The organism is Bradyrhizobium sp. MI1.7 (assembly GCF_055811795.1).
Map to the genome: position 1 here is coordinate 1 of NZ_JBVVPO010000023.1, position 54,929 is coordinate 54,929.

Annotated in this window: 57 protein-coding genes (1 of these 57 running past the window's edge); 37 read left to right on the plus strand and 20 right to left on the minus strand. The window is 65.3% G+C overall.

Annotation, left to right across the window (positions count from 1 at the left end):
• Window positions 1-170: 170 nt before the first annotated feature.
• Window positions 171-1,169, minus strand: coding sequence for a P1 family peptidase (locus tag AC0L3X_RS21260; RefSeq protein WP_354097483.1), 999 nt, complete (start codon window positions 1,167-1,169; stop codon window positions 171-173).
• Window positions 1,170-1,223: 54 nt separating this feature from the next.
• Window positions 1,224-4,076 carry a PAS domain S-box protein gene (locus tag AC0L3X_RS21265; RefSeq protein WP_135215444.1) on the minus strand — a complete coding sequence of 951 codons (2,853 nt, stop codon included), beginning with the start codon at window positions 4,074-4,076 and terminating at the stop codon, window positions 1,224-1,226.
• 195 nt (window positions 4,077-4,271) lie between these two features.
• Here AC0L3X_RS21265 and AC0L3X_RS21270 point away from each other — a divergent pair, with 195 nt between their 5' ends.
• Window positions 4,272-4,658 carry a response regulator gene (locus AC0L3X_RS21270; RefSeq protein ID WP_071912455.1) on the plus strand — a complete coding sequence of 129 codons (387 nt, stop codon included), beginning with the start codon at window positions 4,272-4,274 and terminating at the stop codon, window positions 4,656-4,658.
• A 74-nt stretch (window positions 4,659-4,732) separates the two neighbouring features.
• On the opposite strand, the gene AC0L3X_RS21275 is transcribed toward AC0L3X_RS21270, so the two are convergent.
• The 5 genes from AC0L3X_RS21275 to AC0L3X_RS21295 all read right to left on the minus strand — a co-directional run bounded on the left by AC0L3X_RS21275 (window position 4,733) and on the right by AC0L3X_RS21295 (window position 9,842).
• Window positions 4,733-5,851, minus strand: a complete 1,119-nt coding sequence (locus tag AC0L3X_RS21275; RefSeq protein ID WP_028147453.1) for a branched-chain amino acid ABC transporter substrate-binding protein — start codon at window positions 5,849-5,851, stop codon at window positions 4,733-4,735.
• Between the two features lie 161 nt (window positions 5,852-6,012).
• A complete protein-coding gene (locus AC0L3X_RS21280) occupies window positions 6,013-6,756 on the minus strand; it encodes an ABC transporter ATP-binding protein (RefSeq protein ID WP_166342483.1) in 744 nt (247 codons plus the stop codon).
• Window positions 6,753-7,598 (minus strand): ABC transporter ATP-binding protein, encoded by an 846-nt coding sequence (locus tag AC0L3X_RS21285; RefSeq protein WP_208072043.1) that lies wholly within the window; start codon window positions 7,596-7,598, stop codon window positions 6,753-6,755. The genes AC0L3X_RS21280 and AC0L3X_RS21285 overlap by 4 nt, the downstream gene beginning before the upstream one ends.
• Complete coding sequence (gene livM / locus AC0L3X_RS21290; RefSeq protein WP_085404375.1) at window positions 7,595-8,914, minus strand: high-affinity branched-chain amino acid ABC transporter permease LivM; 1,320 nt, start codon at window positions 8,912-8,914, stop codon at window positions 7,595-7,597. Before livM ends, AC0L3X_RS21285 begins: the two co-directional genes overlap by 4 nt.
• A gap of 10 nt (window positions 8,915-8,924) precedes the next feature.
• Entirely contained in the window at window positions 8,925-9,842 is a 918-nt protein-coding gene (locus AC0L3X_RS21295; protein WP_028147449.1) for an ABC transporter permease subunit, read from the minus strand.
• A 289-nt stretch (window positions 9,843-10,131) separates the two neighbouring features.
• Here AC0L3X_RS21295 and AC0L3X_RS21300 point away from each other — a divergent pair, with 289 nt between their 5' ends.
• Entirely contained in the window at window positions 10,132-10,290 is a 159-nt protein-coding gene (locus tag AC0L3X_RS21300; RefSeq protein ID WP_166342481.1) for a hypothetical protein, read from the plus strand.
• A 183-nt stretch (window positions 10,291-10,473) separates the two neighbouring features.
• Window positions 10,474-11,010: a hypothetical protein gene (locus AC0L3X_RS21305; RefSeq protein ID WP_085404328.1), complete on the plus strand. Its 537-nt coding sequence runs from the start codon at window positions 10,474-10,476 to the stop codon at window positions 11,008-11,010.
• Here AC0L3X_RS21305 and AC0L3X_RS21310 read toward each other — a convergent pair.
• Window positions 10,972-11,364, minus strand: a complete 393-nt coding sequence (locus AC0L3X_RS21310) for a carboxymuconolactone decarboxylase family protein (RefSeq protein ID WP_039152041.1) — start codon at window positions 11,362-11,364, stop codon at window positions 10,972-10,974. The two genes, AC0L3X_RS21305 and AC0L3X_RS21310, sit on opposite strands and share 39 nt — an antisense overlap.
• Before the next feature lie 161 nt (window positions 11,365-11,525).
• Here AC0L3X_RS21310 and AC0L3X_RS21315 point away from each other — a divergent pair, with 161 nt between their 5' ends.
• Window positions 11,526-13,652 (plus strand): DUF3422 family protein, encoded by a 2,127-nt coding sequence (locus AC0L3X_RS21315; protein ID WP_166342480.1) that lies wholly within the window; start codon window positions 11,526-11,528, stop codon window positions 13,650-13,652.
• 11 nt (window positions 13,653-13,663) lie between these two features.
• Here the strand turns inward: AC0L3X_RS21315 and pcaD are convergent, their stop codons facing one another.
• The gene (gene pcaD / locus AC0L3X_RS21320) at window positions 13,664-14,446 is read right to left on the minus strand and encodes a 3-oxoadipate enol-lactonase (protein WP_166342479.1); all 783 of its coding nucleotides are present in this window, start codon (window positions 14,444-14,446) and stop codon (window positions 13,664-13,666) included.
• Between the two features lie 75 nt (window positions 14,447-14,521).
• Window positions 14,522-15,877: a 3-carboxy-cis,cis-muconate cycloisomerase gene (locus AC0L3X_RS21325; protein WP_166342478.1), complete on the minus strand. Its 1,356-nt coding sequence runs from the start codon at window positions 15,875-15,877 to the stop codon at window positions 14,522-14,524.
• A 169-nt stretch (window positions 15,878-16,046) separates the two neighbouring features.
• Between AC0L3X_RS21325 and AC0L3X_RS21330 the strand changes: the two genes are divergently transcribed.
• The 11 genes from AC0L3X_RS21330 to adhP all read left to right on the plus strand — a co-directional run bounded on the left by AC0L3X_RS21330 (window position 16,047) and on the right by adhP (window position 25,228).
• Window positions 16,047-16,493: an SRPBCC family protein gene (locus AC0L3X_RS21330; RefSeq protein ID WP_071912467.1), complete on the plus strand. Its 447-nt coding sequence runs from the start codon at window positions 16,047-16,049 to the stop codon at window positions 16,491-16,493.
• A 135-nt stretch (window positions 16,494-16,628) separates the two neighbouring features.
• Entirely contained in the window at window positions 16,629-17,114 is a 486-nt protein-coding gene (locus AC0L3X_RS21335; protein ID WP_014494194.1) for a (2Fe-2S)-binding protein, read from the plus strand.
• A 32-nt stretch (window positions 17,115-17,146) separates the two neighbouring features.
• Entirely contained in the window at window positions 17,147-17,953 is an 807-nt protein-coding gene (locus tag AC0L3X_RS21340) for an FAD binding domain-containing protein (RefSeq protein ID WP_014494195.1), read from the plus strand.
• 62 nt (window positions 17,954-18,015) lie between these two features.
• Window positions 18,016-18,924, plus strand: a complete 909-nt coding sequence (locus AC0L3X_RS21345; RefSeq protein ID WP_028147443.1) for an AAA family ATPase — start codon at window positions 18,016-18,018, stop codon at window positions 18,922-18,924.
• Between the two features lie 140 nt (window positions 18,925-19,064).
• Window positions 19,065-20,267: a vWA domain-containing protein gene (locus AC0L3X_RS21350; RefSeq protein ID WP_166342477.1), complete on the plus strand. Its 1,203-nt coding sequence runs from the start codon at window positions 19,065-19,067 to the stop codon at window positions 20,265-20,267.
• Window positions 20,268-20,278: 11 nt separating this feature from the next.
• Window positions 20,279-20,602, plus strand: coding sequence for an XdhC family protein (locus AC0L3X_RS21355; RefSeq protein ID WP_007602422.1), 324 nt, complete (start codon window positions 20,279-20,281; stop codon window positions 20,600-20,602).
• 2 nt (window positions 20,603-20,604) lie between these two features.
• Window positions 20,605-21,306: an XdhC family protein gene (locus AC0L3X_RS21360; protein WP_166342476.1), complete on the plus strand. Its 702-nt coding sequence runs from the start codon at window positions 20,605-20,607 to the stop codon at window positions 21,304-21,306.
• A complete protein-coding gene (locus AC0L3X_RS21365) occupies window positions 21,303-22,907 on the plus strand; it encodes an NTP transferase domain-containing protein (protein ID WP_473316726.1) in 1,605 nt (534 codons plus the stop codon). Before AC0L3X_RS21360 ends, AC0L3X_RS21365 begins: the two co-directional genes overlap by 4 nt.
• 229 nt (window positions 22,908-23,136) lie before the next feature.
• Window positions 23,137-23,526 (plus strand): DUF4189 domain-containing protein, encoded by a 390-nt coding sequence (locus AC0L3X_RS21370; protein ID WP_028158473.1) that lies wholly within the window; start codon window positions 23,137-23,139, stop codon window positions 23,524-23,526.
• 131 nt (window positions 23,527-23,657) lie between these two features.
• Window positions 23,658-24,068 (plus strand): DUF2000 family protein, encoded by a 411-nt coding sequence (locus tag AC0L3X_RS21375; RefSeq protein ID WP_166342474.1) that lies wholly within the window; start codon window positions 23,658-23,660, stop codon window positions 24,066-24,068.
• Window positions 24,069-24,202: 134 nt separating this feature from the next.
• A complete protein-coding gene (gene adhP, locus AC0L3X_RS21380) occupies window positions 24,203-25,228 on the plus strand; it encodes an alcohol dehydrogenase AdhP (RefSeq protein WP_354131447.1) in 1,026 nt (341 codons plus the stop codon).
• Between the two features lie 118 nt (window positions 25,229-25,346).
• On the opposite strand, the gene AC0L3X_RS21385 is transcribed toward adhP, so the two are convergent.
• Genes AC0L3X_RS21385 through AC0L3X_RS21395 form a run of 3 tightly spaced genes read right to left on the minus strand, consistent with a single transcriptional unit; the run spans window position 25,347 to window position 26,581 of the window.
• A complete protein-coding gene (locus AC0L3X_RS21385; RefSeq protein ID WP_166342472.1) occupies window positions 25,347-25,760 on the minus strand; it encodes a GFA family protein in 414 nt (137 codons plus the stop codon).
• Window positions 25,761-25,775: 15 nt separating this feature from the next.
• A complete protein-coding gene (locus AC0L3X_RS21390; RefSeq protein WP_063982412.1) occupies window positions 25,776-26,249 on the minus strand; it encodes an SRPBCC family protein in 474 nt (157 codons plus the stop codon).
• A complete protein-coding gene (locus AC0L3X_RS21395; RefSeq protein ID WP_011088398.1) occupies window positions 26,246-26,581 on the minus strand; it encodes an ArsR/SmtB family transcription factor in 336 nt (111 codons plus the stop codon). The genes AC0L3X_RS21390 and AC0L3X_RS21395 overlap by 4 nt, the downstream gene beginning before the upstream one ends.
• A gap of 103 nt (window positions 26,582-26,684) precedes the next feature.
• On the opposite strand from AC0L3X_RS21395, the gene AC0L3X_RS21400 reads away from it, so the two are divergent.
• The 10 genes from AC0L3X_RS21400 to AC0L3X_RS21445 all read left to right on the plus strand — a co-directional run bounded on the left by AC0L3X_RS21400 (window position 26,685) and on the right by AC0L3X_RS21445 (window position 36,020).
• On the plus strand, window positions 26,685-27,374 hold the full coding sequence (locus AC0L3X_RS21400; RefSeq protein ID WP_175627369.1) for a TetR/AcrR family transcriptional regulator: 690 nt from the start codon (window positions 26,685-26,687) through the stop codon (window positions 27,372-27,374).
• Window positions 27,371-28,159 carry an HlyD family secretion protein gene (locus AC0L3X_RS21405; protein ID WP_166342471.1) on the plus strand — a complete coding sequence of 263 codons (789 nt, stop codon included), beginning with the start codon at window positions 27,371-27,373 and terminating at the stop codon, window positions 28,157-28,159. Before AC0L3X_RS21400 ends, AC0L3X_RS21405 begins: the two co-directional genes overlap by 4 nt.
• Entirely contained in the window at window positions 28,156-29,088 is a 933-nt protein-coding gene (locus AC0L3X_RS21410) for an ABC transporter ATP-binding protein (protein ID WP_166342470.1), read from the plus strand. The genes AC0L3X_RS21405 and AC0L3X_RS21410 overlap by 4 nt, the downstream gene beginning before the upstream one ends.
• Complete coding sequence (locus tag AC0L3X_RS21415) at window positions 29,085-30,248, plus strand: ABC transporter permease (protein ID WP_354102226.1); 1,164 nt, start codon at window positions 29,085-29,087, stop codon at window positions 30,246-30,248. Before AC0L3X_RS21410 ends, AC0L3X_RS21415 begins: the two co-directional genes overlap by 4 nt.
• A 29-nt stretch (window positions 30,249-30,277) precedes the next feature.
• On the plus strand, window positions 30,278-31,585 hold the full coding sequence (locus AC0L3X_RS21420; RefSeq protein WP_166342469.1) for an adenylate/guanylate cyclase domain-containing protein: 1,308 nt from the start codon (window positions 30,278-30,280) through the stop codon (window positions 31,583-31,585).
• 111 nt (window positions 31,586-31,696) lie between these two features.
• Window positions 31,697-31,894 carry a hypothetical protein gene (locus AC0L3X_RS21425; RefSeq protein ID WP_085404340.1) on the plus strand — a complete coding sequence of 66 codons (198 nt, stop codon included), beginning with the start codon at window positions 31,697-31,699 and terminating at the stop codon, window positions 31,892-31,894.
• A gap of 132 nt (window positions 31,895-32,026) precedes the next feature.
• On the plus strand, window positions 32,027-32,758 hold the full coding sequence (locus tag AC0L3X_RS21430) for a GntR family transcriptional regulator (RefSeq protein ID WP_085404341.1): 732 nt from the start codon (window positions 32,027-32,029) through the stop codon (window positions 32,756-32,758).
• A gap of 49 nt (window positions 32,759-32,807) precedes the next feature.
• Window positions 32,808-34,049, plus strand: a complete 1,242-nt coding sequence (locus AC0L3X_RS21435) for an MFS transporter (protein ID WP_166342468.1) — start codon at window positions 32,808-32,810, stop codon at window positions 34,047-34,049.
• Window positions 34,050-34,071: 22 nt separating this feature from the next.
• Window positions 34,072-34,971, plus strand: a complete 900-nt coding sequence (locus tag AC0L3X_RS21440; RefSeq protein ID WP_166342467.1) for an amidohydrolase family protein — start codon at window positions 34,072-34,074, stop codon at window positions 34,969-34,971.
• A gap of 134 nt (window positions 34,972-35,105) precedes the next feature.
• Window positions 35,106-36,020 carry a PhzF family phenazine biosynthesis protein gene (locus tag AC0L3X_RS21445; protein WP_354102225.1) on the plus strand — a complete coding sequence of 305 codons (915 nt, stop codon included), beginning with the start codon at window positions 35,106-35,108 and terminating at the stop codon, window positions 36,018-36,020.
• A 36-nt stretch (window positions 36,021-36,056) separates the two neighbouring features.
• Here the strand turns inward: AC0L3X_RS21445 and AC0L3X_RS21450 are convergent, their stop codons facing one another.
• Together AC0L3X_RS21450 and AC0L3X_RS21455 are read right to left on the minus strand one after the other, a co-directional pair.
• Window positions 36,057-36,518 (minus strand): DUF488 domain-containing protein, encoded by a 462-nt coding sequence (locus tag AC0L3X_RS21450; protein ID WP_166342466.1) that lies wholly within the window; start codon window positions 36,516-36,518, stop codon window positions 36,057-36,059.
• Window positions 36,519-36,527: 9 nt separating this feature from the next.
• On the minus strand, window positions 36,528-37,364 hold the full coding sequence (locus AC0L3X_RS21455; protein WP_175627368.1) for a DUF72 domain-containing protein: 837 nt from the start codon (window positions 37,362-37,364) through the stop codon (window positions 36,528-36,530).
• A 100-nt stretch (window positions 37,365-37,464) separates the two neighbouring features.
• Here AC0L3X_RS21455 and AC0L3X_RS21460 point away from each other — a divergent pair, with 100 nt between their 5' ends.
• The 4 genes from AC0L3X_RS21460 (at window position 37,465) to AC0L3X_RS21475 (ending at window position 41,119) form a co-directional block, all read left to right on the plus strand.
• A complete protein-coding gene (locus AC0L3X_RS21460) occupies window positions 37,465-37,848 on the plus strand; it encodes a hypothetical protein (protein ID WP_063982423.1) in 384 nt (127 codons plus the stop codon).
• 156 nt (window positions 37,849-38,004) lie between these two features.
• Complete coding sequence (locus AC0L3X_RS21465; protein WP_071912499.1) at window positions 38,005-38,205, plus strand: hypothetical protein; 201 nt, start codon at window positions 38,005-38,007, stop codon at window positions 38,203-38,205.
• Between the two features lie 271 nt (window positions 38,206-38,476).
• Window positions 38,477-39,610: a glycosyltransferase family 2 protein gene (locus AC0L3X_RS21470; RefSeq protein WP_283016969.1), complete on the plus strand. Its 1,134-nt coding sequence runs from the start codon at window positions 38,477-38,479 to the stop codon at window positions 39,608-39,610.
• Window positions 39,611-39,616: 6 nt separating this feature from the next.
• Window positions 39,617-41,119 (plus strand): glycosyltransferase family 39 protein, encoded by a 1,503-nt coding sequence (locus AC0L3X_RS21475; RefSeq protein ID WP_166342462.1) that lies wholly within the window; start codon window positions 39,617-39,619, stop codon window positions 41,117-41,119.
• Window positions 41,120-41,132: 13 nt separating this feature from the next.
• On the opposite strand, the gene AC0L3X_RS21480 is transcribed toward AC0L3X_RS21475, so the two are convergent.
• Both AC0L3X_RS21480 and AC0L3X_RS21485 read right to left on the minus strand, forming a co-directional pair.
• On the minus strand, window positions 41,133-43,022 hold the full coding sequence (locus AC0L3X_RS21480) for a CHASE2 domain-containing protein (protein WP_283016968.1): 1,890 nt from the start codon (window positions 43,020-43,022) through the stop codon (window positions 41,133-41,135).
• Between the two features lie 71 nt (window positions 43,023-43,093).
• The gene (locus tag AC0L3X_RS21485) at window positions 43,094-43,618 is read right to left on the minus strand and encodes a FecR domain-containing protein (RefSeq protein WP_166342461.1); all 525 of its coding nucleotides are present in this window, start codon (window positions 43,616-43,618) and stop codon (window positions 43,094-43,096) included.
• A gap of 658 nt (window positions 43,619-44,276) precedes the next feature.
• Here AC0L3X_RS21485 and AC0L3X_RS21490 point away from each other — a divergent pair.
• Window positions 44,277-45,368 (plus strand): DUF2778 domain-containing protein, encoded by a 1,092-nt coding sequence (locus tag AC0L3X_RS21490; RefSeq protein WP_166342460.1) that lies wholly within the window; start codon window positions 44,277-44,279, stop codon window positions 45,366-45,368.
• Between the two features lie 60 nt (window positions 45,369-45,428).
• Here AC0L3X_RS21490 and AC0L3X_RS21495 read toward each other — a convergent pair whose 3' ends face one another.
• Window positions 45,429-46,250 (minus strand): SDR family NAD(P)-dependent oxidoreductase, encoded by an 822-nt coding sequence (locus AC0L3X_RS21495; RefSeq protein WP_283016967.1) that lies wholly within the window; start codon window positions 46,248-46,250, stop codon window positions 45,429-45,431.
• Window positions 46,251-46,272: 22 nt separating this feature from the next.
• Window positions 46,273-47,106 carry a MurR/RpiR family transcriptional regulator gene (locus tag AC0L3X_RS21500; RefSeq protein ID WP_071912511.1) on the minus strand — a complete coding sequence of 278 codons (834 nt, stop codon included), beginning with the start codon at window positions 47,104-47,106 and terminating at the stop codon, window positions 46,273-46,275.
• 136 nt (window positions 47,107-47,242) lie between these two features.
• Here AC0L3X_RS21500 and AC0L3X_RS21505 point away from each other — a divergent pair, with 136 nt between their 5' ends.
• From AC0L3X_RS21505 to AC0L3X_RS21535, 7 genes are all read left to right on the plus strand, one after another.
• Complete coding sequence (locus tag AC0L3X_RS21505) at window positions 47,243-48,535, plus strand: ABC transporter substrate-binding protein (RefSeq protein WP_224517354.1); 1,293 nt, start codon at window positions 47,243-47,245, stop codon at window positions 48,533-48,535.
• 104 nt (window positions 48,536-48,639) lie between these two features.
• Window positions 48,640-49,560, plus strand: coding sequence for a branched-chain amino acid ABC transporter permease (locus AC0L3X_RS21510; RefSeq protein WP_014494228.1), 921 nt, complete (start codon window positions 48,640-48,642; stop codon window positions 49,558-49,560).
• Between the two features lie 3 nt (window positions 49,561-49,563).
• Window positions 49,564-50,607, plus strand: coding sequence for a branched-chain amino acid ABC transporter permease (locus AC0L3X_RS21515; RefSeq protein ID WP_283016966.1), 1,044 nt, complete (start codon window positions 49,564-49,566; stop codon window positions 50,605-50,607).
• On the plus strand, window positions 50,604-51,347 hold the full coding sequence (locus AC0L3X_RS21520) for an ABC transporter ATP-binding protein (protein ID WP_028158494.1): 744 nt from the start codon (window positions 50,604-50,606) through the stop codon (window positions 51,345-51,347). Before AC0L3X_RS21515 ends, AC0L3X_RS21520 begins: the two co-directional genes overlap by 4 nt.
• The gene (locus AC0L3X_RS21525; protein WP_283016965.1) at window positions 51,344-52,045 is read left to right on the plus strand and encodes an ABC transporter ATP-binding protein; all 702 of its coding nucleotides are present in this window, start codon (window positions 51,344-51,346) and stop codon (window positions 52,043-52,045) included. Before AC0L3X_RS21520 ends, AC0L3X_RS21525 begins: the two co-directional genes overlap by 4 nt.
• Window positions 52,046-52,693, plus strand: coding sequence for an ATP-binding cassette domain-containing protein (locus AC0L3X_RS21530; RefSeq protein ID WP_135215471.1), 648 nt, complete (start codon window positions 52,046-52,048; stop codon window positions 52,691-52,693). It abuts the gene before it with no gap.
• A 12-nt stretch (window positions 52,694-52,705) separates the two neighbouring features.
• Complete coding sequence (locus AC0L3X_RS21535) at window positions 52,706-54,142, plus strand: NAD-dependent succinate-semialdehyde dehydrogenase (RefSeq protein WP_283016964.1); 1,437 nt, start codon at window positions 52,706-52,708, stop codon at window positions 54,140-54,142.
• Between the two features lie 39 nt (window positions 54,143-54,181).
• Here AC0L3X_RS21535 and AC0L3X_RS21540 read toward each other — a convergent pair whose 3' ends face one another.
• Window positions 54,182-54,929, minus strand: the 3' portion of a protein-coding gene (locus AC0L3X_RS21540; protein WP_283016963.1) for a caspase family protein. The gene runs 605 nt beyond the window's last position; 748 of the gene's 1,353 nt are visible here — the last part of the coding sequence; its start codon lies off the right edge, out of view — the gene reads right to left on this strand; its stop codon occupies window positions 54,182-54,184.

Genomic DNA, 54,929 nt, shown 5'->3' on the forward strand with positions numbered 1-54,929 from the left:
CTTCGGCGGCCGAGCACCCTTGTGGCCCCGGCGTAGCCTTGGCGGAGCCGGGACCGGGGCATCCAGTACGCCGCGGCTTCTCGGTTCAATCACAACTGCCTCTGGAATACTGGATCGCCCGGTCTTCGCCGGGCGATGACGCGCGATATGTGGCGAGAGGCGCGTGCCCCTTACGCGCCGAAGCGGTCCTTCCACGCCGGTAATGCTCCCGCAAACGGCAGCGCCGTTGCGCTGTACACGCCGCGCGCGATCGCGCGCGCGACCACGTTGGCGGCGACAGTGCCGAGCTCGGTGAGGCCGACCAGCGGCTCGATCGGCTTCTCGCAGGTCGCAGCCGCAAACAGCACGTCGCCGTCGGTCGGGGCATGCACCGGATAGATGGCGCGGGCAAATCCGGTGTGCGCGATCATCGCAAGCCGCTTGGCCTGGGCCTTGGTCAGCGTCGCATCGGTGACGACGGCGCCGATCGTGGTGTTCTCGCGCGCGCTCGCGGCGGGGCCGCCCTTGATGCGCATCGCCAGCATGTCAGGCGTGAACTTGGCTGGCAGGCCGCGCCCGCCGAACTCGCCGTTCTCCTCGAACGGCGCCGCCCAGAACCACGGTCCCTCGCCGACGGTTGCGCTGCCGACCGCGTTGACGACCACGATGGCGGCGACCTTGATGCCGTTGGGCAAGACCGCTGAAGCCGAGCCGAGCCCGCCCTTGAAGGTCGCAGTGGTGCAGCCGAGGCCCGCGCCGACGCTGCCCAGCGCGAAATCGTGGCCCGCGGCCACAGCTGCCGCGTAACCGAGATCGCGATAGGGCGCGAAGCGACCCCAGGCCTTGTCACCGCCGTTGAGCAGGTCGAACACGATGGCGCCCGGCACGATCGGGATCACCGCCTCGCGAATCCGGAAGCCGCGGCCCTGTTCGGCAAGCCAGGCCTGGACGCCGCCGCCGGCCTCGATGCCGAAGGCGGAGCCGCCGGACAGCGCAATCGCATCGACGCGCTCGACTGTGCTGGCAAGGTCGAGCAGCGCATCCTCGCGCGTGCCGGGCCCGCCGCCGCGCACGTCGATCGCCGCGACCGCCGGGGCATCGAAGATGATCGCTGTCGTGCCGGAGGCGACTTTCGCATCCTCGGCATGGCCGACGCGGACGCCGGCGATATCGGTAAGCAGATTATTCAAGGCCGGCACTCCATGCGCTTCAGGCATCAGCGATAGCGCACCGATGCCGCGCGCTCAACTCGCCAGCGCCGTCCTGAGCATCTTGGCGAGCTCGGATTTGCGGTAGGGCTTGGCCAGCAGCAGCACGCCGGAATCGAGCCGGCCGTGATGGACGATGGCGTTCTCGGTGTAGCCCGAGGTGAACAGCGTCTTCAGGTCGGGACGCCGCCGCACCGCCTCGTCCGCGAGCTGGCGGCCGTTCATGTGGCCCGGCATGATGATGTCGGTGAAGAGCAGGTCGATGCCCTTGTCGGCATCGATGATGGTGAGGGCTTCGGCCGCGTTGGCGGCCTCGAGCGCGGCATAGCCGAGGCTCTTGATCTGGGTCACGACATATTGCCGTACCAGCGCGTCGTCCTCGACGATCAGGATCTTCTCGTCGCCGCCGGCGATGGGCACGTTCTGGAGCGACTCGTACTCGCTCTCCTGCACGCCGCTCGAGCGCGGCAGGTAGATCTTCACGCTCGTGCCGTGGCCTTCCTCGCTGTAGATCTTGATGTGGCCGCCGGACTGCTTGACGAAGCCGAACACCATGCTGAGCCCGAGCCCGGTGCCCTTGCCGACCTCCTTGGTGGTGAAGAACGGGTCGAACACCCGCTCCATCAGGTCCGGTGGAATGCCGGTGCCGGTGTCGCTGACCGCGATCATCACATAGCTGCCGGCGACGACGTCGGGATTCATGCTGGCATAGCCGTCGTCGAGGAAGATGTTGCGGGTCTCCAGCACCAGCGTGCCGCCGTCCGGCATGGCGTCGCGCGCGTTCAGCGCGAGATTGAGGATCGCGGTGGAAAGCTGGCCCGGGTCGACCAGCGCCGGCCAGGCATCCTCGGTGAGCTGCGGCATGATGGTGATCTGCTCGCCGAGGGTCGGGTGCAGCAGCTTGGCGGCCTCGAGCGCCAGCGCATTGACGTCGATCTCGCGCGGCTGGAGCGGCTGCTTGCGGGCAAAGGCGAGCAGGTGCTTGGTCAGTTGCGCGCCGCGCTCGGCGGCGTCGTCGATCAGCTTGGTGATGGCGGCGAGCTCAGGACGGTCGGCCACCGCATCCGCGAGGATGCCGATCGTGCCGGTGATGACGGTCAGCACGTTGTTGAAATCGTGGGCGACGCCGCCGGTCAGCTGGCCGATGGAGTCCATTTTCTGGACCTGCCTGAGCTGGGCCTCCGCGGCCTGCTTCTCGGTGAGGTCGCGGCCGATGAAGAAATGGCGCTTCACAGGCTCCGACCAGGTGCCCATCCAGTTCAGCGTCACCTCGTGACCGTCGTAGTGGTAGTAGCGCGCCTCGAAGCTGCGCTTGACCGCGCCACGCCGCGCCGCGCGCATCTCGCTGCGGGTGTTGTCGAGGTCATCGGGGTGAATGAACTCGATGGCGCTGTGCCCGATCATGTCCTCCGGCTTGTACCCGAGGATGTCCTTCACGCTCGGGCTGATCTGGATGAAATTGCCGTAACCGTCCGTCACGAGGATCAGGTCCTGCGAGGTCTCGAAGATGCGCTGGCGCTCCTCGATCTCGCGGTTGAGGGCGGATTCCGCCCGCTTCCGCTCGGTGATGTCGCGAGCGACCTTGGAGGCGCCGATGATCTTGCCGTCGGTCGATCGCAGCGGGACCTGGCTCAGCAGGACGTCGATCGGCTGGCCACTCTTGTGCAGCCGCACGGTCTCGTGCTGGTCGATGACCTCGCCGTTGCGGGTGCGGGCCAGCATTTCGGCGACTTCCTCGCGCTGCCCCTCGGGCATGATGATATCGACCTGGCGGCCGATCGCCTCGCTGGCGGAGTAGCCGAAGACGTGCTCTGCCGCCTTGTTCCAGGACGTGATGGTGCCGTCGAGCGACTTCGTGATGATGGCGTCGTTGGAGGACTCGACGACGGCGCTGAACAGCCGCTCGCGCTCGGCATAATAGTTCCGCTCCGAGCTCGACTGCCGCTGCAGCGCGCCGACCATGCCTGCCGTGTTGGCCTGGAGCCGCACGTTCTCGATGAGCAGCACCGCGAGCACGAAACTCGACGCAAAGAGGCCGTAGAGACGGCCGGCATAGAAACCGAGGTCGAAACGCGCGACGTTGACGATCGCCGACAGCGCGATGTCGAACAGCCAGGCGCACATCGTGACCATGAGCCAGACGTCGATCACCGTGTGCGGCTTGCGAAACCACAGCGTGACCAGCGCCGCGAAGCTCAGGGACCACACGAACGACACCACGCCGATCATGGTGGGGGTGTAGTGGCCGTCCTTGAGCAGGACCGGTAGCAGGCCGTGCTGCGCAGTCACCAGCCAGGCGAAGACGGTCAACGCGACGAACACGCCGGCGACGGAAAGTGCGATCGCGGGAGCCGTCGCGCCCGCAACCCTGTTGCCGCCGTTGCCGTCCTTGAGCCAGGCATAGGCCAGCACGAACAGCGGGAAACCGGCGTGCCAGATCATGTAGAGCCAGACGGTGGTCTGCGGGCCTGCACCGAACAATCCGGCCGGGGCGAACAGCCCGGGGAAGGTGAGGGCGTGGGTCACCGCGGCGCCCGCCGTGAACATATAGCCGATCGACAGCAGCAGCAGCGCGCGGCTGCGCAGCACGGCGAACTGCGACAGCAGCAAAACGGCGGTGATGATGTCGCTGACCGCGAGCGCCGACTGGTAGCTCGCCACGAAGGCCGGCACCTGCGCGAGCGGCAAGCCCGCAAACGGTACCGCCAGTGCGAACAGGATCGCGGAGATGCCGACGATCGCCAACGCAGCCCTGCGATCGCTTCGCGTAGCCGGCAAGGTCGACAGGAATGTGCTTCGGTCGTTAGGCGCTAGCACGTCGATCTCTCGTAAGCCGGCATGATGACCTCCTACGTCAATCTCTTCCGGCCGGGAAGCCGCTACCCGCATGGTAGCCCGCTCCGGGCGCGCATCCTGACAGAAAGCGCATGCGACTCAACCGAAGGTTACAGCTTATTTAACTTGGGGTGGGACTTGGAACAGGTAGCTGGTAAGAGGTGATTTACCGGGACAGACCCATACTGCCTTGCCGGGCACTTGCGGTGAATTGAACCAAATAATGATACGTATCCGGGAGTTGTTCCCATGCGCCGTGTTCTCGTTGTCGACGACCAGAAGGAGGTCCGCGCCATGGTCGCGATCGTGCTTCGGGTCAACCGCTTTGACGTCGTCGAAGCCGAGAGCGGCGCAGCGGGCCTGAAAGCCTTCAGCGAGGGCGCTTTCGATGCCGCGATCGTCGATATTTTCCTGGCCGACACCAGCGGCGTTGACGTCATGGCGGCCATTCGCGAGCGAGTTCCCGGGTTCCCGATCGTCGCGGTCTCCGGCATGACCGCGCTGGATTTCATGGGCGAGGCGCCTGGTCTGGCCGACGTGGTATGCCTGCAAAAGCCATTTCGGCCGAACGATCTCCTGCAAGCGCTCCACAAGGCCCAGGCTGCGGCGGGCGGCGAACTCTCCGCAGCCGTGTGACCGCACGGCGAAAGAAAACGCCCCGGCGAACCGGGGCGTTGGATTGATCCGGTTAAAAGGTCAGGCATCCTGTCTTAGGTGCCGTTGCCCTTGATCTCGGCGTAGCCGCCCTTGGCGTCCCATTTGTAGACGACATAGTCGAGCTGCTTGATGTCGCCCTTGGCGTCATACTCGATCGGGCCGATCACGGTGTCCCACTTGCCGGCCTTGATCGCCGCCATGACCTTCTTGGCGTCCGTGGTGCCGGCCTTCTTTGCCGCCTGCGACCAGACCTGCATCGCCGCGTAGGTGTAGAGCGTATAGCCCTCGGGGTCGATGTTCTTGGCCTTGAAGGCGTCGACGATCTTCTTCGCGGTCGGCTTGTTGCGCGGATCGGGGCCGAAGGTGAACAGCGTGCCTTCGCCGGCCGGACCGGTGATGGAGGCGTACTCCTTGTCGGCGAGCGCATCGCCGGCCATCAGGATCGTCTTGAGGCCCTGGTCACGCATCTGGCGCAGGATCAGGCCGCTCTCCTGATGATAACCGCCGACATAGACGAGGTCGATGTTGTCGCGCTTCAGGCGCGAGACGATCGCGTTGAAGTCCTTGTCGCCCTTGTTGTAGGACTCGTACATCTTCTCGGTGATGCCGGCCTTGTTGAGCGCCTTCTTGGTCTCGTCGGCGAGACCCTTGCCGTAGGTGGTCTTGTCGTTGAGGATCGCGATGTTCTTGCCCTTGTAGTTCTTGGCGATGTACTGCGCCGCGACCAGGCCCTGCTGGTCGTCACGGCCGCAGACGCGCGCCACGTTCCAGAGTCCGCTATCGGTGAACTTCGGATTGGTCGAGGCGGGGGTAATCTGGAGCACGTTGCCGTCGGCATAGGCTTCGGAGGCGGGGATCGACGACGACGAGCAATAGTGCCCGGCCACGAACGGGATTTTCGCGCCGGCGATCTTCTCGGCGATCGAGCGCGCCTGCTTCGGATCGCAGGCATCGTCCTCGACGTTGAGCGCGAGCTTCTTGCCGTTGACGCCGCCGGCGGCGTTGATGTCAGCCACGGCCATCTCGGCGCCGTTCTTCATCTGGCGGCCGAAGGCGGACTCTCCGCCGGTCATCGGGCCTGCGACTGCGACGGTGACATCCTGCGCGAACGCCGCGCTCGATAGCGCGATCGACGCGCCGAATGCCAGACCGATGAGCTTCAGTGATTTCATGAGATACCTCGCGGGTGGTCGCCTGTGGAAGTTGCCGGATACGCCCGGTCCAAACCGGCGCCATTCTCGAATGAATCTCGGGAGAAGTCACCGGCAAAATACGGGCATTGGCGGAGATATCTCGCCACATTCGGCCGCACGGGCTCCGCCGTCGGGCAACCTCAGCCGTGCCGGCCGCCTTCCAGGTAGGCGGCGCGAATCTCGGGGCGCTGCAACAACTCGGCGCCGGTCCCGGCCAGCGTGATCAGGCCGTTGACCATGACGTAACCGCGATGGGCGAGCTTCAGCGCATGGTTGGCGTTCTGCTCGACGATCAGGACCGTCAGGCCGTCCTGGCGGTTCAGGGTGCGGATCGCATCGAAAATCTGGCGCGCGATCAGCGGCGCCAGCCCGAGCGAGGGCTCGTCGAGCAGAAGCAGGCGGGGGCGGCTCATCAGGGCGCGGCCGATTGCCAGCATCTGCTGCTCGCCGCCGGACAGCGTTCCACCGCGCTGGGCGTAGCGCTCCTTCAGCCGCGGGAACAGCGTGAAGACGCGTTGCAGCGTGGCCTCGCGTTCGGCGTCGGTGCATCCGGTGGCATCCGCCCCCATCTGGAGGTTTTCCGCGACGCTCATGCGCGGGAAGATGCGGCGGCCTTCCGGCGATTGCGCGATGCGCAAATGGGCGATCTCATGCGTGGGAACGTCGGTGATGTCGCGGCCTTCGTACAGGATATGGCCGGCGCGGGCGCGCGGCTTGCCGAAGATCGTCATCATCAGCGTGGACTTGCCGGCGCCGTTGGCGCCGATCAGCGCGACGATCTCGCCGGCGCTGATCTCGACATCGACGCCCTTTAGCGCCTCGATCTTGCCGTAGGCGGCGCGCAGGCCCCGGATCGAGAGCAGGGGAGTGGACGCCGACGTCACGACCCGCTCTCCATCACCGCCACGGCCTCTTCCTCGTCGGTGCCGAGATAGGCGGCGATCACCTTGGGATCGTCGCGGATCTCGCGCGGAGAGCCTTCCGCGATCTTGACGCCATGGTCCATCACCACGATGTGGTCGGAGATCTCCATCACGACCGACATGTCGTGCTCGATCAGCAGGATCGAGGTGCCGAGCTCGTTGCGGATCGAGAGCAGGAGCTCGCTCAAGGCGGCGCTCTCGCGCGCGTTGAGACCCGCGGCGGGCTCGTCCAGGCATAAAAGCGCGGGCTCGGTGCACATCGCGCGCGCGATCTCGAGCCGGCGCTGGTCGCCATAGGCGAAATTGCCGGCGGCATCGTCGGCGCGGTCGAGCAGATTGACCCGCTTCAGCCAGTCGGTGGCGAGGTCGATCGCGCGCTTTTCGGCGTCGCGGTAGCCGGGCGCGCCGATGAGGCCGAGAAAAGTGAAGCCGGAGGCGCGCATCAACGCGTTGTGCTGTGCCACCATCAGGTTTTCCAGCGCGGTCATGCCGGGAAACAGGCGGATGTTCTGGAAGGTGCGCGCCACCTTGGCCTGCTTGGCGATGCGGAAATCGTTCAGCCGCTCCAGCGCAATCACCTTGCCGTCGTCATGGGTGAGGCGAATGGCGCCGCCGCTCGGCTTGTAGAAGCCGGTGATGCAGTTGAACACGGTGGTCTTGCCGGCGCCGTTCGGTCCGATCAGCGCGGTAATCTTCTTCCGTTCGGCCGCAAACGACAGGTCCTGCACGGCGACGATGCCACCGAAGCGCATGGTCAGCCGGTCGACGCCAAGAATCTTGTCGCTAATCTTGTCGGCGCTCATCCGTGCCCTTCCTTCACGAGGTCGGAAGAGATCGCCTGCGCCTTGGTCAGATACACGGTCGGCGCGCGATGGCCGATCAGGCCGCGCGGCCGCCAGATCATGATCAGCACCATGGCCATGCCGAACACCAGCATGCGGTAGGTCTCGAGGCTGCGGAACAGCTCGAAGCCGCCGATCATGGCGAGCGCGGCGAGCGCGACGCCGAGCTGCGAGCCCATGCCGCCGAGCACGACGATGGCGAGCACCAGCGCCGATTCCTGGAAGGTGAAGGATTCCGGACTGATGAAGCCCTGGCGCGTCGCGAAGAACGCACCGGCAAAGCCGCCGAACATGGCGCCGGTCGCGAACGCCGTGAGCTTGGTGGTCGTGGTGTTGATGCCGAGCGCGCGGCAGGCGACCTCGTCCTCGCGCAAGGCCTCCCAGGCGCGGCCGATCGGCAGGCGGCGCAGCCGGATCGTCACCCAGTTGGTGAGCAGCGCAAGCGCCAGGATCAGGTAGAACAGGAAGACGATGCGCTGGGTCGGCGAATATTCGATGCCGAGCCTGGCGGCGAGCCCGTTGTCGCTGTTGTCCAGCGGGATGCCGAAGAACGAGGGGCGGGGAATGCTGGAGACGCCGTTGGGGCCGCCGGTGAGGCTCTGCCAGTTGATGATGACGAGGCGGATGATCTCGCCGAAGGCGAGCGTCACGATGGCGAGATAGTCGCCGCGCAGGCGCAGTACGGGGAAGCCGAGCAGCACGCCCCAGAACGCGGCGAGGATGCCGGCAAGCGGCAGGCAGACCCAGAACGACCAGCCGAAATTGGTGGCGAGCAGCGCGTAGGAATAGGCGCCGACCGCATAGAAGGCGACGTAGCCGAGGTCGAGCAGGCCGGCGAGCCCGACCACGACATTCAGCCCCCAGCCCAGCATCACATAGGTGAGCACGAGGATCGCGAGATCGAGGATATAGCGCTGGTCATAGAAGATCACCGGCACAAGCACCGTGAAGATCAGAAGTGCGGGCGCCAGGTAGCGGCCCAGAAACGACATGCCGCTGCGTACAGCCGGCGGCACCAGCTTGTCGGTGCCGCTGGACCCGATCCACTGTCGCAACAGCCCGAGCACGATCGAGCCGCCGAACACGGCGGCAACGAGGGAGGCGACCTCGCCGAAGCGGGTCCAATAGGTGAGCTGGCCGTCGGAACCCGCTTCGGTGCGGACGCCGACCATCAGCGAGAACAGCACCAGCGCGATCAGGGCGTTGACGAAGGCCGTCTTCAGCAGAGCGGGGATGTCCGTTGCAGGTTTGGCCGTATTGCTCGAGAGAATTGTCACGCGGCGACCGTCAGACTTTTTCGACTTCGGGACGGCCGAGCAGGCCGGTCGGCATGAAGATCAGCACGACGATCAGGATCGAGAACGCCGCGACGTCCTTGTACTCGACCGAGAAATAGGCCGACCAGAACGTCTCGATGAGGCCGATCGCGAGACCGCCCAGCATGGCGCCAGGCAGCGAGCCAATGCCGCCGAGCACAGCCGCGGTGAACGCCTTGATGCCGGCGACGAAGCCCATGAAGAAATCCACCAGGCCGTAATAGAGCAGGTACATCAGGCCCGCGACCGCGGCGAGCGCTGCGCCGATCACGAAGGTCATGGAGATGGTGCGGTCGACGTTGACGCCGAGCAGCGCCGCCATGGTCTGGTCCTGCTCGCAGGCGCGCATGTCGCGGCCGAGCCGGGTGCGCGACACCAGCCAGGTGAAGATCCCAAGCAGCACGATGGTGGTGAGAACCACCATGATCTGGATGTTGGAGAGCTGGATCACAAAGCCGTCCGCACTTTCGTGCAGCGTATAGCCGCCGGTGATGAAGGGCGGGATCGGCTTGACGCGGGCGCCCTGCGCCACCTGCGAGTAATTGGTCAGCACGAAGGACATGCCGATCGCCGACAGCATCGGGGCGAGGCGGAAGGAATGACGCAGGGGCCGGTAGGCGATGCGTTCGATGGTCCAGCCGTAGAGCGCGGTGATCGCCATCGACACCAGCAGCACCACCAGCAGGATCACCGGGATCGCGGTCAGGCCGAGCGAGATCAGGATCAGGAAGGTGATCAGGGCGATGAAGCCGCCGATCATGAAGACATCGCCATGGGCGAAATTGATCATGCCGACGATGCCGTAGACCATCGTATAGCCGATGGCGATCAGGCCGTAGATCGAGCCCAGAACGAGACCGTTGATGAGCTGCTGGGCGAAATAATCCATGGGCTGCCGTTACCAAACCTGACGCGGCTCAAAGGGAGCTCTTCGAGAGAAAGTGTGATTGAGTTTCTTCTCGGGCCCCGGCAGCCCCTAAGCATTCTTCTCGTTTTGTAACAGGAGGGAACTGGTGGCTGCAACTGGCCATGCCTCGACACAAAGGCTTGTACAGAGGTCATTTCGCTACGGATGTCATTTCGGTTCCGCAGGTGCGAGGAACCGGGTTCCGCAAAGCAACCAAACTGAATCCCGGCCGTTGTCTCTCCTCTGAGGTCCAACTAGGGAGTTCCCCCAAATGTCGAAGCAGCAAGATCAGAATCCGGGCCAGCAGACTCAGAAACCCGGGCAGCAGCAGGGTGGCGGGCAGAAACCCGGACAGCAGCAGCAGCATCCGCAGCGCCAGGGCGAGAAGCCCGGCCAGCAACAGGGCGGCCAGCACGGTCAGGACAAGTAGTTTCGGAGCCTAGACGTGAAGAGGGCCCCGCCGGGAGGCGGGGCCCTTTTTCCTTGGGCGCGCCGCCCGGCGGGCCGGTTAAGGTAAACAAAGGGTTTAAATTGCCGCCATGGTCTGATGCGAGTTAGCTCCCCGGCAAAGCCTTTCCATGGAAGGCGCGCAGCGAGCGAAGCGGGAAGCGGCATGTTCAGGAATTGGCGGATCGGTTCGGTCAACGGCGCCCTGCTGGCGGCCTATTTCATCCCGGCCTGGACGCTCGTGGCCTTCAACATCATGGTGGCACCGGTGCACGGCCTCTACGAGCGGCCGAGCGTCGCGGTGGCGCTGTTCCTCAGCGATCATCTTCAGATGGCGGGGATGAGCACGGTGCGTGCCGCCTGGCTGCTGGCGCTGGGCCGGCTGACGGTGGTGGCGTTCTTTGCCATCTATCTCGCGCTTCTGTGCATTCCCCGCGTCCGCAAGAATGGCGGCAGCGACGAGGCGCTCGGCATTGCGCTTGCGATCGGCAGCCTCATCTCGTTTACGAGCATGTTGATGGCGTCGAAGGTCGGCGAGATGGCCGCGCTCCGGCTGCATGCCACCGAGCTGCTGCTGCTGCTCGGAGCTGCCATCGTGGTGGTGATTGAACGGCCCGCGCCGGCGCCCAAGAACGTTCGGGAGGCCGTCGAGACCGCCGCGCCGCTAGCTCTTGAGCAGGCCGAGCTCCTGCACAATCGCTGAGGCTTCCTTGACGGCGTGGTTCGCCGCCGGCACGCCGCAATAGATTGCCTGCTGAAGCAGGATTTCCTTGATGTCGTCGGGGGTGAAGCCGCCCTCGGCGAGCGCCGCGCGCACATGCAGGCGGAATTCGTCCCATTGCCCCAGCGCGACCATGGTGCCGATCACGAGCACTCGCCGCGTGCGCTCGTCGAAATGCGGCCGCGTCCAGATCTCGCCCCAGGCGTAGCGCGTGATCATGTCCTGGAAGTCGGTGTTGAAGGCATTGCGGCCCGCGATCGACTTGTCGACCCAGGCATTGCCCAAAACCTTCCGGCGCACGTTCATGCCGGCATCGCGGCGCTTCTGGTCGTCCATGGGCATCCCTTGTCAAAATGATCTTCGAGCCAATCTAGCGTACCCCGGCCGGGGCTGACAGGCCGTTGAGGCGACGCTCACATCTTTCGGTACTGTTCTATCTGCGGTAGTATCGGTCATTGCGTGCGCCTGAGGCCTTCGTTTCGAGGGAGTGAATTGCCATGGACGAGACCGCCACCGGCCAGATTGCCATGTTCAACACGGCCGGCGACTACCACGAGCTGAACGCGGGCGCCCACCGTAAGCCGCCGAAGGTGCTGAGCGCGCCGTCCCTGGTCTGGCATCTGGCGTTCTGGACCAATTTCCAGGAGGAGGGGGACAGGCGGGAGCAGCCGGTCAATCCGGAATGGGCGCCCAACAAGCGGCCCGAGGAGATCAACACGGCGCTCGATCGCTTCATCCGGGAGCTCTGGATCGGGTTGGAAACGAAGCGAGGCATCCCGATCGAGGTCACGCCCCGGATTGGCGGCGTCAACCTGCTGTTTGGCAGTGCCTACCGCAAGCCGCAAGACGACCAAGTCGATAAGCTCACGCGGCGCCAGAACGACATCTTTGCGAGCACCAACCGCGTCGTCAGCCTGCAATTCGTCTGGCAATTGCTCGACGTCACGATCCGCTTCGAGACCCAGGCTGAGTATTTCACGATGTCGGTCTTCGTCGAGCTGGATCGGCCGCGCAACAACACGCCCACAGGCATCGCCGAGCTGAACGAGACGATGAATCGGATCGTCGCCTATCTCGATCCGGACCGGCACCTCTCCACTGGCGGCCAACCTGCGGCTTCGCTGTCGCAGCAGGCGGTCGACCAACTCGCCAAGGATATCAACCGCTATTCATTCCACGAGTTCTGGCGTGCCTTTGACGAGGAGGTGCTGTCGTTGGGCGGATCCTTTCGGAACGACGCCATCTTTCAGCGTGTATGTGCGGATTTTCGCGGCTTCGTCGCCTCCGAGCGGGCCGTGACCTTCGGGGACGATCGCTTCTTCAAGTTCAACGGGCCGCCGAGCTGGGGCGCCGAGGCCAAGCAGGCGCTACTGCCCCTGATCCAGCATCGCATCCGCGCCGATCACACCCGCTACGAATGCGCCGCTAACTATATGCTCGATGGCCGGGCGCTCTATCTGAGCACGCTCGGCCCACAATTGCCCGAGATATCGGACGGCGAGCGCATTCCAGTGGAATTCATCGTCTATGCCCACCAGAGGGTCGGCGACAGGACCGTGGTCAACAAGTGGCAACTCGGCCGTCTCGTCAGCCAGATCCTTCAGCTCGGCACGTTCCGGCTGTGCGCGCTCAAGGACGTCAGGTGGTTGCACAATGCCGGACTCGAGTTGGCCGATCTGGAGGAGGCCACCCAGAGGGCGCGCCGCGCGATCGCGCAGACGGAAGCCTACGGGACGCGCCCGGGTGAAAGCGTCCCCGCAACCGCCAACCAGCGTAACCGCGTGGCCATGGCCGAGATCGCCAAGGCGCATGCGCAGCTCAACGAGATTACGGGCAAATTTCTGCTGAAGACCGGGAGCGGCCCGCTCTACCGAATCGAACGGTCCCGCTACTACGTGCGGCAGTTCGAGCAAAATGTGAAGCTCTTGCGCATTCTGCGCCTCGAAGGCGACCAGCCCTATGATCAGTTCATCCGGCGCCGGCTGGGTCCGGAGTTCGATTTCATCGACCGGCTGGGTGTCCGCTACGAGCGCGCGATGTCGAGCATCGTTAGTCTCGACCAGAACTACCTGTCGATCACGCAGAACTCGCTGGTGGAGCGGGCCACTAAGATCGACGAGGAGACGAAGACGATCCAATCGGAGATCGGGTTGATCCAGCGCTGGGGCGAATTCATCCTGCTGAGCTGTCTCGTGCCCTACTACGTCTCTCACCTGCTCGTCCTGATTATGGGAGAGGGGTGGACCTTGAAGTCGCGGGCAGCTGGTGGCGTCTGGCTGCTCAGCATCGCGTTCGCGATCTACCGCGCCTTCAATCAAACCTTCACGCGGCGCGGGCTCGTCTTGATCCTGCTGCCATTCGCGTTGGCCGAGATTGCGCTGGTCGCAATGACGCTGATCGCGCCGCCGCAATCCGAACATCACCAGCCGGAATCGGACGGCGGCGGGCGGACGCGGTCCTCGCGTGAGCCGGGACCACCGAAGCCCGAAACGCCGGGCACACCGGATGAACCGCGAACCTCTCAACAGCCGTCACTGCAGTCCGCTGAGCCGGCGACACCCGTGCCCGCACCGCCCGCGCCCGCCCAGGGGGCGATGCCGCAGCCCTCCGCCGAACCGCGCTGAATTGGACGGCCTCAGCGCTGCGTCAGGAAACCCACCACCGCGTCGGTGAAGGCGTGCGGCTGCTCGACATTTGAAATGTGCGCGGCATCGATGATGGTCATGCTGGCGCCGGGAATGTTTGAGCGGATCAATTCACCCGCCGAGATCGGCGTCGCCATGTCGTGGCGGCCGGCGATCACCAGTGTCGGGCTCTTGATCTTGGCGAGCATCTCGCGCTGATCGAGCGTCGACAGCGCCTCGCAGCAGGCGAGATAACCCTCGACGGGGGAAGCCAGCAGCATCGACTTCATCTTCGCCGTGATCTGCGGCTCGCGCTCGCGGAAATCCTGCGTCAGCCAGCCAGCGATCACGGCATCGGCGACCGCGGTGATGCCGCCCTTCTTCACCGCGTCGATGCGCTCCAGCCATTTGGTCGGCTCGGCGTAGTAGCAGGAGGTGTTGGCGAGGATGAGCTTGCCGAAGCGCTCCGGCGCATTGGCCCCTAGCCACTGCCCGACCATGCCGCCCATCGAGAGGCCGCACCAATGCACCTTCTCGATGTTGAGGTCGTCGAGGATCGCCAGCACGTCGCGGCCGAAGCGCTCCATCGTATAGGGGCCGGGCGGAACGTTGGACTTGCCGTGGCCGCGGCGGTCATAGCGGATGACGCGGAACACCTGCGTCAGAGCCTTCATCTGCGGCTCCCACATCTGCAGCGTGCAGCCGAGCGAATTGGACAGCATCAGCGTCGGCCCGCCGTCGCGGCCCTCGACGGAGACGTTGATCAGGCAACCGTCGGCATCGATCATGGGCATGCTGGGCGTCTCCGTTCTGGAGCATGATCCGGAAAAGTGTGGAGCGGTTTTCCGAAAAAGATCATGCTCAAACAATTAATCGCGCTCGAGGCTGTCGAGCAGCCGGTCGATCAGGGCTTGGGAAGCCCCTTGATAGGCCATCGGCTCGAACAATGCCGCAATTTTTTCCGGCGGCAGATGCGCGGTGACCTGCGAATCGGCCGCGAGAACCTCGCGCAAATGCTTCTTTTCGGCGACCGCGCGCTTGCTCGCGGCCTCGATCAAATGATGCGCATCGCTTTTGCCGATCTTGTCGGCCAGCGCAAACGTGACCGCTTCCGCCATGATGAGCCCATGCGTCGTATCGAGATTGCTGCGCATGCGCGCGGCATCGACGTCGAGGCCCTCGGCGATGTCGAGGATGGCGGCGAGCGCGCCCGAGGTGACCAGCATCAATTGCGGCAACGTCGGCCATTCCGCGTGCCAGGGGCCGGCGCTGCGCTCATGGTCCTGCACCTGGGCTGCAAAGATCGTCGCGGCGAGCTGCGGCGCCATGGTCGCGCAGCCCAGCGCGCTCGCGGCCGCGACCGGGTTGCGCTTGTGCGGCATGGTCGAGGAGCCACCGCGGCCTTCGCCGGCAGGCTCGAACGCTTCGCCAACATCGGTCTGCATCATCAGCGAGACGTCGCGCGCGATCTTGCCGCAGCTTCCGGCGAGAATCGCAAAGCATGATGCGGCTTCCGCGATCCGGTCGCGATGGGTGTGCCAGGGCGCTTCCGGCAGCGGCAGGTTGAGCTCCTGCGCCAATCGCTCTGCAACGACGAGCCCCTTGTCGCCGAGGGCCGCGAGCGTGCCGGCCGCGCCGCCGAATTGCAGCGCAAGACCCTCGCGGGAGAGCCGCCGCAGGCGGCAGCGGGCGCGGGCGAGGCTTGATGCGTATTCCGCGGCCTTGAGCCCGAACGGCATCGGCAGCGCGTGCTGGAGCCAGGTCCGCGCCACCATGGCGGTGTTGCGATGGCTCCGCGCCAGGGCGGCAAAGCCCTTGATGGCGCGGCTGAGATCGGCATCGAGCGCATCGATGCCGGCGCGAAGCGTGAGCATGGTCGCGGTGTCGATGACGTCCTGGCTCGTCGCGCCCCAATGGACGTAGCGCGCGGCCTCCGCATCGGCCTTGCCGACATTGGCCGTGAGCGCCTTGACCAGGGGAATCGCGAGATTGCCGGATCGCGTCGCGGCCTCGCCCAGAGCGGCCATGTCAAAGGTATCGGCCCTGCACGCAGCTTCGATCGGGCCCACCGCGGATGCGGGAATCACATCCGTGGCGGCCTCGGCGCGTGCCAGGGCTGCCTCGAAATCGAGCATGTTCTGGAGGGTCGACCGGTCGTCGCAGACCGCGCGCATGGCTGGGCTCGACAGCATCGGCGCGAGCAGGGGGGAGAGGGCTGTGCTCATGTTGCGCGGGACCTAATCACCATGCCCCGGCTCTGCCAATCCCAAACCATCGGCGCAAAGCTTTTTGCAGTTGCGAATATGCATTGCACGTGGCCGGGGGCTGCCCTTTCCTTTGCGGCCTCCGTGCGTTACTTGAGCACATTATAGAGAAGCATCCGGGAGGTACCCCATGGCCATGACGATGAACGGCGAAGTCCAGCTTGCGGCGCCGCGCGAGGCCGTGTGGGAGAAGCTCAATAATCCCGAGGTGCTGAAGGCCTGCATCCCCGGCTGCGAGGAGCTGGAGAAGACCGACGACGGCGGCTTTCGCGCGACCGCGAAAATGAAGGTCGGGCCGGTGTCGGCGCGCTTCAAGGGCAAGGTCACACTCTCCGATCTCGACCCGCCGAACGGCTACAAGATCTCCGGCGAAGGCGAGGGCGGGGTGGCCGGCTTCGCCAAGGGCGGCGCCGTGGTCAAGCTCGCGGAGAAGGACGGCGGTACGCTGCTCTCCTACGAGGTCGAGGCGCAGATCGGCGGCAAGTTGGCGCAGCTCGGCCAGCGCCTCATCAACGGCACCGCCAAGAAACTGGCCGACGAATTTTTCGCGAACTTCGCCAAGGCGGTACAGGGCTGAAGGCTATCGCCTTTCGGCATGGCGCCTTGCGTCCGGGGCGATGTTGCCCCCGGGCATAATGGCCCATATGATGGGTTGGAATAATTATAAGAACCGCTTCGACGGGACCCGTCGGGGCGCTGATAGAGAGTGCTTATGGCAAAAATCTCCCTCATCGTGAACGGCAATCCTGTCACGGCCAACGTCGATCCCCGCACCCTTCTGGTGCAGTTCCTGCGCGAGAATCTGCGCCTGACCGGCACCCATGTCGGCTGCGATACCTCGCAGTGCGGCGCCTGTGTCGTGCATCTCGACGGCAAGGCCGTGAAGTCCTGCACCACGCTGGCCGTGATGGCCGACGGCCACGAGGTCAAGACGATCGAGGGACTGGCCGCCGACGGCGCTCCGCTGCATCCGATGCAGGAGGCCTTCCGCGAGCACCATGGCCTGCAGTGCGGCTTCTGCACGCCGGGCATGATCATGACGGCGATCGACATCGTCCATCGCAAGGGCCACGAGCTCGACGACCACACCATCCGCGAGGAGCTGGAAGGCAATCTCTGCCGTTGCACCGGCTACCAGAACATCGTCGCTTCGATCTCCGCCGGCGCCAAGGCGATGGCGAAATCCGATCTCGCCTAACCGCGCGCGCATTCTGCGATCAGGACATTCAGATGTACGAATTCAAATACCATCGCCCCGGGACCGTTCGCCAGGCGGCCAACCTCCTGGTGAAGAACGAAGACGCCAAGGTGATCGCCGGCGGCCACACGCTGATTCCCGTCATGAAGCAGCGTCTCGCCAGCCCCCCGCATCTGGTCGACCTCTCCCACATCGAGGGGCTCAACACGATCGAGATGAAGGGCCGCGCGCTCGTGATCGGCGCCACCGCCAGGCATGCCGAGGTCGCAAGCTCTGCGATCGTCGGTGAGGCGATCCCGGCGCTGGCCAATCTTGCCAGCCAGATCGGCGACCCCGCCGTGCGCCACAAGGGCACGATCGGCGGCTCGCTCGCCAACAACGATCCGACCGCGGACTATCCGGCCGCGGTGCTCGCGCTCGGCGCCACCATCGTCACCAACAAGCGCCGCCTCAAGGCGGAAGAGTATTTCCAGGGCCTGTTCACGACGGCGCTCGAAGCCGACGAGATCATCACCAAGGTGATGTTCCCGCTGCCGAAGAAGGCGGCCTACATCAAGTTCCGCAACCAGGCCTCGCGTTACGCGCTGGTCGGCGTGTTCGTGGCGCGGCGTCCTTCGGACGTGCGCGTTGCCGTCACCGGTGCCGGCTCCGAAGGCGTGTTCCGCGTCACCGCGTTCGAGGAAGCCCTGAAGAAGCGCTTCGCCGCGAAGGCGCTCGACGGCATCGAGGTGCCTGCGGAAGGCCTCAACAGCGACATCCACGGCAGCGCCGAATACCGTGCGCATCTCATCGGGGTGCTGACGCGGCGTGCCCTCGATGCCGCCAACGCCAAGGAGTGAGTGAACCTCACGCCTCGGCCCAAACTTGTCCCCGGTGAGGGCGTAGCGAGACTGGCTTTTTCATGACTCTCACGGCCCTGCCGGCATCGGTCGATGCGATGCTCGAACTCTTGACTTCGCGCGGTTATCTCGCGGAGCGATCGCTGGCGACGGTGACCTATCTGTCGCTGCGCATGGGCCGGCCGCTGTTCCTGGAGGGCGAAGCCGGCGTCGGCAAGACCGAGATCGCCAAGGTGCTGTCGGCGGCGCTGGGGCGGAAGCTGATCCGCCTGCAGTGCTACGAGGGCCTCGACGTCTCCTCCGCCGTCTACGAGTGGAATAGCGCCGCGCAGATGATCGCGATCCGGATGGCGGAAGCCGCCGGCGACACCGACCGCGATCAGCTCTCGTCCGATATCTTCGCCGACCGCTACATGATCAAGCGGCCTTTGCTCCAGGCGCTGGAGCCCGACGTCGCGGGACCGCCGGTGCTGCTGATCGACGAGCTCGACCGCGCCGACGAGGCGTTCGAGGCATATCTGCTCGAAATCCTCAGCGACTTCCAGGTGACCATTCCCGAATTCGGCACCGTGAAGGCGCCGCATCCGCCGATCGTCATCATCACCTCCAACCGCACGCGCGAGATCCATGACGCGCTGAAGCGGCGCTGTCTCTATCACTGGGTCGACTATCCAGAAGCCGAGCGCGAGCTCGCGATCGTCAAGACGCGCGTGCCCGGCATCTCCGCCAAGCTGTCGCAGCAGGTCGTGCGTTTCGTCCAGGCGCTGCGCAACCAGGATTTCTACAAGTCGCCTGGTGTCGCCGAGACCATCGATTGGGCCACCGCGCTGTCGGAGCTCGACGCCCGCTCGCTGACCCCGCAAGTGGTCGGCGACACGCTGGGGGCGCTGCTCAAGTACCAGGACGATATCACCCGGATGCAGGGCGACGCCCTGCAAAAGGTGCTGAAGGAAGCGACGAGCGAGAATTGATCTTGCGCCACTAGTACTCCGGTCATTCCGGGGCGACGCGCAGCGTCGAGCCCGGAATCCATAACCACGATCGGGAGTATGGATTCCGGGCTCGCGCCAAGTGGCGCGCCCTGGAATGACGAGGGGATGGATACGAGACCATGGCCATCAACCACCTTGCGCCCGACCAGACCGAGCAGTTCGCCGACAACATCGTCGGCTTTGCCCGCGCGTTGCGTGCAGCCAGCATGCCGGTCGGACCGGGCGCCGTCATCGATGCCATGAGCGCGCTCCAGGTGATCGACATCGGCAACCGCGCCGACGTCTTCACCACGCTGGAGGCGATCTTCGTCAAGCGCCACGAGCATGCGCTGATCTTCAGGCAGGCCTTCAACCTGTTCTTCCGCGCCTCGGAAGAGTGGAAGCACATGCTGGATTCGGTGCCGTTGCCGGAGCAGGCCAAGAAGAAGCCGCAGGCCGGCTCGCGCCGCGTGCAGGAGGCGATGTCGCAGCCACGGATGACGGAGACGCCGCAGCACCAGGAGCAGGATTTGCGCCTGTCGGTCTCCGACAAGGAGATCCTTCAGAAGAAGGATTTTGCGCAGATGAGCGCGGCTGAGATCACCGAAGCGCTCCGCGCCGTCGAGCGGATGCGGCTGCCGCAGGCCGAGCTTCTGACGCGCCGGCACCGGCCCGATCCCCGCGGGCTTCGTCTCGATTTGCGCCGCACGCTGCGCGCGTCCTTGCGCACCGGCGGTGACATCATCGACATCCATCGCCTCGGGCGCATCGAGAAGCCGGCGCCGATCGTCGCGCTGCTCGATATCTCGGGCTCGATGAGCGAGTACACCCGCCTGTTCCTGCATTTCCTGCATGCCATCGGGGATGCCCGAAAGCGCGTCTCGGTGTTCCTGTTCGGCACCCGGCTGACCAACGTCACCCGGGCGCTGCGCCAGCGCGACCCCGATGAGGCGCTGGCGAGCTGCTCGGCCTCGGTCGAGGACTGGGCCGGCGGCACCCGGATTTCGGCCTCGCTGCACAACTTCAACAAATTGTGGGCGCGGCGCGTACTGAGCCAGGGCGCCATCGTGCTGCTGATCTCCGACGGGCTGGAGCGGGAGGCCGATTCCAAGCTCGCCTTCGAGATGGACCGGTTGCACCGGTCCTGCCGGCGGCTGATCTGGCTCAACCCGCTTCTGCGGTTCGGCGGCTTCGAGGCCAAGGCCCAGGGCATCAAAATGATGCTCCCGCACGTTGACGAATTCCGCCCGGTACATAATTTGAGTTCGATCCAGGAGCTGATCACGACGCTCTCCCGGCCGCTGCCGCCGCATCACCGCAGCCTGATCCGTTCCGCAGCTTGAGAGGTTAAGCCATGCTCGATCGCGACGAGGATATTCTGAAAGCGGCGGAGGATTGGCAGAAGGCCGGCCGCGGGGTCGCGCTGGCCACCGTTGTCGAGACCTGGGGCTCGGCCCCGCGCCCGGCGGGCTCGAGCCTCGTCATCAACGATGAGGGCACGTTTCTGGGGTCGGTCTCCGGCGGCTGCGTCGAAGGCGCCGTGGTCACCGAGGCCATGGACGTGATCCAGAGCGGCAAGCCCAGGATGCTGGAGTTCGGCGTTGCCGATGAGACGGCCTGGAATGTCGGGCTGTCCTGTGGCGGCACCATCCGCGTCTTCGTCGAGAAGGTCGGTTAGCCGTGAAGCTCGCAATCCTGCACGAACTCAATGCCGAGCGCGCCGCGCGCCGGCCGGTGATCCTGGTGACCGACACCGAGAGCGGCGAGCAGCGCCTGGTGAAGGCTGCGGATTTTGCAAAAGACCCGCTGCGCGCCGAACTGGACAAGCAGCTTCGCATGGGCAAGAGCGCCAGTGTCGAAGCCGGCGGCAAGAAGCTGTTCCTCAACGTCTACGCGCCGACCGCAAAGCTCGTCATCGTCGGCGCGGTCCATATCAGCCAGGCCTTGGCGCCGCTGGCGCGCTCGCTCGGCTACGACGTCACCGTGGTCGATCCCCGCACGGCGTTTGCGAGCGCGGAGCGCTTCCCTGATATTCCCCTGGTCGCCGAATGGCCCGACACGGCGCTGCCGCCGCTCAATGTCGATGCCTACACGGCTTTCGTCGCCGTGACGCACGATCCGAAGATCGACGATCCCGCGCTGCTGCACGCCTTTGAACGCAAGTGCTTCTATATCGGTGCGCTCGGCTCGCGAAAGACGCATGCCAAGCGCGGCGACCGGCTGCGCGCGCAGGGCGCCAAGGACAGCGACATCGCGCGCATCCACGCGCCCATTGGGCTGGCGATCGGCGCTGTCTCGCCGTCCGAGATCGCTGTGTCGATCATGGCCGAGATCACGGCGGTGCTGCGCCTGCCTCCAAAAGAAAAAGAAGAAGCGGCATGAAATTCGGACCGGCGAGCCCCAAGGATGCGATCGGCGGGGTGACCGTCCACACCCTGCGCCAGGGACCGCTGGTGCTGAAGAAAGGCACGACGATCGGCCCGGCCGAGGTCGAGGCGCTGACGCGCGCCGGCATCAAGGACGTCGTGGTGGTGCGCATGGAGGAGGGCGACGTCTCCGAGGATGTCGCCGCCGCCAGTATTGCGCTGGCCGTCGGCGGCGAGGGCATTCATGTCGAGCGCGCCTTCACCGGCCGCGCCAATCTGTTCGCCGCGCGCCCGGGCGTGCTGGTGATCGACCGCGCCGCGGTCGACCGCATCAACAATATCGACGAGGCCATCACCTTTGCGACGCTCACCGCCTACAAGCCGGTGGTCGAGGGTGAGATGGTCGGCACCGTCAAGATCATCCCGTTCGGCGTGGAAGGCAATTTGCGCGATGCCGCGGTGAAGGCGGCGGGCCGGGACGTGCTGAAGATCGCGCCCTACGTCATCAAGCGCGTCGGCATCGTTTCGACGCTGCTGCCGGGCCTCTCGTCGAAGGTGATCGACAAGACGCTGCGCGTCACCGCCGAGCGGCTCGCGCCGGCCGGCGCCAGCATCATTGCCGAGCGCCGGGTCCAGCACGAGGAGCGGGCGCTGTCGGCCGCGATCAAGGAGCTGCTCGCGCTTGGCGCCGAGCTCGTGATCGTGTTCGGCGCCTCTGCGATTGCCGACCGCCGCGACGTGATTCCGGCGGCCGTCACCGGGATCGGCGGCGAGATCGAGCATTTCGGCATGCCGGTCGACCCCGGCAATTTGCTGCTGATCGCGCGTGCCGGCGGGGTGCCGGTGCTGGGCGCGCCGGGCTGCGCACGCTCGCCGGTCGAGAACGGTTTTGACTGGGTGCTGATGCGGCTGCTCGCCGGCATCAAGGTGACGCGCTCCGAGTTGATGGGCATGGGCGTCGGCGGCCTCCTGATGGAGATCGTCACGCGGCCGCAGCCGCGCGCAGAACCCGCGATCGAGGGCAACAGCCATGTCGCGGCCATCGTGCTCGCAGCGGGCCGCTCGACCCGGATGGGCGGACCGAACAAGCTGCTCGCCGAGCTCGACGGCAAGAAGCTGGTGCGGATCGCGACCGAGCAGGCGCTGGCCTCCAAGGCCTCCGAGGTGATCGTCGTCACCGGCCATCAGACCGAGCTGGTCGAGCAGGCGCTGCAAGGCTTGAAGGTGAAGTTCGTCCGCAACCCGGATTTCGCCGGCGGCATCGCGAGCTCGGTCAAGGCCGGCATCGCGGCTGTGCCTGAGGCTTGCGACGGCGCCGTGGTCTGTTTGGGCGACATGCCGCTGATCGATGCCGGCCTGATCGACCGTCTCATCGACGGCTTTGCGCCGGACCGCGGCAACCTCATCGTCGTGCCCGGCAGTGACGGGCGCCGCGGCAATCCCGTGCTGTGGTCGCGCCGCTTCTTCAAGGAATTGATGACGCTCGACGGCGACGTCGGCGCGCGCCATCTGATCGCCAAGCACACCGAAGCGGTGGCCGAAGTCCCCGTGGATGGTGAGAGTGCCTTCCTCGACATCGACACGCCGCAGGCGCTGGAAGCCGCAAGACGCGGATGACGGTGCCGTAGAGTGGGCAAAACGACTTGTCCGCCGTAGCTCGTAGAGCGAAGGCGGAAGCGTGCCCACTAATTTTGAATGATGGTGTGGATGGATAGTGGGCACGGCGCTTTGCGCCTTTGCCCACCCTACGGCACTCTCATTCGTTCGATTTCACCCCTCGTTCACCATCTGGAAACGTCCACCGCCTAGAGTCCTCTCCACCTGCCTTGGGGGGAGGGGTTTTTCCATGGCTTCGAATGTCGTCGCGCGCCGTTGCGCGATGTTTTTCTTTGCGCTGTCGGTTTGTGTCGCCGGCGCTCGCTACATCACGGATGCGCATGCTGCCGGTGCGTTTGCGGTCGGCAAGTGCGGAGCCTATGGCCAGGCTTTTGATTACGGCGCCGAGCGCGAGGCCCGTGCCGCCGCACAGAAGCAGTGCAAGGGCGACTGCACGACGGTGACCATGAAGCGCGCTTGCGCCGCGATGTCGGTCGATATGGCCAACCCGTGCGGCGCCTATGGCTATGCCGTCAAGCCGAAGATCTCGGCCTCGCTCAACGCCGCCACGCGCGAATGCTACAAATACGGCGGCAAGGAATGCGTGATCCGCGCCTGGGCCTGCGACGCCAAGGGGTGAATTTCTCTTGCTGTCATTCCGGGGCGATGCGTAGCATCGAACCCGGAATCAATTCGTCCACCGGCTCTGTGGCCTGATGGATTCCGGGCTCGCGCCTTCGGCGCGCCCCGGAATGACAGTTCGAGGTATGCATGCAGCTCGACACCAAGATCGCGGTCGTGATCCGCACCGATCTTCAGGCCTGGCAGAAGCTCAACGTCGCGTCGTTTCTGACCAGCGGAATTGCCGCGGCCTTTCCGGACTGTGTCGGCGAGCCCCATGAGGACGGTTCGGGCACGAAGTACCACGCGCTGATCGGCCAGCCGATCCTGATCTACGGTGCCGATGGTGCCGCGCTGTCACGCGCGCTCGACCGTGCGCTCTCGCGCAATGTGACGGCGGCCCTTTACACCGAGGACATGTTCAAGACCACGCACGATGCCGCCAATCGCGAAGCGGTGAGGGCGGTTGAGCGCACCGATCTCAATCTCGTCGGCATCGCGATGCGCGCCGAGCGCAAGGTGATCGACAAGATCGTCGACGGTCTGAAGTTCCATAGCTAGCGGTACTTCAAGCAGCCTCGTCTTCGCGGTGTCGTGATGGTTCCTGCGACGGAAACTTGCGTTCTTTGACTCCAATCAAGGATGCGCCGCCCGGCATCGCTAGTCTGCCCTCCGTATTGCAATGGAGCAGACACATGCCGACCATGAAAGCCGCCATCGTCAAACAATTCGGCAAGCCGCTGGTGATCGAGGACGTGCCGGTGCCGCAGCCCGGTCCCGGCGAGGTTTTGGTCAAGGTGAAAGCGTGCGGCGTCTGCCACACCGATCTGCACGCAGCTTCCGGCGACTGGCCGGTGAAGCCGGTTCCGCCCTTCATTCCCGGGCATGAGGTGGCGGGAACCGTCGCTGCACTCGGGCCAGGTGTGAAAAATCTGAAGGTCGGCGATGCCGTCGGCGTCGCCTGGCTGCACGACGCGTGCATGGCTTGCGAATATTGCGAGACCGGCTGGGAAACGCTGTGCGAGCACCAGCACAACACCGGCTACAGCGTGAACGGCGGCTTTGCCGAATATGTCATCGCCTCGGCCGCCTTCGCCGCAAAGCTCCCGGCAACGATCGATTTCGCCGCCGTCGCGCCGATCCTGTGTGCCGGCGTCACCACCTACAAGGGATTGAAGGAGACCGACGCTCGGCCCGGCGAGTGGGTCGCGATCTCCGGCGTCGGCGGGCTCGGCCATGTCGCGATCCAGTACGCCAAGGCGATGGGGTTCAAGGTCGCAGCCGTCGACATCGCCGAGGACAAGCTCAAGCTCGCACGCGAGACCGGCGCCGATCTCGCGGTCAACGCGCTGGAGGCCAATGCGGTGGACAAGGTTGTGGCAGCAACCGGGGGCGGGGCCCACGGTGTGCTGGTGACGGCGGTCTCGACCTCGGCGTTCGCGCAGGCGCTGAAGATGGTGCGTCGCAAGGGCACCGTCAGCTTGGTCGGCCTGCCGCCGGGCGAATTCCCGACGCCGATCTTCGATGTCGTGCTCAAGCGTATCACCGTGCGTGGCTCCATCGTCGGCACCCGCAGGGATCTCGACGAGGCCATCGCATTCGCCACGGACGGCAAGGTCAAGGCCGAAGTAGCCAAGGTGCCGCTCGCGGAGATCAATAACGTCTTCGACCGGATGAAGGCCGGCAAGATCGACGGCCGCATGGTGCTCGACTTTGGCTAGAGCGTTTTCGAGCGAAGTCGATACCGGTTCGCGTAAGGAAAACGCGTCAAGACAAGAATCTAGAGCCCCGTTCCGATTCCATCGGAACTTCCATCGGAACGGAAGTGGCTCTAGTGCCTCACGCTGGCGGCATGGTCTCGAATTTCGGCAGGTCCGGATCGAGGTGGTCCCAGCCATGTCCGCGCGCCGCGTAGGTCACCACCTGCGGCTTGTAGCGGGCGGGCTCGTCGAGGCTCGCGGCGCGGATGGTGAAGATGTCGGGCATTGCGGCGAAGGTCATGTAGACCGGCAAGCCGCACTGCGTGCAGAAACCGCGCGTCTTCACGTTGCCGCTGTCGCCGACCATGTCCCAATGCTTCGCCTCGCCGGTCAGCGTGACACCTTCGCGCGCGAAGGTCATGTACGAGCCGTGACCGCCGCCGCTTTCGCGCTGGCAATCCCGGCATTGGCAGTGATTGCTGAACAGCGGCTCACCGAGAATCGAATAGCGGATCGCGCCGCAGGCGCAGCCGCCGGTAAAAGGCCTGGTCATCGGAAGATCTCCCACTCACTTCTCGCCACTGATCTCGTCGAGCTGACGCACGACCTTCTTCCAGCCGCCGCTCATGACCGTGTAGGCCGACTCGTTCCTCGGCATGACGAAGCCCGCATGCACCAGGCGGATCCGCGTGCCGGCTTCGACCGGGGTGAGGGACCACGTCACGACGGTATCGAGCGGCGCGCCGTAGCCGGTGTTGCGTTCGTCGCCGCCCTTCCAGGCATAGACGAGGCGCCGGTTCGGTACGACTTCCAGAACCCGGCAATGGATGACGCCATCCCAGTTGCCGCCGGGCGTGGTCTGGAACGTGAAGGCCTTGCCTTCGATGGCTTCGAAGCCGGTCGGCTGCATCAGCCAGCGCGCGATCAACTGGGCGCTGGTCAGCGTCTTCCAGATCGTCTCGGGCGCGTGAGGGAAGACCTCCTCCAAAACAATGTCTTGGACGATGTCTTTAGTCTCGGCTTTGAACTCGGCTGCACTCACGGATCGATCTCCTTCAAGAGGTCACGCAGATTCTGGAAGCGCTCGCGCCAGAACACGCCGTAATGGTCCATCCAGGTGACCAGCGGCTCGAGCCCTTGCGGCGCGGCGCGGTAATAGACATTGCGGCCCTCGGCGCGCTCGGCGACGAGGCCGGCCTGCTTCAGCGACTTCAGGTGCTGCGAGATCGCGCCCTGCGTCACGCCGCTGCCGCGGGTGAGCTCGGCCACGCTGATCTCCTTGCTCTCGAACACGCGCTCGAACACGGCCCGGCGGGTCGGATCGGCGAGGGCACGCATCACGGTGGTGACGGGATTTGGGGCGGCTTCGATCATGGATATTCGATTAGCATGCGCTAATGAATTAGTCAATGCTAATTTGTTGCTTGGATTGACTCGCTGTCTTGATTATGACTGACTAGTCAGTCATAAATGGGAGATGACAAAGAAGCCAACCAAAGCAGCCACGCCAACCGCAACTCGCGCCGATGCGAAGGGCCGTGCGCCCGCCGACGCCGCGCCCACTTCGAACCGTGCCACACGTGCGGCCGAGCGTCGGTCGGCCATCGTGGAAGCGGCGATGGAGGAGTTCATTGCGCGCGGCTTTGCCGCGACGCGGCTCGACGACATCGCCAAGCGGGCGGGCGTGGCCAAGGGCACGATCTACCTGCACTTCAAGGACAAGGAATCGATGTTCGAGGAGCTGGTGCGCACGGTGATCGTGCCGGTCGTGGCCAAGCTGAATGCGCTGCCGCCGCCGACGGGCTCGGTGCGCGATCTCGTCGAGGCCTTTGCCGGTAACTTCCTCAAGGAGGTCATCGGCACGAGGCGTGGCGATCTCGTGCGATTGATCGTGGCGGAAGGGCCGCGCTTTCCGTCCGTCGCCGATTTCTACTATCGCGAGGTTGTCTCGCGCGGGATCGCCGGCATGCGCGCGCTGATCGAGCTCGGCATTGCCCGCGGCGAGATCCGCGAGAAGAACCTCGCGCGCTATCCGCAGATCCTGGTCGCACCGGCGATGATCGCGGTGATCTGGCAGAGCCTGTTTGCGCGGCACGCGCCGCTCGACGCCCAGGACATGCTGCGCGTCCATCTCGATCTGATTTTTGGCGAACGGAGGACGACATGAGGTCGTCACGAGCAATTTCTGTGTTTGCATTGGCCCTCGTCCTTGCAACCGGCCTTGCCGGCTGCAAGGACAAGCGCGATCCCGGATTTCAGGGTTGGGTCGAGGCCGACATGATCTTCGTCAGCCCGGACGAAGCGGGCCGGGTGACGAAGCTCAATGTCCGCGAGGGCGACGAGGTGAAGGTCGGCGATGCCCTCTATTCCGTCGACGACGATCTTCAGCTTGCCGACCTCAACCAGAACAAGGCGACACTGGCCAATGCGCAGCAGACCTATGATCGCGCGGCCTCGCTGAACAAGACCGGCTCCGGTACGCAGGCCAATCTCGATTCCGCCGTGTCGTCCTTGCGTGTCGCCGAAGCGCGGGTCGCAACGTCGGAGACGCGAATGGCGCGGCGCAGGGGCTTTGCGCCCGTTGCCGGCACCATCCAGCAGATCTATTTCCGCGAGGGCGAGATGGTGGCGGCGCAGCGGCCGGTGCTCTCGATCATGCCGCCCGGCAACATGAAGCTGCGCTTCTTCGTGCCCGAGACCGAGTTGCCGAAGCTCGCGATCGGCGACACGGTGCGCATCTCTTGCGATAATTGCGCGGCGGATCTCACCGCAAAGATCTATTTCATCGCGACCTCGGCCGAATACACTCCGCCTGTCATCTACAGCCTCGATGAGCGCAACAAGCTGGTCTATTTGATCCAGGCGCGCCCCTCGCGGCCCGATGCCCTGCGGGTCGGACAGCCGATCGACGTCTATCTCCATCCAAAAACGCCGGTGGCGGACAAGCGATGAACGGCGGCAACGGCATCGCGATCGACGTCAAGGGCCTGACCAAGTCGTTTGGCGGCCGCGAGGTCGTGCACGATCTGTCGATGCAGGTGAAGCGCGGCTCGATCTACGGCTTCCTCGGGCCGAACGGCTCGGGGAAGACCACCACCATCCGCATCCTCTGCGGCCTGCTCACGCCCGACAGCGGCGAGGGCACCTGCCTCGGCTACGACATCAGGCGCGATGCCGAAAAGATCAAGCGCCAGGTCGGCTACATGACCCAGCGCTTCAGCCTGTACCAGGACCTCTCGGTGCGCGAGAACCTCGAATTCGTCGCGCGGCTCTATGGCCTCGCCGATGCACGGGGCGCTGCGCGCGACATGATCAAGCGGCTCGGGCTGTCGGGGCGCGAGGAGCAGCTTGCGGGCGAGCTCTCCGGCGGCTGGAAGCAGCGGCTCGCGCTCGGGGCCTGCACGCTGCCCAGTCCGAAACTGCTGCTGCTGGACGAGCCCACCGCCGGCGTCGATCCCAAGGCGCGGCGCGATTTCTGGAACGAGATCCATGCGCTCGCGGCCGACGGCCTCACCGTCCTGGTCTCGACCCACTACATGGACGAGGCCGAGCGCTGCCACGAGATCGCCTATATCGCCTACGGCCATCTGCTGGCGCACGGCACGGTCGAGGAGGTGATCGCGAAGTCCGCCCTGACGACCTACACCGTGACGGGCGAGGACCTCAACGGGCTCACGGCCGCGCTCACCGGCAAGCCCGGCGTGGACATGGTGGCGCCGTTCGGTACTTCGCTCCACGTTTCCGGGCGCGACGTCGCCGCGCTCGAGGCCAGCATCGCGCCGTGGCGCGAGAAGGGCGGCCTGCACTGGCACAAATCATCGCCCTCGCTCGAAGACGTGTTCATCGAATTGATGAGCCGTTCCAAGGACAATTTCCAATGAGCGCCGCCGATCATCCCGCACCCGCGCACGAGATCCGCGAGCGCTTCGGCTTCTGGAAGCGCTCCTATGCGATGCTGGTCAAGGAGTTCATCCAGCTCAAGCGCGACCGCGTCTCGTTCGCGATGATCGTGATGCTGCCGGTGATGCAGCTTCTGCTGTTCGGCTATGCCATCAACACCACGCCGCACAATCTGCCGAGCGCGGTGCTGCTCCAGGAGGATTCGGATCTTGCCCGCTCGGTGTTGAAGGCGCTGGAGAACACCGCCTATTTCCGCTTCATCTACGAGGTCCACGACGTCGACGATTTCGACAACCTGCTGAAATCGGGCAAGGTGCTGTTCGGCGTCGAGATTCCGCGGGGCTTCGAGCGGGCGGTGCGGCGTGGCGACCGGCCGGCGCTGCTGGTTGCGGCCGACGCCACCGATCCCGTTGCGGCCAGTGCCGCGCTCGGCTCGCTCGGCATGGTCGTGCAGACCGCGCTTGCGCACGATCTCTATATCGGCAATCCGCCCGAGATGCCGTTCGAGATCCGCGCGCATGCGCGCTACAATCCGGCCGCGTCGTCCAGCCTCAATATCGTGCCGGGCCTCGTCGGCACCATCCTCACCATGACCATGCTGATCTTCACCGCGCTCTCGGTCACCCGCGAGGTCGAGCGCGGTACCATGGAGAGCCTGCTGTCGATGCCGATCAAGCCGGTCGAGGTGATGTTCGGCAAGATCGTTCCTTATGTGCTGGTTGGCTTCTTTCAGGCCTTCCTCATCATCGGCATCGGTGTCGGCTTGTTCGGCGTGCCCTTGCTCGGCAATCTGTTCCTGCTCGCGCTGCTGTCGACCTTGTTCATCGCTACAAATCTGTCGATTGGCTACACCATCTCGACCGTGGTGCAGAACCAGCTCCAGGCCATGCAGATGGCGATGATGTTCTTCCTGCCGAGCATTCTGCTCTCCGGATTCATGTTCCCGTTCGCCGGCATGCCGGTCTGGGCGCAATATCTCGGCGAATGCCTGCCGCTGACCCACTACTTGCGGATCGTCCGCGCCATCATGCTGAAGGGCGCGACCATGCAGAATTTGCACTTCGACGCGCTGGCGCTGGCGATCCTGATGCTGGTCGCCATGACCATCGCGGTGACGCGCTTCCGCCGCACGCTGGATTGAGGCACAATGCCCCTGAATCGAGGGGAGAAATGGTCAGGTTTGCCAGCAGGAAGACCCGGCAGCATGCCGTGATGTCGGACGAGTTCGAGCGCGAGCTGACGCGAGAAGTGCTGCGGACCGAGCTGTTGCGGGTGAGGGCGCTGATCACGACGGGCTGCGTCATGATCCTGTTCCTCACCGCAACCTACCTGATCGACCCTGCCATCGTGAACCGGGTCTGGCGCGGGACGGAGGGCTTGGTCCGCGAATACATGCTCTTGGGGGGCTTCATCCTCTTCGAGGTCTGGGTCCACAGCCAGATCAGGCGAAACCTCAAGCTCGATCGCGACCTGCCGGTGATCAGGCGCTATATCGGCGCTCTCATCGAAACGTCGCTGCCGACGATCATCCTGATCCTCCAGATTCGCAGCATGGGCGCTGGGCCCGCGCTCGGTTTCGTGCTGCCACTGGCCTATTTCATCTTCATCATTCTTTCGACGCTGCGGCTCGATTTCTGGCTGTCCACCTTCACGGGATTTGTGGCCGCAGCCGAACTCCTGGCCGTCGCGCTGTACTACAATTCGGCCAGCGACGCTGGCGAACCGCTGATCTACTTTCACGCTGTGCGCAGCACCATCATCCTGATCTGCGGCGTGCTCGCCGGCTCCGTCGGCGCGCGGCTGCGGCGGCAATTTGCCGCGAGCATCGCGGCCGCCACCGCGCGTGATCGCGTCACCAACCTGTTCGGCCAGCACGTCTCGCCGCAGGTGGTGGAACGGCTGATGGCGGCGGGGCCCAGCGCGGGCGGCGACCTTCGCCGCGTCGCGGTGATGTTCGTCGATTTCCGCGGCTTCACCGCCAGCGCGCGGTTGCGCACCCCGCAGGAGGTGGTTGACCGGCTCGACGGTGCGTTCGCCGTGCTGGTCGACATCCTCGATCGTCAGGGCGGCATCGTGAACAAGTTTTTGGGCGATGGCTTCCTCGCCCTGTTCGGCGCGCCGCTGGAGGCCTCCGACGCCGCGCACCGCGCGGTTGCCGCAGGCCGCGAGATGCTGGCCGCGATGGACCGCATCAACGCGCAAACGAGCTGGCCGCTGCGGATCGGCATCGGCATCCATTTCGGCGAGGTCGTTGCCGGCAATATCGGCTCGCCCCGGCGCAAGGAGTACACGGTCATCGGCGACACCGTGAACTTCGCCTCGCGGCTGGAGGCACTCAACAAGGAGTTCGGCTCGCACCTCCTGATCTCCGCGTCCGTCCGCGAGGCGCTCGGCGACGACGGTGAGGACGCCGTCGCGCTCGGCGAGGTCGCGATTCGCGGCTACGAGCACAAGGTGGCGGTGTTTCAACTGGGGTGAGGGGCTCGCGTTTCGTTGAAGGCGCGTGATGAAATATCTCACGGCGATTTCCGCTCATATTGTCAGGACGCCGAAACCTCTCGGCTTCCGTTTGCCACGCGGAGAGAACCCATGACCCGATTGACCCTTGTCTCGGCCGCCCTGATCGCCGCCGCCGTCTATCAAACCCAGGCCGCAGCCGCTCGCGACGTCGCCCCGCGGCGCGCCTCGCCTCAGGCGGCTGCGGATTGCGTGAGGGCTCCGGCACAGGGCGCGTTTGCCTCAGCGCCCTACAAGCAGCCGCCCTGCACGCCGAGGGCAGCGAATTAACGCGCAAGGCGAGGTCGGGTTGGCAACGTCCGCCGGCCCGACCTCGCGTCCCCCGCGGGCATCGCCGGTTTCTCGATTGCGGTACCTTGGTAGTGCTTGACTCCCATCTCATCTAGTCATCTATATGACTATATGAATGCAGCCCCGCACGACGACCGCCTGCCACGCTACCAGCGCCTGCGCGACGACCTCGCCGCGCGGATCAACCGCAATGAATGGCGGCCGGGCGAGCCGATCCCGTCGGAGGCCGAGCTCGCGGCGCATTACGGCGTCGCCATCGGCACCGTGCGCAAAGCGATCGATCAGCTCGTTGCCGATACCGTGCTGGAGCGCCAGCAGGGCCGCGGCACCTTCGTGCGCCGGGCGCGCTTCAACTCCTCGCTATTCCGCTTCTTCCGCTTCCAGTCCGAGAGCGGCGAGCGGCGCGTGCCGAAGAGCCGCATCATCCGGCGCAAGAGCGTTCCGGCGAATTCGGCCGTTGCGTCGGCGCTGCGCATCCCTGTCGGCGAGCCCGTGATTAGCCTGTCGCGTCTGCGCCTGATCGACGATGTACCGCTGCTCGCCGAAGAAATCTGGCTCCAGCAATCGCGCTTCGCGCCGATCCTGGAGATCGACACCGCCGAATTCGGCGACCTGCTTTATCCGCTCTACGAGGAGCGCTGCGGGGAGGTGGTGGTGTCGGCCGAGGAAATTCTGACGGTCGAAATGGCCAACGAGATGCAGGCCCGCCTGCTGCGCCTCGAAGCGCACGCACCATTGATCGTGATCGAGCGCCTCGCGCTCGATCTGGAGCGGCGGCCGATCGAATGGCGCAGGTCGAGGGGGCCGGCCGACCGGTTCCGCTACCACGCCGAGATCAGGTGAGAGCGACCTTTCAACGACATCAAGCAATAACGAATTCAAGGGAGAAACAATGTCAAACTGGTACAGCGAAAGCTCGCCGCTGGAGCGGCGCACGTTCTGGGCAAGCTTTGGCGGCTGGGCGCTGGATGCGCTCGACGTCCAGATGTTCGGCCTTGCCATTCCCGCGCTGATCGCCGCCTTCGGCATCAGCAAGGCCGATGCGGGCCTGCTCGGCTCGGTCACGCTGTTCTTCGGCGCGTTCGGCGGCTGGCTCGGCGGCGCGCTCGGCGACCGTTTTGGCCGCGTCAAGGCGCTTCAGATTACCGTTGCGACCTTTGCGCTCGCGACCTTCGCCTGCGCGTTCGCGATGACTTACAACCAGCTCCTGATCCTGAAGGCGATTCAGGGCCTCGGCTTCGGCGCCGAATGGGCTTGCGGCGCGGTGCTGATGGCCGAGATCATTCGCCCCGAGCATCGCGGCAAGGCGCTGGGCTCGGTGCAGAGCGCCTGGGCCGTGGGGTGGGGCGCAGCTGTGCTGCTCTCGGCCCTCGTGTTCACTTATGCACCCGCCGACATCGCCTGGCGGCTGCTGTTTGCGCTGGGGCTGTTGCCCGCGCTCCTCATCATCTTCATCCGCCGCGGCTTGAAGGAGCCGCCGCGCGCGGTCGCAGCCGACAAGACGCCATTCTTCGCCACGCTCTCGGGCATCTTCCATCGTGACGTGCTGCGCTCGACGCTGATCGGAGGCCTGTTTGGCATCGGCGCCCACGGCGGTTACGCGGCCCTGACCACGTTCCTGCCGACATACTTGCGCGAAGTGCGGCATCTGTCGGTGCTGGGCTCCAGCGGCTATCTCGCAGTCATCATCGTTGCCTTCTTCTGCGGCTGCATCGCGAGCGGCATCATCAGTGACCGCATCGGCCGCAGGGCCAATGTCACCTTCTTCGCCAGCGCCTGCATCGTCACCGTGCTGATCTACATCTTCGCGCCGCTGACCAACGGCGAGATGCTGGTGCTCGGCTTTCCGCTCGGCTTCTTCTCGGCCGGCATTCCCGCCAGCATGGCGGCGCTGTTCAGCGAGCTCTATCCGGCCGGCGTGCGCGGCACCGGTGTCGGCTTCTGCTACAATTTCGGCCGCATCGTCTCCGCCGCGTTCCCCTTCCTCGTGGGCTATCTCAGCGACCATATCGGGCTCGGACCGGCGATCGGCATCGATGCGGCCTTCGCCTATTCGCTGGTGCTGATCGCGGTGGTGCTGCTGCCCGAAACCCGCGGCAAGGTTTTTGAACAAACCGCCGCGACGCGCGCCTGACGCCGGATGGGGAGCAGTCACCATGATGTCCCGCGCGCGCGGCCTGACGCGCCGCCAATTCGGCACAGGCCTTGTATCTCTCGTGTCGGCCACGGCCGCCGCGAGCCGAGCGAAGAGTGAGACGAGCTTGCCGACGATCGATACCCATGCCCATGTCTTCCACCGCGGCCTCAAGCTCGCGCCCGGCCGGCGCTATGCCCCCGATTACGATGCGCCGCTGGCGCTCTATCTGGAGCAGCTCGACCGCAATGGCATGAGCAACGGCGTGCTGGTGCAGCCGAGCTTTCTCGGCACCGACAATTCCTATCTGGTCGAGAGCCTGAAGACTTCCGGCGGACGCCTGCGCGGCATCGCGGTGGTCGATCCTTCTGTGACCGCGGACGAACTCCGCGCGCTCGATCGCGCCGGCGTCGTCGGCATTCGCCTCAATCTCGTCGGCCAGCCCTTGCCCGATCTCGCTGCCAGCGAATGGAAGGTGCTGCTCGGAAACGTGAAATCGATGGGCTGGCAGGTCGAGCTCCAGCGCAACGCGTCCGACCTCGCACTGCTTGCGCCGCAGCTGCTTGATCATGGCGTCACCGTCGTGCTCGATCACTATGCGCTGCCGGATCCGAAACTCGGTGTCGCCGATCCCGGCTTCCAGTCGGTGCTGAAGCTCGGCGCGACGCGAAATGTCTGGGTCAAGATCTCGGCGCCGTATCGCAACGGCGCGAGCGGCGAGAGTTTTGCGAAGGAGGCCTATCCGCTGCTGCGCGAGGCTTACGGCCTCGACCGCCTGCTGTGGGGCAGCGACTGGCCGCACACGCAGTTCGAGGCGTCGCAGGCTTACGCGAAAAACCGGCAGTTTCTCGATGCGCTGATCGTCGACGACAGCGAGCGCGCGCGGGTACTCGCATCGCCGCATCAGCTGTTCCGCTTCTGATTCTCCCTTCTGATCTCCTCGCGCGCGATTGCTCCGAATGCTCCGAATTTTGGGGCATGACGAGCGATGTCGCCGGCTTGTAGACTGCCGGCGATGCGGCCGGTTGAGGCCGCGAGTTTCATGAGGAAGTGAAGATGCAGCGCCGCTACATCACCGTCGACGTGTTCACCGACTGCGCCTTCGGCGGCAACCAGCTCGCCGTGGTGCTGGATGCCGGCGGGCTCACGACGCAGCAGATGCAGGCGATCGCGACCGAGTTCAACTATTCCGAGACGACCTTCGTGCTGCCGCCGCGCAACCCCGGCCACGACGCGGAGGTCCGCATCTTCACGCCGGTGAGGGAGCTTCCCTTCGCGGGTCATCCCAATGTCGGCACCGCTTTCGTGCTGGCCCGGCGCAGCAATGAGCCCTGGCCGCGGTTGTTGTTCGAAGAGAAAGCCGGGATCGTGCCGGTCGAGATCTGGCGGGAGCAGGGCAAGGTCGTCGGCGCCGAGCTGACCGCGCCGCAGCCGCTGGCGCGACTTGCAAAGCTGTCCGCCGCCGAGGTCGCCGCGTGCCTGTCTTTGACCGCGGACGACATCAGGACCGATCGTCATGTGCCGGAGGTCGTCGGCGTCGGCACGCCGTTCGTCGTCGCGGAATTGCATTCGCGCGACGCGCTGCGGCGGGCGGCGCCCGATGCTGCGGCGTTCGGCCGGACACTGCCGCGCGACGGCGCGTTCTCGATCTATTTCTACACGCGCGATATCGCGGCGGCGCAGGCGCCTTGCGACCTCCAGGCACGGATGTTCATGCGCGGTGCCAGCGGTTTCGCCGAGGATCCGGCCACCGGCAGCGCAACGGTCGCCGCCGCCGCGCTGCTCGCCACGCTCGATCCACTCCGCGACGGCGAGCTGAAGCTCACCATCGGCCAGGGTTTTGACATGGGCCGGCCGAGCATCCTGCGGACGACAGTGGAAAAGGAGGGCGGCGCCCTTCTTGATGCCTATGTCGGCGGCCATTGCGTACAGATGATGGAGGGGACGTTCGAGCTGGCGGGAGAGGGGTAGGGTCTCTCCTCCATGCCCGGGACAAGCCCGTGACGATCACACCTGCCGCCCCGCCAAATTCCTCACCGCCACGCCATCGCGCTCCTCGATGATCTCCGCGATCATCTGGCGGTGGCAGTGGGTGTGATCGCGCTCGTAGCAGAGCAGGCAGACCGGGCCGGCCTTCATCACCAGCGCCGAGAGCTCGTCCATCTCTTCCCGGGCCTGCGGCGTCTTCAGGTGCTTTGAATAGATCTTCTCCAGCACATCGTATTGGCCGCTGCGCGCGGCGAGGCGGCCTTCCTTCGGCGTGCCGAGCGCGGCGAGATGGACATAGGCGATGCCGCGCTCATCGAGGCCCGCGGCAAGCTGCTTCTTCGAAAAGCCGGGCCGGCGCGATGAGGTCACCGCGCGCACATCGACCACGAGCTTGACGCCGGCCTCTACGAGCTCGTCGAGCACCGCCTTGGGCGGCGTCTGTTCATAACCGATGGTGAAGAGCTTTTTCGCCTTTGCCATGAACCATCCTCAGCTCACCCGCGCGATCAGTTCCATGGCGCCGGCCGGTGCGCGCACCTTGCCCTCGTGGATGACATAGGCGAACACGTCGCGCGGCTCCTTCTTCGGCTTGGCCTTGTCTACCTTCGGCAGATCGTCGGGTTCACTCCCCTCGGCCCAGTCCTGAAAGCGCTTGGCCCAGGCATCGAGCTGCTTCGGCGGATAGCAGGTCTTGATCTCGTCATTGCCCTTCTGGAGCCGTGCATAGACGAAATCGCCGGCGACGTCGGCGATCGCCGGATATTTGCCGTGCTCGGCGAACACGACAGGCGTCTCGAACTCGCGGATCAGCGCGACGAAGTCCGGCGCGCAAAAGCTGTCGTGGCGGACCTCGACGACATGGCGCAGCACGCGCCCCTCGAGCTTGCGCGGCAACAGCTCGAGGAATTTGCCGAAATCGGCGCCGTCGAACTTTTTCGTCGGCGCGAACTGCCACAGCACCGGTCCGAGATGGTCGCCGAGTTCCAGCACGCCGGAATCATAGAACCGCTTGATGGAATCGCCGGCCTCGGCGAGCACGCGGCGGTTGGTGGCGAAGCGGGGTCCCTTCACCGAGAACACGAAACCATCGGGCACTTCGCTGGCCCATTTGCGAAAGCTTTCCGGCTTCTGCGAGCCGTAATAGGTGCCGTTGATCTCGATCGAGGTCAGCTTCGAGGCGGCATAGGACAGCTCCTTGGCCTGCGTGAGCTTCTCCGGGTAGAACACGCCGCGCCAGGGCTCGAAGGTCCAGCCGCCGACGCCGATGAAGATGTTGCCGGATTTTTTGGACGCGGTTTTTGCTTTGGCCACGGGAGGGTCTCGCATCGACGGGGAGGGACCTCATCCTAATCAAACCAGATGTGATTGGCCAGTTGCGCCGTCCCGTCTAAGGTCGCAACGGGACCCGCGCAAAAGGAGAACAAGAATGCGGATGCTGATGGTGGGAGCGGCGCTCGTCATGATGACATCTGCTGCCATGACGTTTGGTGCCATGGCCGACGATGATGACGATGCCAAGGGTGCGCAGAAGCTCGCCATGCAGGGCCGCGACGATTACTGGCATTGCCTGGCGCGGGAATATTCGCGCGACTCCAATCAGGGAATGTCGGAACAGGATTTCGGCCGCTCGGTCGCGGGCGCCTGTCCGTCGGAGCGGCAATATTACCGGGTGGCGTTGCTCGACTATCTCACCACGCAATATCCGAACATCGATGCCGGAGCTCATCTCGCCACCGCGAACAGGGCGGTCGAGTCGGCGCAGAAGGACATCGTGACGGCCTTCGTCAAGCACAGGCCGCCCGCAAAGTAGGGGGAGTGGCGAATGGCCAATCGCGAAGAGGGCACGTAAGCCGGCGCTCCTCATGCGCAACGAGCCATTCGCTACTCGCCCCTCCGCGGGGGGCTCTTCCAGCTCCGCGCGCATCCATGGTATCACTGGAGGCATCTGGAACAGGGATGGGCTTCCATGTCGTCTGAGTCGGTGGGTGGCATTCTGGGCGCGATCGTCGCGGCGGTCGTGCTTGCGGTCGCCGTCGTATTGGGGCCGATCGGCCAGTACGGCAAGCCGCCCAGGCCGGCAAAGGCCGAGCCGGCTCCGGCGGCGGCGCCCGCTGTCCCGGCCGCCCCCGTGCCGCGTGGGCCGGTGATCAAGGAAGTCCCGAATTAGCAAGGGTCTGAAAAAGGGCCGCTATGCCCCCTTGCAAAGCGGTTTTACCGTTCCTATCTAGTTTGTAACGGCGACGTTGAGCGAAACCTCCGGCGCTGGAACGACCTTGGAATAGCTTGGGCTTGCGCCGGATGTACGCGCGGTCCGCCGTTCCGGGGTCGTTGGCATTTTTGGGCCCTTTTTGGGCCTTTCCCCACAGACCCCCCGCTCGGTAGATCTTGGCAGCGCAACGTCTTGGCAGCGCAGGATGCGGCGGATATACGCTGCCGTCATGAATGAAGCGATCAGACCGGGCTCCGGCACTCCCCCGCAGGCTCAAGAGGCGCCGGAACTGTCGGTCATCGTCCCGACGTTCAACGAGCGCGACAACGTCACGGTGCTGTACCGGCGGCTGGAGGCGACGCTCGCCAACGTCGCCTGGGAAGTCGTGTTCGTCGACGATAATTCGCCCGACGGCACCTGGGACGTCGTGCGCGCGCTGGCGCAGCGCGACAACCGCGTGCGCTGTGTCCGGCGCATCGGCCGCCGCGGCCTATCGGGCGCCTGCATCGAGGGCATCCTGGCCTCCAGCGCGCCCTATGTGGCCGTGATCGATGCCGACCTCCAGCACGACGAGACGCAACTGCCGAAGATGCTGTTGCTGCTCGCAAGCGACCAGGCCGATCTCGTCGTCGGCAGCCGGTACATCGAGGGCTACAAGAGCGAAGGCTTCAACAAGCAGCGCGCCGGCGCCAGCGCGCTGGCGACCGAACTCGCCAGGAAGGCGCTGCGGGTCGAGATCGCCGATCCCATGAGCGGCTTCTTCATGGTTCGCCGCGACCGTTTCGAGGAACTCGCGCCGAAACTGTCGGTGCACGGCTTCAAGATCCTGCTCGACCTCGTCGCGAGCGCGAACGGTAGCTTGCGAGCTGTTGAAATTCCCTACACGTTCGGCGAGCGCCAGCACGGCGAGAGCAAGCTCGATTCCATGGTCGCGCTGGATTTTCTCGGCCTGGTGCTGGCCAAGTTCACCAACGATGCCGTCTCGCTTCGCTTCATCCTGTTCGCGATGGTCGGCGGCATCGGCCTCGTGGTGCATCTGACCACGCTGTTCATCGCCCTTCAGCTGTTCAAGGCGCCGTTCGCGGAGGCGCAGGCCGCAGGCGCCATCGTCGCCATGACCAGCAACTTCGCCCTCAACAACTTCCTGACCTATCGCGACCAGCGGCTGAAGGGCTTTGCGCTGCTGCGCGGCCTGATCGCCTTCTACATCGTGTGCAGCGTCGGCCTGCTCGCCAATGTCGGCGTCGCCTTCTCGGTCTACGACCAGGAGCCGATCTGGTGGCTGGCCGGCATGGCCGGCGCGCTGATGGGCGTGGTGTGGAACTACGCGATGTCCGGACTGTTCGTCTGGCGCAAGAAATAGCTCGACATGGGCGGGGCTGACGCGCGGATCGTCCGCAATACCGCGCTGGTGATCGTTGCGCTGGTCGGCTTGCGGCTGGTTGCGGCCGCGTTCACGCCGATCACCTTCGACGAAGCCTATTACTGGATGTGGTCGAAGAACCTCGCCGGGGGCTATTACGACCACCCGCCGATGGTCGCCTATGTGATCCGCGCCGGCACCATGATCGCCGGCGACACCGAGCTCGGCGTCCGCGTGTTCTCGATCCTGCTCGCACTGCCGATGAGCTATGCGATCTATCGCTCCGCCGCCATCCTGTTCGGCGGCGTGCGGGTGGCGGCGACCAGCGCCATCCTGCTCAACGTGACGATGATGGCCTCGGTCGGCACGCTGATCGTCACGCCGGATGCGCCGCTGCTGGTTGCCTCCAGCTTCGTGCTGTTCTTCCTCGCCAAGGTGCTGGAGACCGGCCGCGGCGTCTGGTGGCTCGCCGTCGGCGCGGCGGTCGGCGCGGCGCTGCTGTCGAAATACACCGCGATGTTCTTTGGCGCCGCGATCCTGATCTGGCTTGCGGCCGTGCCGAAACTGCGGCGCTGGTTCCTCTCGCCCTGGCCCTATCTCGGCGGTCTCGTTGCGTTCGCGCTGTTCTCACCGGTGATCCTGTGGAATGCGGATCATCAATGGGTCTCGTTCGTAAAGCAGCTCGGCCGCGCGAAGATCGAGGACTTCCGTCCCGTCTTCATCGCCGAGCTGATCCCGACCCAGATCGCCTTCGCAACGCCGCTCGTCTTCATCCTCGGCGCGATGGGCCTGCACGCGCTGACCTGGCGCCGGGCCGGCGCGCTGGCCTCGCGTGTGCTGATCGAGACGCTGTTCTGGACCATCGTCGTCTATTTCGTCTGGCATTCGCTGCATGCCCGCGTCGAGGCCAACTGGTTCGCGCCGGTCTATCCGCCCTTCATCGTTGCCGCGGCCGCCGCCGCCAATCTCGTGCCGTGGCAACCACGCGCGCGGCGCCTCGCGGATTTCTGCCTGCGCTGGGCCGCGCCCGTGGGCATCGTGATGTTTGCGGCGCTGATCGTGCAGGCCAACACCGGCTGGCTGTCGGGCTATCGCCGCGACGCGACGGTGCGCAGCGTCGGCGTCGGCTGGCGCGAGCTCGCCGCCGAGATCGAAGCGGTGCGCGCGCGCAGTGGCGCGACCTGCGTGCTCGCGCAGGACTACGGCACCACGGGCTGGCTCGCCTTCTATCTGCCGCGCGGCACCTGCGTGCTGCAGCAGAACCAGCGCATCCGCTGGGTCAACATGCCCGAGCCCGATCCAAAGCTGCTTGCCGGCAAGCTGATCTCTGTCGACGAGCTGCGCCCGGACGGCCATACCGCCCTCGACGAGCTCTTCGCGAAGGTGACGCAAATTGCGCAATTGCAGCGCAAGCGCGGGCCGCTCGTGATCGAGACCTACGGCATTGATCTGCTCGAAGGCGCCAAGGGCGACGTGCTCGACCGCTCGCCGCCGCCGGAAGCGCGGTAGGCGGCCCCAAAAATCAGTCGATCATCTCGGCCCTGGCGGTGGCCTGGCTCGGCCCGTTCTGGTCGCGCCAGAACCAGACGGTCACGACGCCGGAGCGGCCGCGGACCTGCGTGAGCAGGGGACCTGACAGAATGCCGTCGGGAGCGCCGTGGAAGTCGGCCGCATCCAGCAGCGTATCGCTGAGCGCGAGCCGCGCACAGTTCTGGGCGGCAACCTCCATCAAGCGGTTCGCGACGTTGACCGTGTCGCCGGTCGCCGTGATGTGCTGGTGGCTTTCGCCAAGGCGGGAGGCGACGATCGGACCGAAATGCACGCCGATCTTGAAACCGAGCTGGCCGCGGAGGGCAGGCGGCAGCGAAACGATCCAGCGATCGACGCTGCGATACAGGTCGATCGAGCATTGCAGCGCGCGCGCCGCGTCGTCGGGCATCGCGTGTGGCAGTCCGAACAGGATCATGGCGCCGTCGCCGAGAAAGCCGGTGATCAGGCCGCCGCAATCGACCGCGGCCTTGTCGATCAGCGCGTGAAATGCCCTCAGCAGATGCTGCAGCTCGTCCGGATCGATCCGTTCGCTGAGCGTCGTGAAACCGGAGAGATCGATGAAGACGACGGCCGCATCCTGCCGGACCGGCCTGGACAGGAAATTCGGATCGCGCGTCAGCCATTCCTGCACGGCGGGCGCCTGGAATTGCGCCAGCGACCTGCTCTTGGCGGCAAAATATTGCGTGCGGCGGCCGCCGGCCCACAGCTGCACGCCGGCAAAGACCGCGACCGGCGGCACCGCGGCGGCAAGCGTCGTGGCGGCGTTCAGCCAAACGCCGTGCGTGAAGGCGAACAGATTGAGCCCGGCCCAGGCGATCATCACCGCGGCTGCCGCGATGATGCCGGGCGCGCTGCGCCGCCAGGCGAGCAGGCCGACCAGCAGCATCGGCAAAAGGATCGCGGTGAGCGCGTCGGCGATGTGGACCTTGCGGTCGCGCACGATGCCGTCACCGGAGACGAGATGGGTGATCGCGGTCGAGATCACCTCGACGCCGGGCATCAGGGAATCGAACGGTGTCGGATAGAAGTCGCCGCCGCCGGCGACCGCGGCGCCGATCACGACGATGCGGTTCTCGATCGCCGCGCGATTGAGCGTGCCGTCGAAGATGCTCTGCGCGCTGACGGTGCGGATGGTGCGGCGCGGGCCGTAATAGGTGATCGGCAGCGCGAAATCGCTGTCGGTCGAGACCGCGCGATCGCCGAGCATGAGATGATCCGGCGCGATCGTCAGCGGCTTGTCGAGCGCGCGCGCCGCGACCCGCAAGGGAAACGACAGCTCGACCTTGTCGCGGGTCCGGAACAGCATCGGCACCGAAAGCGGCGAGCCCGACTGCCCCGTCGCGACGTTGACGACGCCGACCTCGGCGTGATCGGCAAAGGCGGGCAGCGGCAGCAGGAAACGCTCGGCCTGCGGCAGCGCGGCGAGGGGGCCTTCGCTGTCCGGTGCCACAGTCTCGCTGGCGGTCGGGAAGATCGCGGCGGCGGCGAGCACCATGGGTCCGGTTGCGAGCGTGTTGGCCAGCGTCGCATCGCCGATCGCCGCGCTGCGGTCGACCAGCAGCAGGTCGATCGCGACGACCTTCGGCTTGAACTGCACGATGGTGTCGACCACGCGCGCGAGATCGGCGCGCGGCAGCGGATAGCTGCCGCCGCGCTTCACGACGGTGTCGTCGATCGCGACGATGGTGACGAGATCGGGCGGCGCCTGCACGCCGCGGACCTGGGTCCGCCAATCCGTCAGCGTCGCCTCGAGCCGATCGAGAAAGCGCAGATGACCGTTGGCGTGGCCAGCATAGATGCCCGCACCCCACAGTGCGGTGAGGACGAGTGCCACCAGGATCTGAACGCGTCGGCTACTCATGCGGTCTGCAATTTTCTCTGTCATCCAAATGCGATTGGCCGAGCCTTATTGGTGGCCGAGCCTTACCCGGTCTATTGACCCAGTCTTGCCATCAGCGCGTCGACGCGCGGCTGGCCCCAGGTCTTGACGGTCAACGGGCCCGTTGCCTCGACATCGACGCCTTGGCCCGGTCCGAGCACGACGCCGCGTCCACGAGCCCTGCGGCTCACACCAACACGGCCGTCAGCAACGAAGACCGCGGTCTTGGCCTCAGCGACATCGACGGCCCATTTGGTCCCGCGCACTGCGGCGATCGCCTGCGGCGTCAGCACCTTGAAGGGATTGCCGCCGGGCTTCTTGGGCACCTCGATCAGCAGCGCCTTGCTGCTCAACTCCACGGAGTCAATATGTCCGTCGCGGTTGGCGTCCTTAAGTTCAAATCTGGCGCCGTTTTCCGCAACGATGGTGATGCCGTTGTCGCAGCGCCACACTTGCGTGCCCGCAGCCGCTGGCGATGCCGTGCAGCCGACATTGACAGCCGGCTGTGCATTCGCAGACCCGATCAACTGAAACAACCACGCCAGAGCGAAAATACCGGCGCCCGCGATCCCTCTCATGCCAGCCTCCGTTTGCGTGCTTGGCACAGTTCAAAGCGATGTTGATACGGTACCGTATCACACGCAGAGGCTGCTGAAAAGCGCCGCTCTCGGAGCTATTTCCTCGGTGCGGTCTTTTCCAGTCCGGCGCGATCAACTTTCAGTCAGGGCGCCGTGCCGCGTGAGCACTCTGTGCGCGATGTGTGATGTGGGACGGGCTTGCCGCCAGCCTGCTGACACACGCTCGAGAGGGCGCAGCGTGCACCAGCCTCGCGCAACGCTTCCCCGCTATTGTCCGGGTATTGAAGACCACGAAAACGACTTGGTTGGATGGCCTTAGAGGGGCGGCTTGTGACGTCCGTCGAACGCGCCGAACCGGCCGAGAATTATAGTTAACAGACGCTCCTAAGTCCGTAGTTCTGCGGACTTTTTTCTCGAAATGGGACAGCGTTAACGCGGTGCCTCACATCTGCCCGAACTTAATCTGCATTTAACTAAAAGTCGCCTTAATGACGCTCCGACCTCCTGCGAGATGCTGTTCCCGGATCGTGACCAGCGGCACTTCGAAGGGGGACTGAGTGACACCGTCCTGGACGCAAGGCGAATGAGTACGAGTATCGCTGCGCAGAGTAACGCGGCACGGAAGTCCAAGAATTCTCTTCGGAAGCCTTCCCGGAAAATGACCACCACCAATTGGCTGGGCGCTGCGGCGATCGGCTGCGTCGTGATGGGCGCCGGCTGGACCATCTACAGCAACGTCCTCGGCGCCAGCGTCTATCCGACCGTCGGCAGCATTGGCTACGACGAGCCCGTGATCAAGCGCGCGCCCAGGGTGGCGCTGCGTGAGGCCGGCGAGGCCATCAGGGACACCTTTGCGCTGCTGCCCGACCGGCTCCAGGTCGCAGCCCCGATCTCGCGCGAGATGTTCAACGAGCGCTTTGCCGCGGCCGCGACCCAGGGCGTGGCGTCGAATGCGAGCGCCGCGCCCGCAACCCAGGTCGCCGTCGCCAAGGAAGCGTCGAAGGACGCCCCCAAGCAGAGCGTGATCGCGAAGGTCGCGGACGCGCTGAAGCCGGCAGCACCGGCCAAGATTGCCGACAAGACTGCGGACAAGGCCAAGCGCGCGCCGGATGCGCAGATGCAACTGGCTTCGGCCGATCCGGCCGAGATCGTGCCGGCGCCTGAGGCGAAGCCGAAATCGTTTGCCGATCGCGCCAAGGCCGCGGTGATGTCGATCACCGGTCCGCGCCAGTCGATGGTCGAGAAGCTATGGGGCAAGCGCGAGCCGTCCGGCGGGCTGCTGGCCTATGCCTCGGCCGATGCCAGCGTGACCGCGTCCATCGCGCCGAGGGAGCAGAACCCCATGCTCGGCGGTTCGGCGCCCTATGAGCGCGACACGGCGGTCTACGACATCACCGCCAAGATGGTTTACCTGCCCGACGGCACCAAGCTCGAGGCGCATTCCGGCCTCGGCTCCAATCTCGACGATCCGCGCTCCTCGCGTGTCCGCATGCGCGGCGTGACGCCGCCGCACATCTACACGCTGAAGCCGCGCGAAGCGCTGTTCCATGGCGTGCCGGCGCTGCGCCTGACCCCGATCGGCGGCGAGAGCGCGATCTACGGCCGCGACGGCTTGCTCGCCCACACCTTCATGCTCGGGCCGAACGGCGATTCCAACGGCTGTGTGTCGTTCAAGGACTATTACGCGTTCCTCGACGCCTACCGTAACAAGGGCATCCGCAAGCTCGCGGTGCTGGCGCGGGTCGAGTAATCTCAGTCAATTCGCGATGATCTCAAAGGGCCGCTTGCAGCGGCCCTTTTCTTTTCTGATTTAGCCCGGCCAGCATTGTCCGCCGCCGTCGATCCTGAGCACCTGGCCCGAGACGAAGGCGCCCATGGGACCTGCAAAGAATTCGACGACGCGCGCGACCTCGTCGACGGTCGCGATGCGGTCGAGCGTGCCGGTCTCGACCATTCTGCCAGGGTCCACCGCGCGCGTGCCGAGGAAACGGCCGGTGCGGGTATCGCCGGGCGCGATGCAGTTGACGGCGATGTCGTAAGCGCGGAGCTGGTCGGCGAGGCATCGCGTGTAGTGGGTCACACCGGCCTTCGACACCGCATAGATCGAGCCCTGGGTGCGGCCCTTGAACGCGGCGACCGAACCGAGCGTGACGATGCGGCCGCGGCGCCGCTCCATCATGCCCTTCGCGACCGCCTGGCAGGTCAGGATGGTCGAGAGCAGATTGCGCTCCAGCACCGCGCGCACATCGGCCTCCTTGATGTTCACCGCGTCGTTCGGGTCGGGCTTGCCACCGGCGGCTGCGATGTCGCCGCCGGCATTGTGCACGAGGATGTCGATCGGGCCGAGCGCGGCCTCCGTCTCGGCGATCACGCGCGCGATGTCCTCGCCCCTGGTGAGGTCGCCGAGCACGCGCTGGCTGCGGACGCCGAATTGCTGGCCGATCTCTGCGGCGACCGCGGTGAGGGTGGTGCCCTCGCCATATTCCGCCGGCCCGTTCTCGCGCATGCCGTGGATGGCGACATCGGCGCCGAGCGCGGCGAGCTTCTCCGCAAAGGCGCGTCCGAGCCCGCGTCCCGCGCCGGTCACCAGCGCCACCTGTCCTGACAATACTTTCCCGTCATGTGCAGCCATGATCTTCTCCTGTTATGAAACGTCAGTCCGCCGCGAGATCGAGCCCGATCGCCATCGCCTGCACGAGGCACATCGGTGCGACCAGCGTGCGCAGTGCCGGCTCGGGCATGTCCTGGATCTCGAACACGACGCTCGCGCCTTCGACGATCGGGCTCAGGAGGCTGTCGGTGATGGAGATCGTGGGCACGCCTCGCGCAACGAGTTCGGGAAACAGCCGCGCCGTATCCGGATAGTAGTTCCGGAAGCTGATCGCGACCAGCGCGTCCTCCGTGGTTGCGGCATGCGACTGCTCGTGGATGCTGCCGCCCGTGCCGTCGAGCAGGACGACGCGGCGTCCGAGCTTGCGCAGCACGTAGGCGAGGTGGGTCGCAACCGGAAACGAGCCGCCGAGCCCGAGCAGATAGATGTCGCGCGCTTTCGCAAGGATCGCAGTTGCCGCGTCGAGCTCGCGCGCATGCACCGACTGGCTCAGCGTCACCAGCGACGATTGCGCCTCCGAGACGAAGCGGGACAGCACCGCGGCCGGCTGGCGGCCGAGTACCGATTTCTCCTCGCTCTTCATGCGGGCGAGCCGCGCCTTGTAGCTTGGTGCTACGCCGGCAACGAGGCGTGAGCGGAATACCTGCTGCATCTCGGTGAAGCCGCCGAAGCCGAGCGCATGGGCGAAGCGAACGATCGCCGAGGGCGGCACGCCCGAGCGCTGCGCCACCTCGGCCACGGTGCCGAGCGCGACATCGGTCGGGTGATCGAGCACGAACTCCGCGATCTGCTGCAGCCGGCCGGATAGCGCCCGGTGCCGCTGCGCAATGGCGCCGCGCAGCTCGTCGTAGCTCATCGCGCCTTGTGCCTTGTTCATCGTCTCGGGTCTCCGGATCGGTCGCCTGTTTAACGGCATTTCACCGTTTGGATCAAATATTCCACTTTACATCATAATTGGAATGAATATTCTAATCGCAGAAAAAAGCAAAAGACTTCGAAAACGGGAGGAAACGATGAGAGAGCGTCAGATCTCACGGCGAAGCGTTCTGAAGGGCAGCTTGATGGCCAGCGTCATCGGCGGCACCGGCAGCTTCTTTGGCCCGTGGAAAGAGAATCATGCCTGGGCGCAAGGCGCGAAGCCGATCAAGCTCGGCCTGACCTGCGATGCCAGCGGCCAATACGGCAACAGCGGCCAGGATGATTTCCGCGGCATCAAGATGGCGATCGACGAGTTCAACGCCAAAGGCGGCGTGCTCGGCCGCCAAGTCTCGTTCATCACCGCGGACACCGAGACGACGCCGGCCACCGGCAGCCGCGTTGCCGAACGCTTCATCACCCGCGAGGACTGCACCATCCTGATCGGCGCGCTGCATTCCGGCGTCGCCAACGCCATCACCCAGGTCGCCAGCAAATACGGCGTGATCTACATGAACACCAATTCCTCCGCGCCGAGCGAAGCCGGGGAGAATTGCTCGCGTGTGAAATTCGTCTGGGACGGCAACGGCACCAATTTCTCCAAGGCATCGGTCAAGAACGCAGTCGATTCCATCGGCAAGAACTGGATGCTGCTGACCAATGACTACGTCTGGGGTCACACGACGTCTGCCGCGACCAAGGCGCAGGTCGAGGCTGCCGGCGGCAAGATCATCGATAATCTGCTGGTGCCGCAGAACACCCGCGACTTCACCGCCTACCTCCTGAAGATCCAACAAGCAAAACCCGACGTGGTCGCGACTGCGATCGGCGGCGACGACATCAAGGCACTGCGCGAGCAGGTGGCGCAGCTCAAGCTCGACGGCAAGCCCGCCTGGATCAACAACCAGCAGGACTGGCCCGATGTCTGGGGCGCGCCCGACAGCCTGTTCGGCGTGTTCGGCACGACCTGGTATCACAAGCTGCAGCTGCCCGGCGTCGCCGAGTTCGTTAGGAAATGGCAGGCGGCCAACAAGGACGGCCCGATCCCGGTGCCGGGCAACGTCTCCTACAACGGCTATATGAGCACGCGCGAACTGCTCCGTGCAATCGAGCGGGCAGGGTCGACCAACAACGTCAAGATCATCAAGGAGATCGAGAACCTCAAGGTCTCGGCAACCGATCGCATGCAGCACTTCGACGCCTACATGGATCCCGTGACGCATCAGATGCAGCAGACGATCTATCTGGCGCGGCGCAACGCCAAGCCGGCCGACAACACCGATCTGTTCGAGATCATCAGCTGGACGGAGCCGAAATCGGCTGCCGATGACGCTGCGCCCGGCAAGTGCAAGCTCACGCCCTACGAGCAGGTGCCGACCGTCGACTCCTAGAGACGGTGCGTCGCGTCGTGGAACGAGCGGCGCGCATGTCGCGCGCCGCAGGCCCGGGCCATCGAGGGCTTGGGGGAGCAATACCAGTTGCGAGAGTCAAAACCTTGTTCGACCTTCTTCCGCATCTCCTGAATGGCCTGACGCTTGGCCTGTTGTTCGCGCTGATCGCGCTCGGCTTCATGCTCATTGTCGGGCTGATGGAGCAGATCAACCTTGCGCATGGGTCCCTGTTCGCGCTCGGGGCCTATGTCGCCATGCAGCTCACCGGACCGCGCCCGCCATTGCCGGCCGATCTTGCGAAAGCGTGGCTCGCGCTGCCGCTGGGCTGGCGCTATGCCGCGACGCTCGTGATCGCGCCCGTGATCGTGAGCCTCGTCGGCATGCTGATCGAGCTCTGCATGCGGCGGACCTACGGCAAGGACCCGCTGTACGGGCTTCTCCTGACCTTCGGCGCCGCGATGGTGATCGAGGAGTTGATCCGCCTGGTCTGGGGCACGCGTGACTATGTGCTCCAGGTGCCGTCCGCCATCAACGGCGGCTTCCTGTTCGGCGACCTGATCTGGTCGACCTATCGCTTCTACGCGGCGGGCATCGCGGCCGGGATCATCGGCCTGGTCTGGCTGTTGATCGAAAAGACTTCATTCGGCGCAACCGTCAAGGCCGGCGCTCATGACAGCGAGATCGTCCGCGCGCTCGGCATCAACCTGTCGCGATTGCGGCTGCTGGTCTTCGTGTTCGGCACGATGCTGGCCGCGATCGCGGGCATCATCGTCGCGCCGATCTGGGGCATTCGTCCGCATATGGGCGTCGATGCCGTCATCCCCGCGTTCCTGGTGATCGTGCTCGGCGGCGTCGGGAGTTTCTGGGGCGCCGTCGTGGCCGGGCTGCTGGTCGGACTCTGTGTCGGCCTTGCCGGCGCTTACGCGTCCGAATGGTCGCTGTTGTCGATGTACATCCTGCTCGTCGCCGTCGTGACGTTCCGTGCACGCGGGCTGTGGGGCAAGAAAAGCGTGCTCGAGGCCTAGGGAATGATTGTGGGATCAAGATCTTCATCCGATGCCGCGCGCCTCGTCACGCCGACGATGCTGGTGCTCTGGCTGGTGCTTGCAACGGTGCCGCTGTGGATCACGCGGATCGGGCTCTATCCCTATCTCGGGATCGAGATCCTGATCTGGTCGCTCTATGCGCTTGCGTTCAACCTGGTGCTGGGCACGGCCGGACTTCCCTCGTTCGGACATGGCGCCTATTTCGGCATCGGCGCCTATGCGTTCGGGCTCTGCCAGCTCGACATTGTCGCCAATCTCTGGATCTGTCTCGCTGCCGCGGCCGTGGTCGCGGGGCTTGCCGGCGTGCTGGTGGCGCTGTTCATCTCGCACCGGCGCGGCATCTACTATGCCTTCATGACCATCGCCTTCGGCCAGATCTTCTGGACGCTGGCGATCAAGTCGCACCGCATCACCGGCGGTGAGGATGGGCTTCTCAAGATCAAGCGGCTGCCGGCCGATTTCGGGCTGGTGTCGTTCGATCTCACCGACAATGTCGCGTTCTACTATTTCGTGCTCGCGGTGTTCGCGGTCGGTACCGCCGTCTTGTGGCGGCTGGTGCACTCGCCCTACGGCCGCGTGGTCGCTGCGATCAGGCAGAGCGAGGTTCGCGCCGCCCATCTCGGCTATAACGTGTGGCTCTACAAGGCGTCGGTGTTCGCGCTGTCGGCGGCCGTGTCCGGCTTTGCCGGCGGACTGTTCGCGATGGCGCAGCTCGCCGCATTCCCTGATGTCATGAGCCTGCATCAATCCGGCTACGTCGTGATGATGACGCTGGTCGGTGGCGGGCTCGTCAGCTTCTGGGGGCCGGTGATCGGCGTTTTTCTCTTCCTCACCGCGCGCGACGTGATCGGCGCCCTGACCAATGCCTGGATGCTCTATTTTGGTCTGCTGTTCATTGCGATCGTGCTGTTCCGCCCCGAGGGCATCGCGGGCGCGCTCTCGGCCGCCGCGCAGCAGCATTCCCTCAACGCGCTGCGGCGGCGCGGCACGTCCGCGATGCGACTGCTGGTCGGGGGCGGGCGATGAGCATGATCGAGGCCGCAGGTGTGCACGTTCGCTTCGGCGATCGCGTCGTGCTGGAAAGCGTCGATCTCGCGGTTGCCGAGGGCGAGTTTCACGGCGTGATGGGCCCGAACGGCGCGGGCAAGACCACGTTCTTCAACGTCCTCACCGGCCGGGTGAAACCGAGCCGCGGCCGAGTCCTGCTCGGCGGCGAGGATGTCACGGGATTGAGCCCGCACCGCATCGCCGCCAAGGGCATCGCCCGCTCGTTTCAGATCATGACCCTGTTCGACGAATTCTCCGCCCGCGACAACGTCATGATGGGCTTGCCCGCGTTTCGCGCCCGTGGCCTCGATATCGCGCGGGCGGCAGCTGGAGATCGCAGGTTTGCCGAGCAGGCATCCGAAGCGCTCGCCGCGGTCGGGCTTGCCGACAAGGGCGATGTCCGTGCCAAGGACCTGTCCTATGGCGACCGCCGCGCACTCGAGATCGCGGTCGCGCTGGCGCAGGCCCCGCGCGTGCTGTGCCTGGACGAGCCGACCTCCGGCCTCGGCTCCGACGGCGTGCAGCGGCTGGCCGCTCTGGTGGCGCGCCTGAAGGGCCGGCTGACCATCGTCGCCATCGAGCACGACATGGAGTTCCTGTTCTCGCTCGCCGATCGCATCTCGGTCATCCATTGGGGCCAGGTGGTGGCGCGCGGCACGCCGCACGAGCTGCAGCAGAACGAATGGGTGCGTCGCTCCAATCTCGGGAAATTCGCATGATCCTCGAAGTGGATGGGGTCGATACCTTCTACGGCGAGACCCAGGCGCTGTTCGGCGCCTCGCTCGCTATCGAGCACGCCAAGGTGTTTGCACTGCTCGGGCCGAACGGCGCCGGCAAGACCACCATGCTCCGTTCGATTCTCGGGCTGACCCGCCCGCGCCGCGGCGCGGTTCGCTTCGACGGGCATGACGTGACGCGCGATCCGACCCACGAGATCGCGCGCGCCGGCATCGGCTGGGTGCCCGACGACCGGCGGCTGTGCCCGACCTTGTCGGTGGCGCGCAACCTCACCATCGCGCAGAAGCGCACGCGCTTTCGCAACTGGAGCGTCAAGGAGGCCGCCGCGATCTTCTCGCCGCTCGAATATCTCATGGAGCGCGACTGCGAGAACCTGTCGGGTGGCGAGATGCAGATGGTCGCCATTGCGCGCGCGCTGGTCGGCTCGCCGGGACTGGTCCTGTTCGACGAGCCGAGCCAGGGTCTTGCGCCAAAGATCGTCGGCGACGTGCTCGCCACCATTTTGCGCATGAAAGAGGAGGGGATCGCCTCGCTGGTTGTCGAACAGAATGCGGAGATCGCGCTGTCGGTGGCCGACCATGCCGCGGTGATCGATCGCGGCCGGATCGTCTGGACCGGCGAGGCCGCGACCTTGCGCGATGACCGCGCCCTTCGTCAGCGCTTGCTGGGAGTACAATAAGTGGCCGCACCGCTGCTCGTCCTCGATGACGTTCGCAAGGTCTACACAAGGGGCCGCGTCATCCGCCGTCCGACGTTCACGCTTCAGGCAAACCTGTCGCTGGAGGAGCCGGGTATCGTCGGCGTGGTCGGGCCGAACGGCGCCGGCAAGACGACCTTGTTCGAGATGATGACCGGTTCCAACGCGCCGACCTCGGGGCGCGTGCTGGTCGCGGGCACCGATATCCATGGCGTCAAATATCGCGAGCGCGACCGGCTCGCGATCCACTATCACCAGTCCTATCAGGTCCGGCGGTTTCGCAAGCGCGTTCCGTCCGCCTTGCTGGCGCCGTCGCCGACCCGGACGCCGCTGGTTCACTTGTTCGACGAACCGCAGTTCAACCTGCAGGACGGCTATATCGGCTTCATGCTCGATTTCTTCCGCAAGCTGCGCGACGAGGGCAGGCTGGTCATCCTCTGCATGCATCCGACAGCCAGCTGGCACCTCGACATCCTCGCCGAAATCGCCGGGCAATTCCTGTTCGTCGCCGGCGGCGGGGTGACGCGGATGGCGGACTTCCGCACGCTCGCCGCCGAGCCGCGCTTCCGCCTCTATCTCGGACCGGAGATGACGCGCGCCGCGGATGCCATCTGTCACAGCTCGACGTAAAAGGAGACTCCGTTGGCCTATTCGAACACGCAGCTTTTCATTGCCGGCAAATGGCGCCCGGCCCATTCTGGCAAAGTGATCGAGGTGCGCAATCCCGCGACCGAGGAGGTAATCGGCACCGTCGCTCATGCGGGCCAGTCCGATCTCGACGAGGCGCTGGCCGCCGCTTCCGCCGGCTTCAAGGTCTGGCGCAATGTCGCGCCGTTCGAGCGCTGCCGGATCATGCGCAAGGCCGCCGCGATCATGCGCGAGCGCAATGACGAGATCGCGCCGCTGCTGACGATGGAGCAAGGCAAGACGCTGGGCGAAGCCAAAATGGAGGCAATGGCCGCCGCTGACGTGATCGAGTGGTTCGCGGAGGAGGCCAAGCGCGCCTATGGCCGGTTGATCCCCGCGCGCGGCCCCGGCATCTACCAGATCGCGATGAAGGAGCCGGTCGGCCCGGTCGCCGCGTTCACGCCGTGGAATTTCCCGATCAACCAGGTCGTGCGCAAGCTTTCCGCAGCGCTCGCCGCCGGCTGCTCGATCATCGTCAAGGCGCCGGAGGAGACACCAGCTTCGCCCGCGCAACTGATCCGCGCGTTTGCAGACGCGGGCGTGCCCGACGGCGTCATCAACCTCGTCTACGGCGTGCCGTCGGATATCTCCGAATATTTGATCCCGCATCCGGTGATCCGGAAAATCTCCTTCACCGGCTCGACCCATGTCGGCAAGCAGCTCAACGCGCTCGCGGGCCTGCACATGAAGCGCGCCACCATGGAGCTCGGCGGCCATGCGCCGGCGATCGTCTTTGGGGATGCCGACGTCACCTCGGCCGCGAAGATCCTGGCGGCGGCGAAATATCGTAACGCCGGCCAGGTCTGCATCTCGCCGACGCGGATGCTGGTGCAGGACGACGTGTTCCGCGAATTCGTCGACAAATTCGTCGACAGCGCCAAGGCGTTCAAGGTCGGCAATGGCCTCGATCCCGAGTCCAAAATGGGTTCGCTCGCCAATCCCCGCCGCGTCACCGCCATCGAAGGCATGGTGCAGGATGCCGTCGGCAAGGGCGCCAGGCTCGAGACCGGGGGCAAGCGTGTCGGCAACAAGGGCCATTTCTTCGAGCCGACCGTGGTGAGCGATGTGCCGAAGGATGCGCGCGCGATGAACGAGGAGCCGTTCGGCCCGCTCGCCCTGATCTCCCGCTTCTCGTCATTCGACGACGTGGTCGAGGAGGCGAACCGGCTGCCCTTTGGTCTTGCCTCTTACGCCTTCACCAGCTCGGCCAAGACGGCGGCTGCGATCGGCGCGGCGGTCGAGGCCGGCATGATGTCGATCAACAGCTTTGGTCTGGCGCTGCCCGAGGTGCCGTTCGGCGGCATCAAGGATTCCGGCTACGGTTCGGAAGGCGGCACCGAGGCGATGGAAGGCTACTTCAACACCAAGTTCATCAGCCAGACGGGCGTGTGAGCGGGCGTTGCATGCGAGGCCGCGCGATCATCGCGCGGCTTAGCGCTTGACGAAAACCAGGTTGCAGGCCCGCGCCTCGTTGCGCTTGCCGCTGCCTCGGGTGCGATCGAACTGCGCGTCGACCGTGAAGGCGTAAGGCGAGCCGGGTGCGAGGTTGTTGAGTGTGTAGGTGCTCGCCCCCGTCGTGCCGCGCGCGCTCAAGGTCGTCTTGCCGTCCGCGGGGATCTGGCCGTCGATCTCCAGCCGATTGACACCGCCCGGACCCTGCACCTCGGCGTGAAACACGCCATTGGTCACGGTGGCGACCAGGGGCCTGGTGAAGCCCTGCGCCTTGCCGGAAGCCGGGCAGTTCAACGTCACGTCCCAGCTGCCGTCAAAATCCTTGCTGCCGGTGGTTCTGGCGTTACCGCTCGGCGCGACCGCCACTTTCTGCTTCAGGCCTTCAATGCGTGCCTTGGCGAGGGTGGCGAAGATGCAATTCGGGAATCTCGCGAGATGATCCTCAAAGGCACCCAGCGTGCCGATGCCCTCAGCAGCCTTCCAGTGCGCCTCGGCGGCCGCGCAGGGATCGGCCTTCGGTGCAGCTTGGGGGGGCGCCGGCGCGACCGTGACCGTTACAGGCCCGTTCAGGTAGAACTTGCCGATGATCGACAGCGACAGCTCCGGCAGCTGGGTCTTGCCGCTGGAGTCATAGACGTCGCTGCTGATGTCGCGAAAGACGTCGCCGATTTCCTGCGGCTCCTCGATGTGCTTGAGGAACGCGGTCGTGTAGGGGCTGTTGCGGCCG

Excerpts from the sequence above, each read along its gene's own strand:
- AC0L3X_RS21430 (WP_085404341.1), top strand. The coding sequence starts at position 32,027 with ATGAATGCAGCCCCGCACGACGACCGCCTGCCACGCTACCAGCGCCTG.
- AC0L3X_RS21315 (WP_166342480.1), top strand. The coding sequence starts at position 11,526 with ATGGACGAGACCGCCACCGGCCAGATTGCCATGTTCAACACGGCCGGC.
- AC0L3X_RS21490 (WP_166342460.1), top strand. The coding sequence starts at position 44,277 with ATGACCACCACCAATTGGCTGGGCGCTGCGGCGATCGGCTGCGTCGTG.
- AC0L3X_RS21375 (WP_166342474.1), top strand. The coding sequence starts at position 23,658 with ATGCAGCTCGACACCAAGATCGCGGTCGTGATCCGCACCGATCTTCAG.
- AC0L3X_RS21265 (WP_135215444.1), bottom strand. The coding sequence starts at position 4,076 with ATGCGGGTAGCGGCTTCCCGGCCGGAAGAGATTGACGTAGGAGGTCAT.
- AC0L3X_RS21275 (WP_028147453.1), bottom strand. The coding sequence starts at position 5,851 with ATGAAATCACTGAAGCTCATCGGTCTGGCATTCGGCGCGTCGATCGCG.
- AC0L3X_RS21355 (WP_007602422.1), top strand. The coding sequence starts at position 20,279 with ATGCTCGATCGCGACGAGGATATTCTGAAAGCGGCGGAGGATTGGCAG.
- AC0L3X_RS21370 (WP_028158473.1), top strand. The coding sequence starts at position 23,137 with ATGGCTTCGAATGTCGTCGCGCGCCGTTGCGCGATGTTTTTCTTTGCG.
- AC0L3X_RS21495 (WP_283016967.1), bottom strand. The coding sequence starts at position 46,250 with ATGGCTGCACATGACGGGAAAGTATTGTCAGGACAGGTGGCGCTGGTG.
- AC0L3X_RS21420 (WP_166342469.1), top strand. The coding sequence starts at position 30,278 with ATGGTCAGGTTTGCCAGCAGGAAGACCCGGCAGCATGCCGTGATGTCG.
- AC0L3X_RS21435 (WP_166342468.1), top strand. The coding sequence starts at position 32,808 with ATGTCAAACTGGTACAGCGAAAGCTCGCCGCTGGAGCGGCGCACGTTC.
- AC0L3X_RS21270 (WP_071912455.1), top strand. The coding sequence starts at position 4,272 with ATGCGCCGTGTTCTCGTTGTCGACGACCAGAAGGAGGTCCGCGCCATG.
- AC0L3X_RS21500 (WP_071912511.1), bottom strand. The coding sequence starts at position 47,106 with ATGAACAAGGCACAAGGCGCGATGAGCTACGACGAGCTGCGCGGCGCC.
- AC0L3X_RS21460 (WP_063982423.1), top strand. The coding sequence starts at position 37,465 with ATGCGGATGCTGATGGTGGGAGCGGCGCTCGTCATGATGACATCTGCT.
- AC0L3X_RS21480 (WP_283016968.1), bottom strand. The coding sequence starts at position 43,022 with ATGAGTAGCCGACGCGTTCAGATCCTGGTGGCACTCGTCCTCACCGCA.
- AC0L3X_RS21405 (WP_166342471.1), top strand. The coding sequence starts at position 27,371 with ATGAGGTCGTCACGAGCAATTTCTGTGTTTGCATTGGCCCTCGTCCTT.
- AC0L3X_RS21505 (WP_224517354.1), top strand. The coding sequence starts at position 47,243 with ATGAGAGAGCGTCAGATCTCACGGCGAAGCGTTCTGAAGGGCAGCTTG.
- AC0L3X_RS21440 (WP_166342467.1), top strand. The coding sequence starts at position 34,072 with ATGATGTCCCGCGCGCGCGGCCTGACGCGCCGCCAATTCGGCACAGGC.
- AC0L3X_RS21335 (WP_014494194.1), top strand. The coding sequence starts at position 16,629 with ATGGCAAAAATCTCCCTCATCGTGAACGGCAATCCTGTCACGGCCAAC.
- AC0L3X_RS21470 (WP_283016969.1), top strand. The coding sequence starts at position 38,477 with ATGAATGAAGCGATCAGACCGGGCTCCGGCACTCCCCCGCAGGCTCAA.
- AC0L3X_RS21415 (WP_354102226.1), top strand. The coding sequence starts at position 29,085 with ATGAGCGCCGCCGATCATCCCGCACCCGCGCACGAGATCCGCGAGCGC.
- AC0L3X_RS21485 (WP_166342461.1), bottom strand. The coding sequence starts at position 43,618 with ATGAGAGGGATCGCGGGCGCCGGTATTTTCGCTCTGGCGTGGTTGTTT.
- pcaD (WP_166342479.1), bottom strand. The coding sequence starts at position 14,446 with ATGCCCATGATCGATGCCGACGGTTGCCTGATCAACGTCTCCGTCGAG.
- AC0L3X_RS21395 (WP_011088398.1), bottom strand. The coding sequence starts at position 26,581 with ATGATCGAAGCCGCCCCAAATCCCGTCACCACCGTGATGCGTGCCCTC.
- AC0L3X_RS21385 (WP_166342472.1), bottom strand. The coding sequence starts at position 25,760 with ATGACCAGGCCTTTTACCGGCGGCTGCGCCTGCGGCGCGATCCGCTAT.
- AC0L3X_RS21400 (WP_175627369.1), top strand. The coding sequence starts at position 26,685 with ATGACAAAGAAGCCAACCAAAGCAGCCACGCCAACCGCAACTCGCGCC.
- AC0L3X_RS21525 (WP_283016965.1), top strand. The coding sequence starts at position 51,344 with ATGATCCTCGAAGTGGATGGGGTCGATACCTTCTACGGCGAGACCCAG.
- AC0L3X_RS21295 (WP_028147449.1), bottom strand. The coding sequence starts at position 9,842 with ATGGATTATTTCGCCCAGCAGCTCATCAACGGTCTCGTTCTGGGCTCG.
- AC0L3X_RS21465 (WP_071912499.1), top strand. The coding sequence starts at position 38,005 with ATGTCGTCTGAGTCGGTGGGTGGCATTCTGGGCGCGATCGTCGCGGCG.
- AC0L3X_RS21425 (WP_085404340.1), top strand. The coding sequence starts at position 31,697 with ATGACCCGATTGACCCTTGTCTCGGCCGCCCTGATCGCCGCCGCCGTC.
- AC0L3X_RS21310 (WP_039152041.1), bottom strand. The coding sequence starts at position 11,364 with ATGGACGACCAGAAGCGCCGCGATGCCGGCATGAACGTGCGCCGGAAG.
- AC0L3X_RS21305 (WP_085404328.1), top strand. The coding sequence starts at position 10,474 with ATGTTCAGGAATTGGCGGATCGGTTCGGTCAACGGCGCCCTGCTGGCG.
- AC0L3X_RS21445 (WP_354102225.1), top strand. The coding sequence starts at position 35,106 with ATGCAGCGCCGCTACATCACCGTCGACGTGTTCACCGACTGCGCCTTC.
- AC0L3X_RS21450 (WP_166342466.1), bottom strand. The coding sequence starts at position 36,518 with ATGGCAAAGGCGAAAAAGCTCTTCACCATCGGTTATGAACAGACGCCG.
- AC0L3X_RS21300 (WP_166342481.1), top strand. The coding sequence starts at position 10,132 with ATGTCGAAGCAGCAAGATCAGAATCCGGGCCAGCAGACTCAGAAACCC.
- AC0L3X_RS21515 (WP_283016966.1), top strand. The coding sequence starts at position 49,564 with ATGATTGTGGGATCAAGATCTTCATCCGATGCCGCGCGCCTCGTCACG.
- AC0L3X_RS21350 (WP_166342477.1), top strand. The coding sequence starts at position 19,065 with ATGGCCATCAACCACCTTGCGCCCGACCAGACCGAGCAGTTCGCCGAC.
- AC0L3X_RS21285 (WP_208072043.1), bottom strand. The coding sequence starts at position 7,598 with ATGAGCGCCGACAAGATTAGCGACAAGATTCTTGGCGTCGACCGGCTG.
- AC0L3X_RS21325 (WP_166342478.1), bottom strand. The coding sequence starts at position 15,877 with ATGAGCACAGCCCTCTCCCCCCTGCTCGCGCCGATGCTGTCGAGCCCA.
- AC0L3X_RS21365 (WP_473316726.1), top strand. The coding sequence starts at position 21,303 with ATGAAATTCGGACCGGCGAGCCCCAAGGATGCGATCGGCGGGGTGACC.
- adhP (WP_354131447.1), top strand. The coding sequence starts at position 24,203 with ATGCCGACCATGAAAGCCGCCATCGTCAAACAATTCGGCAAGCCGCTG.
- AC0L3X_RS21475 (WP_166342462.1), top strand. The coding sequence starts at position 39,617 with ATGGGCGGGGCTGACGCGCGGATCGTCCGCAATACCGCGCTGGTGATC.
- AC0L3X_RS21345 (WP_028147443.1), top strand. The coding sequence starts at position 18,016 with ATGACTCTCACGGCCCTGCCGGCATCGGTCGATGCGATGCTCGAACTC.
- AC0L3X_RS21520 (WP_028158494.1), top strand. The coding sequence starts at position 50,604 with ATGAGCATGATCGAGGCCGCAGGTGTGCACGTTCGCTTCGGCGATCGC.
- AC0L3X_RS21410 (WP_166342470.1), top strand. The coding sequence starts at position 28,156 with ATGAACGGCGGCAACGGCATCGCGATCGACGTCAAGGGCCTGACCAAG.
- AC0L3X_RS21340 (WP_014494195.1), top strand. The coding sequence starts at position 17,147 with ATGTACGAATTCAAATACCATCGCCCCGGGACCGTTCGCCAGGCGGCC.
- AC0L3X_RS21455 (WP_175627368.1), bottom strand. The coding sequence starts at position 37,364 with ATGCGAGACCCTCCCGTGGCCAAAGCAAAAACCGCGTCCAAAAAATCC.
- AC0L3X_RS21330 (WP_071912467.1), top strand. The coding sequence starts at position 16,047 with ATGGCCATGACGATGAACGGCGAAGTCCAGCTTGCGGCGCCGCGCGAG.